Genomic DNA, 57,671 nt, shown 5'->3' with positions numbered 1-57,671 from the left:
ATGCGCTCGTCGCGCTGCTCGGGCGCTTGCCGTGCGTCGTCCAGTGGGTCGACGAACGCGATGAACTGTTCCCCGATGAAACGCCCGCCAACGTGCAGATCGAGGCAACCGACACGCCCGACGCGATCGTCGACGCGGCGCCGCCCGGCGCGTACTTCCTCGTGATGACGCACAATCACGCGCTCGATTTCTCGCTCGCCGAGCGCATCATGCGGCGGCGCGATTTCACCTACTTCGGCATGATCGGCTCGAAGACCAAGCGCGTGAAATTCGAGCGGCGCTTGCTGGATCGCGGTGTGGATCTGGACCGGCTGGTGGAGATGACTTGCCCGATCGGCGTGGCGGGTATCGTCGACAAGGCGCCGCCGGCCATTGCGGTGGCGGTGTGCGCGGAACTGCTGCAGGTTCGCGCGCGGCAGGCCGCGGCCCAGGCGGCGACGCACGGGCTCTGCGCGAGCGTCTGAGCGGTCAGTTCAGACAGTCGAACCAGGCGGTCAAATAGGAAACGTCAGCGCGCCGAGGTTGACGTCTCTTCTGAGGTTTTCTTTTCCCGCGGCCGTTTCACGCGCCGCGTCTTTTGCGCCACCAATTCGTCTGACACCTGCGACATCAAAGTCCGCAGCCAACCGACGTCGCTCGGCCGATCCGCTTGGGGATGCCACAACTGATAGCACTTGATGCGCGGAAACGGAATCGGCACTTCGACAACCGCAAGCGGCAGCATGTTCGCGTAGTGCGTCGCGAAGCGGCGCGTGGTGGTGAAGATCAGATCCGATTGCAGCAGCGTTTGCGGCACCAGGCCGAAGTAGGGCAGCGTGGCGACGATGCGCCGCTCGGCACGCGCTCTCGCGAAGCCGATGTCGATGGCGCCGCCGCGCGCGCCGCTATAGGGCGTCGGCGCGAGATGGGGGGCGGCCAGATACGCTTCACGCGTCAACGGCGCGCGCGTGAGCGGATGATCGGCGCGCATCAGGCACACCACCGTGTCGGAGAACAGATCGCTGCGCTCGAAGCGCGGATCGGGCTTCGGCCAGTTGCCGATCACCAGATCGAGTTCGCCCGCATCGAGTGCGGCCGAGTGATCGAGCATCGGGCTCAGCGAATCGATTTCCAGACGCGCATGCGGCGCCGCCTCGCGAAACTGCGCGATCACGGTCGGCATGAAGAAGTCGTTCAGATAATCCGGTGCGGCCACGCGAAAGGTGCGGCGCGAGTGGCCGGGATCGAAGTCGCCGTGCGGTGTGGCGACGAAATCGACTTCGCGCAGCACGCGTTGCGCGGACGCCAGCAGCGATTCGCCGTATTCGGTCGGCACCATGCCCGACTTGCCGCGCACGAGGATCGGATCGCTCAGCGTTTCGCGCAGCTTGCGCAGCGCGGTGCTGATCGCAGGCTGGGTCTGGTTCAGACGCAGTGCGGTTTGCGTGACGCTGCGCTCGACCAGCAGTGTGCGCAGCACGCGCACGAGCCAGATGTCGAGGGAGGCGGCGGTGTCGTCCATGGTTCAGGCGAGGCGGTGCAAGCGGATCGGGCTCGGGTGAGGCATCGCATGGAGCCGCCCGCACGATGGCTCGCCTGCGCTTAGTTGTCCGCGAGGCCCGACGGCAGCGAACTGACCCGCTTCACTTCCTGCGAATCGAGCCAGTTCGGGCTGCGTGCGCAATACAGCACCATCGGCAGCGCGTCTTCGCCCCAGAACAATTGATCGTTCAGACGGAAGGTCGGCACGCCATACACGCCGAGGCCGATCGCGTCGGCAGTGTTGCGCTGCAATTGCGCTTTTACGGCTTCGCTCCTGATCAACTCGGGCCCGTCCGGCTGGCCGACGCGTTCACACAGTTCGGCGAACGCTGCGTCGCTCGATGGATCGCGGCCTTCGAGCCAGATGAAACGGAAGATCTCGCGCACGAAGGCGATGTCGCCCTTCGCCGCGGTGGCGAGCAGCAGCGGCTTCATCGAGTCGAACGGATGAGCCGGCGGCATCTTGAACGGAATGCCGAGCTGCTCCGCGCGAAACAGCGCGTGCCGGTACATGAACACGCGCTTGGCGGGCACGCTGTAAGCCGGCCGCTGACCCCAGTGACGATACAGGTCGTTCAGCACGACCGGCGTGAACGCGAAGTCGAAGCCCGGCCATTTGTCGTGTTGCTCGAGCAACAGGTACGTAAACGGCGAGACAAAATCGTAAAACCACAGCGGTTGCGTGGCGTCGATGCCAACGGTCATATATGTCTCCCGGATTGCCTGCTCCGAACGGTGTGCGTCTGCTAAACCGTCGGAATTGTAATGATCTTACGCGGTGCGGCCGCTGCTTGCAGCGGTCAATAGGGTGGGGAGCCGGCGGGCTGCCGTTGCCGTGCACGTCAGGCCCGGCTGGGGGCAGGGGATGCCGGCGCTCATGCAGGGCGAGGGCGCTCGTCTGAAGACTCGTGCGCCTTGTCGCCCGCCTCGCTGCCTTCCCGTGCTTCACCTCGTGCTTCACCTAAATCGGCCGCTTCATTTGCCTCGTTTGCCTCATGCGCCTCATGCGCCTCGGGCGGCGTGGGTCCATCGCCCGGCTCAGCTGGTTCGCCCGGCTCGGCCGGCGCGTCGCGCTGGGCCTCGCGGCTATGCGTCAGCCGCTCGCGCACGAAGCCGATGTGCTCGCGCAGCACGTAGAACTGATCCGCATAAGCGAGCGGCATCTTCAGGCCGTTGACCGAGTCCTCGATCGCGTCGAGCCGTTCGATCAGCGTGGTGCGTTCGGCGGCCGAATACTCGCTGAGCGCGCTGCGTTCGATCGCGATCAGCGCGCCGTACCAGCGATAGATGCGCGACTTCACCCGCCATGCATACAGCGACGGCACGACGCGCAGCGCCGGAATCAGCAACACGATCAGCGGCACCACGACCACCAGCAGCCGGTCGGCGAGACTCGCGAGCCAGAACGGCAGGATCCGGTAGAGGAAACCCTTGCCCGACTTGTAGTAGCGCGCGGCGTCGTCGCTGATCGGGAAATCGTGCGCGTGCGGTGCGGGGAACTCGCCGGCCCGCTGCATGATGTTCGCCTTGCCGTGCACCTCGCGCGCCGCTTCGATCAGCAGATCGGAGAGCGCGGGATGCAGCGAGTCGCGCGCCACCAGTTCGGCGGTCGGCGCCACCATGTGAATCGGCGCGGAGGGCAGATTCTTGCCGAGGTCGAAAGCGCCCATCGGCATCACGAGCTGCGTCAGATACGGAAAACGGCGCGTGTACGCATCGGCCTGGGTGAAGTCGTAGAACTGCACGTTGGGCGTGCGATAGAGCTTGCCCATCACCGCCGGCTGCGCCGAATCGCCGGCCAGGAAGGCGGCGTCGACTTTGCCGGAGATGAGCGCCTGCGCGGCGTCGTCGCCGGAGAGCGGCAGCAGTTTGGTGGCGCCGCCCGGCTCGATGCCGTTCGCCTTGAGCAGCGCGAGCGCCAGTTCCCGCGTGCCGCTGCCTTCGGCGCCGACCGCCAGACGCGAGCCCTTGAATTCGGAGAGCCGCGTGACGGTCGGGCCGTGATAGAAAATCGCCAGCGGTATATACGCCACGCTGCCGAGCGACGTCAGACCGTCGCTGACCGGGCCGGGCGCGACGCCGTCCTGCACGAAGCCGACATCGACGTTGGAGTTCGGGTCCGAGAGGCGCTTGAGATTCTGCAACGAGCCTTCCGACGGCAACACGTTCAAGGTGATGCGGTTGCGCGCCAGAATGGCCTTGTACTTTTGCGCGGCGGTCCAGAACGTGCTGCCTTCGGGACCGGCGCTGATCGTCAGCGTATTGGGCGGGGCGGGCTGGATCAGGCGCACGGCGACCCAGATCGCCGCGATGGCGACCAGCAGGATCGGGCCGAACGAGACAGCCAGATCGCGCCACGAGATCGCGACGAAACGGGCAACGAGGCGGGGGCGGCGTTTGCGGCCGGTGGCAGGCTTCATCGGATGACGTGACGGCTACGGTCGAAGGTGAACAAGGATGCGGCAGCGCTTTAGCGTAGCGCAAGTCGAGGCGCTCGCGCTATGCCCGGCTCGATGCCGGGCCGCCAGGCGGCGGCACGCGTCCGCGCCGATGGTACCTGAGATTCGCGTGGCGGCGGCATTCACTGCGCATCGACGGCGTCGGGTCCACGCCCCGAGCATGACTAAACCCTTTGCGCTTCTGGCCCGGCTAGATTAAATTGTGCATCGCTGCCGCGATTAGACGTTTGCGCAGCGCGACCCGGCACGACACAGGAGAACCGGGCGCGTTGGCGGACTTCGCGGCTTGCCGGCCTTCATGCCGCAGCGCATGCCTGTCATCGCGTGCCTGTCATCGCATACAGCAACGGCGGCCGGCCTCTCTCGCCTCTCGCACACCGTGTTGCAGCCATAGTCGGCCGTCGCTCAGCCACGCCTTGTCGCGCCCGGGCCCGGCCGCCGGTAGTCGTAACGAAGCCGCTTGGTAGATGCGGTCCTATGTGAAGCAAAAGGAGAAATTATGAAATCGGTCGGTTTTCTGAAGACGCTGGGTTCGGTGGTGGCGATGGTGGTGGCGTGCAACGTGTACGCTCAGGCAAGCGATGCGATGGCAAGCGGCACCATGGCCGCCCCGGCTGCGAGCGCCAAGACCATCAAGAAGGCCGATAGCCAGCTCGGCCGCAAGGTGCGCGGCGCGCTCGCCAAGGCGCAAGGCATCGACGTGTCGAGCATCGCGGTGCGCGCTCGCGGCGGCGCGGTGACGCTGACGGGTTCGGTGCCTGACCAGGGCCAGATCGACAAGGCGGGCGAAGTCGCCAAGGGCGTCGCGGGTGTGACGTCGGTGTCGAACAAGCTGAGCGTCGAGCAGCAGTAAGCGGGTGGCAAGAGGGGCAATACGCGCAACAAGTGCATGAGGCGCCGCGAGGCGCCCTGCGCGCCACGCTCATGGAGCGTGCGATGGGTGGCCCCCTTGCGCCATCTTGATGCATGCCAGCAAACGGGTTCCAGCAAATGGCCGGAGCCCGTTTTTTTGTTTTATTTTTCGCAGCGGCGATTTTTGAAACGGTGATGATGGATCGGGGCACTTCGAGGCTGTAGGCAGCACCGCAGCGGACCGCCCGGCGTGCGCAATGACACACAATCGACCCGTCGTGTGGCGTACAGTGAGGCAAGGGGAACCGGAGTCAACGCCATGGAAACCACGTTTTTGCGCTATACCGATCTGCCAATCGGCGATCGGGCGGCTTTCGAACTCGTGTGCGCGCGGCACGGCTTCGCGCCGGCGCATTTTGACATCAGCGCCTGCGCCGATCCTGACGACGCCGCGCATGAGCGCCTCGTCACGGTGCGGCGCGGCGGCTGGGCGCAGTCCTATCGCGACCAGCACGGCAAGTGGGTACGGCAGTTCGAGACCGATCTGACCTGCCGTTTTTTCAAATAACCGGCGCGCCGGTCTGGCCCGGCGTGCTGGCCTGACGTTCAGGCCAGCACGAGGCGCACGCCGACCAGCGTCAAGGTGGCGGCGAGCAGGTTGCGCAGCAGCGCATCGGGTGCGCGCGACGACAGATAACTGCCGATTGCGATACCCGGCAGCGAGCCGACCAGCAGCGACAACAGTATCGACCAGTCGACCGAACCCAGCAGCCAATGCCCGGCGCCTGCCAGCAGCGTCAGCGGCACTGCATGCGCGATGTCGGAGCCGACGATGCGCGTGGTCGGCAGCAGCGGATACAGCAGCAACAGCACCGTCACGCCGATCGCACCCGCTCCCACCGAAGTCAGCGACACCAGCACGCCGAGCACCGCGCCGGTCAGCATGGTCAGCGCGAGCGTGCGGCCCTGGTTCGGCACGCGCAAGCGGTGCGCGCCGAGCGCCGCGAGCTGCGGCCGGAACACCAGCGCGACGGCTGTCACCAGCAGCGCCACGCCGAGCACGAGCTGGATCAACCGGCTCGCGCCCGGCGTGTCCATCCCGTAACGATGCAGCAGGAGCAGCGTGACGGTCGCCGCCGGCACGCTGCCGGCGGCCAGACGCAGCGTGATCTGCCAGTCGACCGAGCCTTTCAGGCCGTGCACCAGCGTGCCGGTCGCCTTGGTCGCGGCCGCGTACAGCAGATCGGTGCCGACTGCGGTGGCCGGATGCACGTTGAACAGCAGGACCAGGATCGGCGTCATCAGCGAGCCGCCGCCGACGCCCGTCAGTCCGACCAGAAAGCCGACGAACAGGCCGGATACGGAATACAGCAGATCGATATGGGGAAAGGCCATTGAGCGGACCGCTGACGGTCGGGTGGGTTGGGTAGATTGGGTGGCAATGCCGGCATGCGGCTGTCTTCGATGGTCGATGGACAGGCGCGTTGTCGGCGTGGCGAAAGGCGCTATTGTCGCAAAACTGTCGCGCTTGCGTATAAAGACGTCGATCGGCGCGGCTTCAGCGGAGGTTCAGGCGCGCTTTTCCCCGACGATCCATGCTCTCTCCCCAACCTCCGCCGCTCAAAGCGCGCGGCGAACTTCGACGATGCCGAATGCCGCCAGCGTGATCCCGACGATCCGGTCGATCGTGAGCCGCAGCTTGCTGCCGATCGCGTGGCGCGCGAGCGACACCACGGTCACGAGAAAACACCACCACGCGATCGAGCCGCAAAACACGCCGCTCACCGTCGTCAACGCGATGCCCGATGAAAATGCGCCGCGCGGCGCCAGCGTCGTGAACAACGCGGCGAACATGATGACGGTTTGCGGGTTGGTGAGCGTGAGCAGCAGCGAACTGGCGTACGCGCGCAGCGCGCCGGCGCGGCCGATCTGCGCGAGCTTGCCGTCACCGTTCGGCGCGTCGGCGGGCGGCTTTTGCAGCAATGTGCGCACGCCGAGGTACAGCAGAAACAGACCCGCTATGAGATGCAGGGGCCGGTCGTAGGCGAGCATGAACTGCGAAATGCCGACCAGCCCGAGCGCCGCGATCAAACCATAGGCCGCATCGCCGCTGGCGATGCCGATCGCCAGCCCCGCGCGCGGACCGCCGGTCAGCGTGCGGCGGATGCACAGCATGCCCATCGGGCCAACGGGCGCCGCGATGGCGAGGCCGACGCCCGCGGCGGTGAAGAAGAGGCTGGTGGTGGACATGGAGTTTCCTGGTCGATTGCGCTGTCTGGCCCGCTGGCTGGCCGTGGTTCGTGCGGTGCCGTTTGCTTGTCCTGGTTGTGCACGCGTTGCGTTGTTGCGTTGAATGGGCATTGAGCACGCCGGACGCGTGCGTCAGCATAGCCAGACCGAAAGTTTCCAGCAAGGCGGCGCGCAGAAAACCTGCACAACGCAGCGCGCGGCGGGCGTGAATACCCTGACTTGAGTTCGGCCGCCGTTTTCCTCGGGCATAATTTTTCCACTTCGCTTGTCCACCTCATTTTTCCTTCTCGTCCGTTTGATCGCGTCGCGTGCGGTGCTGGCCGACGCCTTACCCGGCGAACCGCTGTACGGCTACCTGGCGCGCGCCGGTTTGCCGAAGCAGTTCACCGCCACCGCTCAACTTTCCGCATCACAGGTGCTGCAATGAGTCCGCTTTCGTCTTCCTCCCAACCGGGTGCGGGTACGTTGCCGCTCGCGGGCATTCGCGTCGTCGAGCTGTCGCATATGGTGATGGGGCCGACCTGCGGGATGATTCTCGGCGACCTCGGCGCCGAGGTGATCAAGGTCGAGCCGCCGCGCGGCGACGGCACGCGCCGTTTGCTCGGCACCGGCGCGGGCTTTTTCCGCACCTTCAATCGCAACAAGAAGAGCGTCGCGCTCGACCTCGATACCGAGGCGGGGCTGGAGGCGCTGCATAAGCTCGTCGATACCGCCGACGTGTTCGTCGAGAACTTCAAGCCGGGCCGCATGGCGAGCCTCGGTCTCGATTATGCGTCGCTGCGCGAGCGCAATCCGCGGCTCATCTACGTGTCGCACAAGGGCTTTCTCAACGGTCCCTATGAACATCGTCTCGCACTCGACGAAGTCGTGCAGATGATGGCAGGCCTCGCCTACATGACGGGACCGGTGGGCCGCCCGCTGCGCGCCGGCAGTTCGGTCAACGACATCATGGGCGGCATGTTCGGCGCGATCGGCGTGCTCGCCGCGTTGCACGAACGGCATACGAGCGGGCGCGGCAAGGAAGTGCAGAGCGCGTTGTTCGAAAACTGCGTGCTGTTGTCCGCGCAGCACATGCAGCAGTTCGCGGCGACCGGCGTGCCCGCCGCGCCGATGCCCGAGCGCATCAGCGCATGGGCGGTCTACGACGTGTTCAAGCTCGCCGACGACGAGCAGATGTTCATCGCCGCGACCGGCGACGGCCAGTGGCGCGCGCTGTGCGCGATTCTCGGCCGCGCCGACCTGCTGGCCGACCCGCGGCTTGCGACCAACAACGATCGCGTGCTGGCGCGCGACTGGCTGCTGCGCACGCTCGGCGAAACCTTGAGCCGTTTTGAAGGCGCCTCGCTCGTGCCGCTGTTCGAGCGCGACCACATCCCGTTCGCGTCGATCACGCGGCCCGAAGAGCTATTCGACGATCCGCATCTGAACGCGAGCGGCGGCCTCGCCCGTTTGACGCTCGATGACGGCAGCGAAACCGCGATGCCGCTGTTGCCGATCTCGATGGACGGCGAACGCCTGCAACCGCGTCAGCCGATCGCGAAGATCGGCGAGCACACCGCCGAAGTGCTGCGCGGGCTGGGCTATGACGACGCGCAGATCGCGACGCTCGGCGGCGGCTTGGCTCGGACGCCGCGCGAAGCCGCCTGATTGTCGTGTGAGTTTCAAAAGCGTTGCGGATAGCCAATCAATTTCATCCGGCATCAGACTGGAATTCAGCAACCATTTTGCATGGGATCGGAGCGCTCTGCGTGGGACCGGAGTAAGTGCTGAAGCACTAACTCCGGATCGACATAAGTGCTTTGCATGGGACCAGAGTAACGCGCTATGGGGCTGGAGTAAGCGCTAAAGCGCTAACTCCAGCCGACACGCGAACTCTGATCGACAGCTAAAGCGCCAACTCCGATCGACAGCGCGTTCGTGATCGCGGCGTGTTTGGGCCGCTTTGGCGTGAACGGGATGTTCGCGTTTATTTCAGGGGCGATGGTGATCGTGATGCTGGCTATCGCTACGCTTGGGCCTAAGACGCGCGATGTTGCGCTGGAGGATATTTCCAGATAGCTCTTGCTGATGGTGCCCGCCTTGGCGGGCGGGCTTGCCTTTTTAGTGCTTCTTTTGGGTCGTTGCGGGCGTGCTCGGCATCACGCGGATCGGCGGCGCGCCGGAGGGCGAAGTGGCTGGTTTGGGCTTCTTTTCCTGTTTGGGTTTTTTCGCTTCGCGGTTACTGCGGAGTTGACCTTTTGCCATGATGGACTCCCGATTGGCTTTTTTGGCTCCGCGAGGGAGCTAAGGGTAGTGTGCGCTGGTTTTGTTTTTAGTGGTTGGGTTTTTTGCGCGTAGCGAACGGGTTGGCGGGTTGGCTGTCTCCAGGAAAAACTACACCATCCGACTCCGGCTACGCCGCCAGGTTTCGCTGGGCAGTTCCCCAAACTGCCCCCTATACTCGTTGGAGAAATTCCCAAAATGCCAGAACCCCCACCGCGTAGCGACTTCGGTAACTGAAGCAGACCCCCGCAATTCACGTCTCACATGGTCGAGCCGAACGGCTCGTATATAGGCAGAAGGATTCACCCCAAGGGTGTCCTCAAAAGCATATTGCAAGGTGCGCCGGCTCGCGCGAAACCGCGCACAAAGCTCCGCCACGGACAGCGGGCAATCAGGCGACCCCTCGACCAATTCGCGAACACTTCGCACGAGCTGCCAGTTCCTCGCGGTACGCGCTTCGAGATGTCCATGAGGATCGGCACTCTGCATTCCCTGCAACGCGTCAGCCAGGCCGAATATCACCGATTTCTCAAACGCCGCGGCTACGCCCGCGTCATCGAGCAAAGTCGGCGTGGCGGCCACCGCATCGAGCAGCGGCTTCAGGACCTCGCGAAAGCTCTGCAGCCGCGCAGGATCGACATTCAGCACGCCAGGCCTCACGCCCAGCAGCGGCGTCATCTCATCGAGCTGCGATCGCACCAGCCGATCGCCAATCGCGCCAGGCTCGATCTCCAGATTCACCACGACGTGCTTGTCAGGCGATAAGAACTCGAAGCCGCCCTCGCCGGAAAACACGTGCAAGCCGTCGCGATGACTGGTCTGCCCGCATAGCAGCGCATGTCCCTCGAGTTGAAACGGAACGCTGACAGCCAGCCTGGACGCCGCCACCTGGCCGCGTTGATACACCGTGCGGTTCAGCCGCTCGACCAGCACGCGTACGCCGCCCGCCAGAAAAGAACTCACCGAGCCGTCGAAGGCGCCGCGAGAAATCTGGCAATAGCTCTGGTTCCATGCGTCGAACAACATCGCCTGCTCGTCGATGTTCCGGCAACAGCGAATCTCGACGGCGCTGCTTGTCTGGTGGACCGGTTGCATAGCTTCTCCCGATTCTGGTGGCGCTCCCCGAAAAGCTCGTGCCGCCCCCAGTGTATGCGAAAAAAACCCCGCTCCGGAGTTGTGAAAGAAGCCGTCACCCTAGCGGTCATCCTGAGTCGTCACCCTAGCCGTCACCCTAAGCCGTCAGCCTAAGCCGGCGCCGCGCGCAGACCCGGCCGCAATGTGGCTTTGTAATATTTTTGTCAGCAAGGCGGGTTTTTACGGGATTTTTACTTTTTGCCAATTTTGGATAGTCGCCGCTTTTTGCCGCCCCTACTTTGTGCACAACGCAATGCACCAGAACGGGAGTCACGCATGAGCAGACCGGCAGGCAGGCTGGAAGGCAAGATCGCAATCGTGTCGGGCGGCGCAACGGGCGCAGGCGGCGCGGCGTCGCTGCTGTTCGCACAGGAAGGCGCGCAGGTCGCCGTCGTCGATATCAATACCGATGCGGGCGAGGAAGTGGTGACGCGGATTCGCGCCGCAGGCGGCACGGCCGAACTGTTCGCAGCCGACGTGTCGAAGTGCGCCGCAGTGGATGCTGCGGTGGCGAACATCGTCGCGCGTTTCGGACGCGTCGATGTGCTGTTCAATCACGCCGGCAGCATCGTCGTGAAGCCGTTCGTCGATACCACCGACGAAGACTACGACTGGCTGATGAACGTCAACGTGAAGAGCATGTTCATGATGACGCGCGCCGTGCTGCCGCACATGCTGGCCGCGGGCCGCGGTTCGATCGTCTGCACGGCGTCGATCTCGTCGGTCGCGGCGACGCCGCTCGAAGTGCTGTACTGCACGACCAAAGGCGCATGCGCGATGTTCGCGCGCTCGATCGCCGTCGAGTATCGCGATCGCGGAATCCGCTGCAACGCGGTGTGCCCCGGTTTCATCGATACGCCGCACGGCCGCCGCGAAATCAGCGCGCTGGCGAAATACGGTTTCGATGCGAGCGAGGCTGCTTTGTCGGTGCAGCAGGGCCGCCTGTGCGCGCCGGAAGAGGTCGCGCGCGCAGCGCTCTTTCTCGCCAGCGACGACGCCAGCTTCGTCAACGGCGCGCATCTGTATGTCGATAACTGCTTCACGGCTGCGTGAGCCGGTTTCCCGTCGCGCGGTCACGCCTCTTTCGCCGCACCGTCATAACCCTGTTCAAAGGATCGCGTCATGGACATCAACACGGCCGTGCCGTCGGCGGAGCCCGCCGACAACGACGTCAAGCTGCTGCACAAGATGGGCTACGCGCAAGAACTGTCCCGGCGCATGGGGGCGTTCTCGAACTTCGCGGTGTCGTTCTCGCTGATCTGCATTCTGTCGGGCGGCATCACGTCGTTCCAGATGGGCTTGTCCGCGGCGGGCGGGGCGTCGATCGGACTCGGCTGGCCGCTCGGCTCGCTGTTCGCACTGGTGGTGGCCGCGGCGATGGCGCAGATCGCGTCGTCGTATCCGACTGCCGGCGGTCTCTATCACTGGAGCTCGATTCTCGGCGGCAAGACGTGGGGCTGGCTCACCGCGTGGCTGAATCTGCTCGGGCTCGTATTCGTGGTCGCCGCGATCAATTACGGCACCTATGATCCGTTCTTCCGCACCTTGATCGCGCCGATGTTCGGCGTGAAGCCCGAAGCGCTCGGCTGGTGGCATCAGACGATCTTTCTGACCGTCATTACCGCCTCGCAGGCCTTCCTCAATCATCGCGGCATTCGCATCACCAGCAAGATCACCGACCTGTCGGGCTATCTGATCTTCGTGGTGACGATCATGCTGGTGGTGGCGCTGCTCGCGTATTCGCCGGTCAAGATCGACTTGTCGCGGCTTTATACGTTCACCAATTTCACCGGCGTCGACGGCGGCGCGTGGCCGAAGCAGACCATCGCCATGGCGTTTCTGTCCGGCCTGCTGCTGACCGCTTATACGATCACCGGCTTCGATGCGTCCGCGCATACGTCCGAGGAGACGCATGAGGCGGCGCGCAACGTGCCGCGCGGCATCGTCGGTTCGGTGTTCTGGTCGGCCACCTTCGGTTACGTGATGGTGTGCGCGTTCGTGCTGGTGATGCCGGACATCGGCGCCGCGGTGAAGCAGGGCACGGGCTTCTTCGAAGCGATCCTTGCGCCGATTCCGGGACCGCTGCGCATCGTGATCGAATTGCTGATGTTCTTCATCAACTATGTGTGCGGTCTGGCAGCGGTGACGTCGACCTCGCGGATGATGTTCGCGTTTGCGCGCGACGGCGGCCTGCCTGCTTCGAAGTGGCTGCGCAAGGTGAACGCGGCACATCGCACGCCGGGCGCGGCGATCTGGACCTCGGCGGTGCTGGCGATCGTGGTCACGCTGTACGGCGATGCCTTCACCGTACTGAGCGCGGGTAGCGCGGTGTTCCTGTTCATCTCCTATGCGATGCCGATCGCCGCGGGAATTTTCGCGGAAGGCCGCACGTGGAGCGAGAAGGGCCCATTCCAGCTGGGCATGCTGTCGAAGCCGTTCGCGGTGGCGGCGGTGATCGGTGCGCTGGTGCTGGCGTATGTCGGCATGCAGCCGCCGAACCAGAAAGTGGTCTACGTGATCGCCGGTTTGCTCGCGGTGTTGCTGGCGGTCTGGTACGGCGCAGGCGTGCGCAAGCGCTTTGCGGGGCCGCCGATCGGCGGAGTGTCGAAGGAGCGCGAACGCGAATTGAGCGGGATGGAGGGACAGTTGGGGGAAGGTTGAGCCTGGGTCGAGCCTGCTTCTGCCTGCTAGAACCCTGCATGTTCTGAAATGATGTCAGCCGGCCATCGGACCGGCTGACGTTTTACTTCGGCTTCCTGATTTCAGCTTCAGTGCTTAGCTGCCGGCCTTAGCTGCCCGCATAACCCACCGGAACGGTCGCGTTGGCTCTCGCAACCGACGCGTTGTTCGACACCACATACATCGGCGATTCCGTCAGCGTGAGCGTCAGCGTACCGTTGCTGTAACTGGCGGTCGACGCATTGCCCATCATGTCGATCACCTGCACCGTGCCGCTCGTGCCCGGCGCATCGACGGTGAGGCTGTACGGCACGCTATAGGTCGAACTGAACCCGGCGCTCGCATTCCACACGTTGTTGTTATGCGCCCACAACGCGGTGATCACCGCGCCGTTGCCCACCTGCTGGAACGCGTAGGCGTAGACCCCGGCCGGCGTGCCGTTCACCGGCCCCAGCGTGTTGGTGCCGTCGAGCGCGCGCGTCATCGCACTGATCGCCATCGCGACCGGCTTCGGACTGATGTTGGTTGCGCCGAACGCGCCTTGCGCATCGTTCAGATCGAAGAACGTGCCGTAGCCGACTTCGTTCGGATAGTCCGCGCCATAGAACACATAGACCTGATCGGCACCTTCGCCGAGCGTGATGATGTGCATGCGCGCCGCAACCGCGGCTTGCGCGTACAACACGTTCGCGCTCGGATAGTTCGGACCGTACGAGCTGCCGAGGTCGTAGCTGATGCCGGCTTCGGTCGAGAACAGCTTCATGCCGGGACGGTAATCGGTGGCCATTTCCGCGCGCAGATTGCGCATCTGGCCGCGCAACGAGCCGGCGGCGGTGGACGGGTCGCTATCGTAGCGCTCCGGCGGATGCGAAGGCGAGGTGCCCGCGTCGTAGTAACCGTGCGTCGCCACGCCGTCGATGTATTGACCGAAGCCGAGCGGCGCGAGGCGCTTCAGACGCGTCGTGGTCAGACTCGGGAACGCATCGGTCGGGCCCATCACCACCGCGTGCGGATCGGTCGAATGAATGCCTTGATAGACGGACTGATACAGCGCGACGAAGTTAGCGTCCGTGTCGGTCCACATCTGGTTCGGCTCCCATGTCACCTGATAATAATTGGCCGACTGCTGCGGGAAATAAGCGGTGCGAATCGCATTCGATTCTGTGCCCACCCGGCTCATGTAGTTCTGGTAGTACAAAAGATCCTTAGGCAGGCCGGTGTCGTCCTGGAACGCGCCGGTGTTGCTCGCCCAGGCGGGAATCCCGTCGAGACGGATCAAACGCATCACGTTGCCGGTCTTGTAGAACGGATCGAGCGTGCTCGTTGACGGGTTGAACGTGTTCGCTGCGTTCGGCTCCATCGTCGAGAGCTGGCGATCGTCGATGGTGGAGCTGATGCCGAGAGCGGCAAGCAGCGAGCCGTTGTCGTTCGCGCCTTGCATGCCGAAACGATGCTGCTCCTGATGCGCATAGCTGACGGCAGGAACCGCGCCGGAGAGATTGGGCGTCACCCCGAAGGTCGCGATGCCGACTGGACGCGTGCCGGCTTGCGGCAACTGGCCGCCGTTTTGGGCGAGCGTGCCCGACGCCGCGAAATAACCGGCGAGCGTCGAGGTGCAATTCAGCGTGATGGTCTTCGAGCCGCTCGGCACGGCGGTGCTGCCGCTCGCCGCAACCCTGCCGACGGTGTCCGTGACGGACCAGTTCAGCGTGTCCGCGGACGGCGCGTTGGTCGTGAAAGTAAGCTGGAAGGTGCTGCCTGAAGCGAAGATGCGCGTACCGTCGGCACTAGGCGTATCGGCTGAGATGACGGCGCTGCCGGAGCCCGCCGAAGTGGCCGGCGCGGCGCAACTGAACTTTGCGTTGGGGTTGGCGGAAAGGACTGAGGCGGCCGAGTTGCCGTTTGCGCCTGCGGCGTTGGTGGTGGAGCCGCCGGTGCCGTTGGCCTGGGTTGCCGCATTGCTGCCGCCGCCACCGCCGCAACCTGCTAGTGCCAATGAGAGTGTCGAGAGTAGAAGTAGATGCGATTTCATCAATCTGTGAGCAATCCGCTATCGGATGTTCGTCCATCCCGCCCGCGCGAGGCGCGCCGCGAAACGGACTGAACATAGGGTTCAGTTGCAAGCGAGCCGATGACCGAGATTTCGGCATCGGCCATCCTGTGTGCGCAGCCATGCGGCTGCGCAAAATGTGACGTCTTCCCGGGTAATGGGTCCCGAAGAACTTTTCCGCTGGAGAAATTCTTGAGCAGACGAATCCCTGGCCGCCGTGATGGTCAGCCCGCAGATATCGAACAGCGTGGGACGCGCGATGAAGGAGAGCTTTGGTGGGAAGAATCGAGTGAAACCATACGCATTAGTGTGCTTAAAAGACGTAACGAGCTGTAACGTATGAACATTGGTGCATGAATATTGCTCAGTGGTACGAAAGCTGTAACCGCATGACGATCTGCATCGATATTGGGCATGCGAATTGGGGTCGAAAAAAATTAATACACGGCATGACTAACTATGCATATGGAGGACAATCGGCAGGGAAATGGGCGTTATCCCTCATTCCACAGCGGATCGCGCCTGGGCGCTGGCGTAATAGTGCTGGTGCTTCGGTGTAAAGTTTCTTCGCGACGGTGACTTCGCGGCGGAACTGTCGCTGTTCTATGGGGACAATGTCGCGTCCCCCGAATAAAGGGCGCGACAGAAACACGACGATGGGATGCCGGTGCTTCTTTAGGCCGGTGCGTTTGCCGGGCCGGCATGTCCATCCGCTGCGTACAGAATGCGGTTATCCCGAGAGAGATAAATCGTGAGGATTCTTCAGCTGGTTCACGCGCCGCGACTATCCGGGGCGGAGGTGTTGGTAAAAGGTCTCGCCATTCATCATCAGCGCGGCGGCCATGAAGTGTGCATGACATCGCTGCTCCCGCAGCAGGACGATTTCGCCAGTATCCGGGCTGAGCTCCAGGCCGCCGGGGTGACCTGTCTCTTCCCCACGATTCGCTACGGGCGCGTGGGCAAGCTGCTGCATCTGTATCGCGTGGTGCGCCGGTTCCGGCCTGATTTCATCGTGGCTCACGCAACGCTTGCCGCACTGTATGTGCGTCTGTTGCCGGTCCATACGCCGATCGTCTGGGTCATGCACTCCGGCGTGAACGACTTCGAGAACGGCGCGCTCAAGCAGGCCGAGCGTCTGCTGTCACGGCGGGCGAGGGCGATCATCGGCGTGTCGCAGCAAAATATCGACGACTACCTGAGAGAGATCGGCAAACACCCTGCTCTGGTTGTCATTCCTAATGGCGTGGACGCGTCGCAGTTCGCGGAGGACATCGATGCGCCCGCGCCGGATACCGATGTGCCCGCGAAGCAGATCGTTCAGCTTGGCCGCTACATCGAAGCGAAAAGCCAGTTGGACACGATCCGCGCGTTTGAGCGCGTGCTGCATAACGAGCCTGATGCGCATTTGCTGCTGTGCGGCGTGGTTGAAGACATCGCATATCACGAGGCGGTGCGGGCGCTGGTCAGCCAGCTCGGGTTGGATAGCCGCGTGACGGTCAGCGGACCCCGCTCGGATGTCGCCGCCATCCTCCGCTCGTCGCGCGTCTTCGCGATGCCTTCGCGTTTCGAAGCGCAGAGCATCGGTTTTCTCGAGGCGCTCGCGTCGGGCATTCCGGTCGTGGCCAACCGGATTCCGTCGTTCAGTTTCGCGAGCGGATTTGCCGGCGTCGATCTCGTCGATACGACCGATCCGGACGCTTACGGCCGGGCATTGCTCGCGGCGCTGAGCACGCCGCGTGCGAACCGCCAGCTGGCGGGATATACGCTGCATGACACGGCGGATCGCTACATGACGATTGCGCGGAAGTTCGTTCGGCCGCTCGCGGTTTCGGCATGAGCGGCTTCGTGAGCGGCTTCATGCGCGACTGCTGAGCGGCCGGTTCGCGCTACTGTGCCAGCCGGTCGATTCGCAAGGTCTCCGAGAAGAGCCCCGGCAGCTCGCCGAGATCCTGCGCGGTCCCCAAGGCGAAACCGTCCCCGACGGGGTAGCGCAGAAGCGCCGCTGAGCCGCCGGTGAAATAGAAGTCGCCGAGCGTCGCGTCGGTTCTTCGATAGAGCACGAGCGCCGTATTCCGGTTGTCACGCACGAGAGCCGGAAAGACGTCCGACCACGACATGCCGCGCAATGTCGCCGCCTGGACCGGTGTGTGCGCCGTGCCCGCCAGGTCCACGGTAGCAATGTCGATGACGGCGTCGTCGCTCGCGCCGTCGAGATGCGGTGTCAACAGGATCAGCGTGTCGCTGTCTTTGCCATGCAGCGCGCCAATTGTCGCTTTGACGAACTCGGGTACGAAACGCGCCGGCAGTACGCTGCGTTCGCCGATTAGCAGATGCGCTCCATCGTTGGCGATTTGCGTGAACGCGAGCCGGCCGTCTGAACTGTCGAGTGCAACCAGGGAGGCCCGCGAGCCTTCCACGTGGACCGGCAGCAAATAGGTGTTTTGCCGCAAATTCCTTGCTTGCGCCCATAGAGCCGGCGCGGCACTGGCTGATCCCGTGGCGGACGCCAGCCAGAGATCGAGTCCGCCATCGGCTCGTTTCTGGGCGATCAGCACGCTCGCGCGTCCCGTTCCGGTGAAGTCGGCCGCGACGTACTGCTGAGTCAGTTCGGGCTTCAAGGCGCCGCTTGTCTGCAGCCAGAGACGCGGCGCCTCGAATCTGTTTCCTGCATTGCGCAGCAACCAGAACGCGGTGCCGCCGCGGCGCGCCGCAATGACCATCAGATCGGCGCGGCCGTCGCCATCGAAGTCCCCCAGCACGAAGCGCACGCTGTCGAAGCACAGCTTGTCGCCGGCGCAGCTCGGCGTCGTGGAACGGTAGTCGAACGGGACGGGGTTGGCGTACCAGAGCACGGGGCGCGCTGCTTTCGACAGGGATGCCGCATACACGTCGAATCCGGGACCGTCGTGCTGTCGTTGAACGTAGACCGCGGATTGCTCGCCGTGGCCGGCGATATCGCCATACATCGCCGTTGCGAGCCGCAGGTCGGTGGCCTGGGTGCGTTGCGTGGTTGCCCACCGGTAGCGTGTCGTGAGCGATGTGCAGCCTCGCATGGCGAGCTTGCCGTCGTTTTCGCCGAGGCAGTGCCGCAGCGGTGTGTAGACGAGGCCGAAGTCCCAGGGCGTCCAGCGTTGCGCCGTGTCCCATTCGTCGCAGGTCTCGGAGATCAGGAAGCCGTCGCGCTCGGCGATGCATTGCGATGTCGCGACGCTCACGAGCGCGGCGTTGCGCGCATTGCCGGGATAGACGGCCAGCGGTTGCCAACGCCATTGCTGGGTTCGGGAATCTGTGCACGCGGCAAGAAGGGGCTCGCGGCCGGCGCCGTTGGAACTCAGGCAGCGGTTCGACGCCGCATTGAACAGTTGCACGGGATGCGCCTGGAAATCCGCTGCGGGGCGATCCGTGCGATCGGCAAACGCATAGCGGCGCGCGACCCAGTTGCCGTCCCACTGATACTCGCCGAATACGTGCGAATACTCGCTGCCGTCGATCGCAAAGTAGCTGGCGACGATGTCGCGCTTGCGCTGCACCTCGGCGGCGGGGAGATTGGCGGGCCAGCCGCCCGTCGGATAGGTGATGTGGTATTCGATCGGCACGCTTTTGCGCAGCGTCTGGGCGACGCGGCGCGTAATGCGCGCCGCGTAAATATGATCGGGATGCTCGATAAACGGCACCGTGTCCGGATTGAGCGTGAAAATCTGCGAGGCCTCCGCGAGTATCACTTTCAGCGTCGCCGACAGGGAAGCCCGATCGTATTGCACGCGAGCGGAGCCGTCCGCGTTCATCGGATAAGTCGAAAGCGTTGCGCTCTGTTCCCACAGCAGGCCGAGCGGTTCGCGTCCGCCGCGCACGCCGCCGCCGGGCAGACGAAACTCGAGCAAGCGGACTTGCGGCTTCGACTTCAGCACCATTTGATGAACCAGCTTGCCGGCGATCGGGATACTGGATTCGATCCACTCGTCAGGCACGCCGGCCATGCGTGCATAAGCGAGCCGGGACGCCCGCTCGCGGGTCTGCACGTAGGCGAAATCCGCACCGTTGGCTCCGCCGATCAGATGGACCGTGGTGATACACCAGCCTGCGTCGAGACGTTCGTTGATGGCGGGGTCCACGAACAGCAGATCGTCGTCGAGGTGGGCGACGACGGTGACGAGCGTACCGGCGCCGCAGTCGGCCGCTCGCGCTGAGCGAGGCGCGACGACGGCGAAGAAAACGAGCAGAAGGAAAACAATGGATGAATCGCGAACGAGCGGAGCTGCAATGGATCGCATGTTGATTCGAGTCCTGACGGAGAACCCGATCTTACTGGACCGCCCTGACCCCGCACGTTCGCGAACTCACAATCGGAACCGGATTGTGCGCCGACAGCAGCGCATGGATCCATGCCGGCCGATGCATGCGCTAGCGGAAATACGCCTTGGTATTTTCGTGGACGTCGTCGCGCGCCAGCAGTTCGGCAGGTGTGAGCCATAGATACTCGCTGTGCTGCTCGAGCCGCCCGACCAGCGCGGTGCTGGCGAGCGTCAGCGAATACGCGAGGACGATGTAGTGGGTCGAGACGTCCGGCTCGTCTGCGAAGTTGTCGTTGTAGTGGTGCTCGAAAACCCCTTCGAAGCGCGCCGCGGAGCGATCCAGTTTCGTGATGCCCAGTTCTGCATCGACGATGCGGGCGAACGCCGCCTCGAGGGTTTCGTCCTTGAGAATGCGCCCACCGGGCACGAACCATGTGCGGCGCGCGGGGCGGTTGCGGCGATAGCCGACCAACACGCGGCCGGTGGAATCGCTGACGATCAGATCGATCGAGATCAGGGGCGTCAGACGGACGATGTCCAGGAAATCGATCTCTGACAGCAGCATGCCATCTCCTGCAAGTAGAGCGGGGGGGAACGAAAGTTGCACATAAGGCGCTATTTTACGCGGGCAAAAAGACCGGCGAACCTGTCGCGACGCGCCGAAGTATCGCCACTTCGCGACAGCGGCCGGCGGCGGGCGTTGATTGTGCGTTGCCGACGCTCGCGCGTCGGCTTATCGCGAAACGTAGCCCTCCGGCGTCGTGACGGCGTCCCTGAAAACGCCTGCGTTGGCGGAGACCACATAGATGGGGGCCGGAGACAGCTTGAGGCTGGCCACGCCATCGCGATACGGCAGCGTCGACGCGTTTCCCATCATGTCGAAAACGGTTACTTCACCCGACGTGCCCGGCGCATCGACCCTAAGACGAAAGTCGGCATTCTGACCCGTGCTGAAGCCCGCTTTGGCGTTCCATTTCTCGTTGCCATGGGTCCAGAGCGCGGTGACCACGCGGCCGTTGCCGAGCCGGCGAAATGCGTAGGCGTAGACGCCGTTAGGCACACCCTTGAGCGGGCCGAGCGTGTCGGTTCCGTCGATGATCCGCGTCATCGCCGCCGTGGCGAGCGCTGCGGGTTTCGGGCTGATGCGAGTCGGGCCGTAAGCGCCGGTCGGATGGTCGAGCTCGAAGAACAGCCCGTAGCCGGGCGCGGCGTCCGGCATATCCGCGAGATAGAAAAGGTAGGTCATATCCGCGCCTTCGCCGAGCAGGATCAGGTGCGTGCGCGCCACCACGGCCGCCTGTGCGTACAGCACGTTCCAGCCCGGATAGTTTTTGCCGTAGGACTCGCCGATGTCGTAACTGATGCCGGTTTCGGTCACGAACAGACGCGCGCCAGGTTTCAGGTACTGACGCATCTGGTGGCGCAGCGCCCGCATCGATGCGGGCAGCGCATTGGCCGCCACGGCCGGATCGCCGGCATTGGCGAGCCGCTCGGGCGGATGCGACGGGGACGTCCCGGCATCGTAATAGCCGTGAATGCTCAACCCGTCCAGATAACGGCCGATACCGAGCGGACCGAGACGGCCGAGCCACTGGACGTTGCCTTGTACCGACGAATAGGTCAAACCCATCACCACGGCGTGCGGATCGGTCGAGTGGATGCCGCGCCAGACAGCCTCGTACAACGCGACGAAATTCGCGTCGCTGTCGCGCCACGGCAGCCCGCCATCCGCATCCGGCTCCCAGGTGACCTGATAGTAGTTGTCCCGCTGCTTGGGGAAATAGGTCATACGTACGCGGTTGGATTCCGCGCCTACTTTGGCCATGTAGTCCTTGAATTGCGCGAGCGAGGTCGGCGCGTAGCTGTGAGTCTCTTTGCCGGTCGGGCTTGCCCACTTCGGAATTCCGTCGAGCTGGATCAGACGCATGATGTCGCCGCGCCGGAAGAAGGGCGTCAGCTGCCGCGCCGCGGGGTCGAAGGTGCCGGCCTTGTCGGGCTCCTCCATGTACCAGTTGCGATTGTCGTTTGCCCATGACAGGCCGAGCGCCGTATAGACCGGCCGATAGCCGTCGCCATCGCAGCAGTGCTGACCGGGCGCCAGATAGGCGGTGCCTTGTCCGCCGAATCGATGCAGGTCCTGATACGGAAAACCTGCGGGCGGCAATGCGGCGGATGTGTCGGGCAGCACGCCGAAGGTGACGATGCCCGCCGGACGTGTGCCGCGCGACTCGAACTGTCCGTGTGCACGCTCCAGCGAAGCGGAAATCGCGAAGTAGCCGGAGAGTGTCGACGCGCAAGTGAGTGTCGATACGGAGGCACCCGCAGGGACGGGGAATCGGCCGCTTGCGCGCACAACGTTCCAGCTGTCGCGCATCTGCCAGGTGAGCGTATCGCCTTGTGTCGGCCGCGCCGTGAAGGTGACTGCAAACGGCTTGCCTGATGCGAAGAGGCGCGTTCCGTCACTGGGCGTATCCGCTTCGAGCAGGTCGTCGCTGCCGGCCGCGCCGGCTTGTGTGGCGGGGGCGGAGCAGCGCAGCCCCTGGCCGGCAGGCACGCGTGATGCTGGGCGCGCGACAGCCGCTTCCGGGGCCGCACTCTGTGGCGTGTTCCGACTCGCGGAGAGTGCCACGGCGCAGCGCTTGTCCTCGCCGAGCGCCGGGTCGCCGAACACGCTGTTATTGCATTCGGTGCCGTTCGAGAGCGTCTTCACGACGTGCCGCGCGGCCGTGCCGTACAGCACGTCTCGCGTGCCGCTGAATCGGCAAGTTTCGTTTTCCGCTGCACACGGCGTCCATGTCCGGCCATCGGCTGCGAAGCTAGCACTGCTGCCGGCCGCGTTGTTAGCCGCGCTGTTAGCAGCTATGTCGGCATTGCTCGCGCTGTCCTGTCCCGAAGCGCCAAGCGCGTTGCAGCTTGCGCCGGCGAAGCCAGTGACAAACGCCGCCGTCAAAGCAGCGATCCGCAGCCCAGGGACCCGGGCTGCAAAGGCGCTGGCGAGCGGCCGCAGCGCGCGATATTCGCGTACGTTCAGCATGTGTTTCCCATCCTCGTTCGGTGCGTGCCGCCACGGCGAAGACGTGTCGGCGCGTGTCGGCGAACTGCTAGTCCACCAGGTCAGACCCGCCTTTGGCTACCTCATACCGCAATCTGTTGCGTAAACCGCATAGTGTATTTCCGCAATTCGTTGGCGGAATTGTGCCGCCTCTCATACGACAGAATCCGCCACTGGCCCGTCTATTGCCGTATGGTCTGAAGTTGTCTTACTTGCGTGTTTCACGTTTGAAACATTAATCGTCACGTTTATATTCTTAAGCCTCGCTAACAAAGAATTAAATAATTGCATCTCGCTAAAATTGTTTTATATTCGAGACTCGCTTTAGATATCTCTGGCGGCTAATTGTATCGTCCGAAGAAAGTTTGCCGGCGCGCTCCCCGGGAGCAAGGCTAGTAAAGATAAGGCGGCTACGCTCATTCTGTCGGTTTGATTGGTAAAAGTCACTTCAAATCAATGGGATGTTGGGTTTATCAAACAGATGTTCAAGCATTCCGGGCAGTGGCTGTATGTGTGCTGGCACACAAAAAATCGTAACTAATACACATGTGAAATTCGCGAAATGTAAATTCATTCATGTGTGGAATTGATTTTTTTAATTCGTTGAAAAATTAGTGGTCGATGGTCGTTCCGAAAATAACTGGCTGGCCACCATGGCGAAGCGCCAACATGTCTGCTCTTTCGGTCATGGCGGTTAAATGCTTGATTGGGGATGGCTATGATGCACCGCACAGAGAAGCCTTCTGTGCCGGTCGTTCAAGGTGAAAAGTAGATCCGTTTTCTGGTGAGGATGACTATGACCTGTGCGAGTCTCGAGTCTTCAATGCTGCGCTGGGTGCATGCGCCGAACAAGAGTATGCGTCGCATCGCGATACTGATGTTCAACGAATGCTCGCTGCTGGGCGCGGGCGTCGTTGCCGAAGTGTTCCAGGCGGCAAACGAACTTGCCTCGTCCGGTTCAGGCGGATGGCTGTACGACGTTTCCTTCCTGTCGGCCGACGGCGGCATGGTGACCTGTTCCTCCGCACTACGCGTCTGGACCGACGGGCTCGACGCCCGGCACTACAGCGGTTTCGATGCGTTGTACGTCGCCGGCGGTAAAGGCGCGCCCGCAGCCGCTTCCGACGAACGGCTGATCGCCTGGCTGCGGCGGGTTCGCCGCAACACGGGCATGGTTCGTCCGATCGGAGAAGGGCGCTCGCTGCTGGAGGCTGCGTCCCTCGCCGACAGTCAGGAATCCGGCGATTTCCGCCAACAGTCCGTCCCGCCAAGCCAGACCGAACAGAACGGCGACACGGGCGACCGGCTCGAATCGATGAGAAGCGCGCTTGCCATGGTCAAACGCGATCTGGGCGGCACCGCTGCACGCACCGTTGCAGAACGCCTGCTCGCCGACTCCTGCGCGAATCTGGCGCCGCTGCTCGGCGAAGACGGCGGCCTGAGCCCAGGCGACAAAGTCCGCGCGGCGGCTCGCTGGCTGCAAGAGAACTGTCAGCAGGCCATTTCGATTGCCGACGCAGCCCAGTTCGCCGCGATGAGCGAGCGCAACTTCCTGCGCCGCTTCAAGATGGAAATGGGCATCACGCCCTCGAGTTTCCTGTTGCATGAACGCCTTGCGGTGACCTGCAGCCTGTTGACCGAATCGGAATTGCCGGTCGACAAGATTGCCCGGCGCACCGGCATGGGCAATGGCGACCGGCTTGCGAAGGTGTTCCGCAAACGTATGAGAATTTCCCCCACGGAATTCCGGATTCAGAGCCGCCGCATGGTTGGCGAATAGCGCGCGCTGCTCCTCGGCCGGGCGCCCCGGCAGCGCAGTGATTGGATGAGCAGGTTCGTTGATTCTTGGGGATTGTAAGGAATGCGAATATGTTGACAAATGGAGCGGTGAGCGCTGCGTCGGTGGGCCCGGATGGTGCTTGCGACGGGACAGCCGGTTCGCGTTGCACGCGGATTGCGCCGGTCATTCTTGCGGGTGGCTCGGGCACGCGGCTGTGGCCGGTGTCGCGTGAAAACTATCCGAAGCAACTGATCGACGTGGTCGGCTCCGACTCGCTGTTGCAGGCAACCGCGCGGCGCATGGAGGGATTTCCCCCAGGCTGGAACGTGGATGCCGCGCCGATCATCGTCTGCGGCGAGGAGCACCGCTTCGTGATCGCCGAGCAGCTTCGTGAGAACGGCGTCGAGGCGCGTCTGATCGTCGAACCCGCGCGGCGCGATACGGCGCCGGCGTTGACGCTCGCCGCCTCGCTCGCGTGTGCGCACGGAGACGACGCCATTCTCATCGTGATGCCTGCCGACCATTCGATTGCCGACGTGCGCGCGTTGCAAGGCGCGCTCGAATGCGCCGCGAGGCACGCGGAACGCGGCGCGATCGCCACGCTGGGCGTGCCGCCGACACGTCCCGATACGGGCTTCGGCTATATCCGCATCGGCGCCGAACTGCCCGACGGCGGCCACGTGATCGACGGTTTCGTCGAGAAGCCGGCAGAAGAAATCGCGGCGCAGTATGTGGCGGCCGGCACGTATTGGTGGAACAGCGGCATTTTCATCGTGCGGGCGCGCGTCTGGCTCGATACCTTGCAGCGCCTGCAGCCGGACATGCACGCCGCGTGCGAACGCGCATTCGCCAACGGTCATACCGAAGGCGCGTATTTCCGTCCGCTGGTGGACGCCTTTCTGAGCACGTCAGCGGACTCGATCGACTACGCGGTGATGGAGCGTCTGGGCGACGCGGACACGTCATCCGGCGCGGTCCCTGCCGGCGTCGTCGTGCGGCTCGATGCGGGCTGGTCGGATCTGGGTTCATGGGACGCTGTGTGGGCCGCGATGGAGAAGGACTCCTGCGGGAACGCGAGCCGCGGCCGTGTGACTTTTGAAGGCGCGGTGTCGAGTTACGCCCATTCGGAAGGGCGGCTCGTCGCCTGCGTCGGCACGAGCAACGTCGTGGTAGTCGAAACAGCCGACGCCGTGCTGGTGGTCGACCGCTCCCATGTGCAGGACGTGAAAGGGCTGGTGGCGCGCTTCAAGGCGCAGCACGCGCCCGAGGCCGACGCGCATCGCAAGGTGCGGCGGCCATGGGGTTTCTACGATTCCATCGATCGCGGCGAGCGCTTCCAGGTAAAGCGCATTGTCGTCACACCGGGCGCCCAGCTTTCTTTGCAACTGCATCACCATCGCGCCGAGCACTGGGTCGTGGTGCGCGGCACGGCGCTCGTCACGCGCGGCGACGAGCAGTTTCTGCTGAGCGAAAACGAATCGACCTTCATTCCACTGGGCACACGTCACCGGCTCGAAAACCCGGGGAAAGTGCCGCTCGAAATCATTGAAGTCCAGTCAGGCACGTATCTGGGTGAAGACGACATTGTGAGGTTCAACGACAGCTACGGCCGCTGCTCCTAACGGCGGGCCGGGAATCATCTGCGGAAACGAACGGTAAGAACGAGGTAAGCAAAATGCGCAAGTTTCAGGATTTGCTCGCGCGAGTGTTCGATGTTGCGTTAGTGCTCGTGGGAGCGGCAGTGGCGTCCCAGATCCGTTTCGATTACCTCGCCCAATCCGGTTTCTATTGGGCGCTGGTGATGTTTTCCGCCGCGTTTGCGCTGGCCACGTTTCCGGCGTTCGGCGTCTATGAATCATGGCGCGGCCGTTCGAAGCTGGGGCTGGCCGGCCAGGTTTCGCTTGCGTGGCTGATGGTGCAGGGCAGCGCGCTGGTACTGATGTACTCGCTGCATCGCATCGACTTCGTGTCGAGACTGTGGTTCTCCTACTGGACCGCGGTGACGGGCGGCCTGCTGATCGCCTACCGGCTAATCACGCATGCGGTACTGGCGCGTGCCCGCAGCGCCGGCCTGAACCTGCATCAGGTCGCGATCGTCGGCAGCGGCTCGCAGTGCGACGCGATCATTCGCCGGATCGATTCGGCGCCCGGCACGGGTTTTCGCGCTACAGCCGTCTATAACACTCACTCCGACATCTCCGCCGTGACCAGCGCGCGCGTGCCGGTCTTCGATTCGGTGGATGCGCTCGCCGACTACATCCGTACCAACGACGTGCACGAGCTTTGGCTCATGTTGTCGCTTGCCGAAGAGCCACTGATCTGCAAGCTGATCAGCGAGTTTCGCGACGATCTGGTGAATATCCGCTTCATGCCGGACGTGCGCAGCATTGCGTTGTTCGACGGCAGCGGCGTCATCGATCTGCTCGGCGTGCCGGCGATCAACCTCGTCGCCTCGCCGCTTTCCGCCAGTTCGATGCTGAAGAAGGAAATCTTCGACCGCCTGTTCGCGGCGAGCGCATTGATCGGCCTCGCGCCGCTCCTGCTCGCGATCGCGATCACGGTGAAGCTCTCGTCCCGTGGCCCGGTGCTGTTCAAGCAGAAGCGCAAAGGCGCGGACGGACGCGTCTTCACGATCTACAAGTTCCGCTCGATGCGTCTGCATACCGAGGAGAAAGGCAGCCTCAAGCAGGCGACGCGCAACGATCCGCGCGTCACGAAAGTAGGCGCGTTTCTGCGCCGCACGAGCCTCGACGAACTGCCGCAGTTTTTCAACGTGCTGCGTGGCGACATGTCGGTCGTAGGACCGCGTCCCCATGCGCTCGAGCACGACGACCTCTATCAGAAGGTGGTCGCCGGCTACATCAATCGCTATCGGATCAAGCCGGGCATTACCGGCTGGGCGCAGATCAACGGCTTTCGTGGCGAAACCGACCGCATCGAGAAGATGGAGCGTCGCGTCGCGCACGACCTGTACTACCTGGGGCATTGGTCGTTCGCACTCGACATGCGGATCATCGGCGTGACGATCGTCGCGGGACTGAGGCATCGAAACGCTTACTAAGTAGTTAACAAGCACGAGGGGCGCTGTCTCCCCTGAGGACAGCGACCTGGCGCAAGGAGGAAACATCATGGGCTCGCTTGGGATACGTACAGGAAGCGTTTTGGTTTGCGCAATTGCAGCTCTGCTGTCCGCGTGCTCGCTGGCACCGGGCCAGCGGATGATTACGCCGGCCGCGGTGCAGGATACGGGTGGGGATTACAGCACGGAGGCGGCGCAGCAGGTGCAGATACCGATTACCGATATCAACCTGTCGTTGCTGCGCAAGATGAATGCTGCGACGGCGTCTGCGGCACTGACTCCGCAGACGGCCGCTTTGTTCGGCAAACCGACTGCTTACAAGGTCGGTCCGGGCGATGTGCTGCAGATCGTCGTGTGGGATCACCCGGAACTCGCGGCGGCGCTCGGACAACCCGCGGCAAATCAGAAACCGTCGGATGCGGCGCCCGGCTTTCTGATCGATGACAGCGGCAACGTGCAGTTTCCGTATGCAGGCACTGTGCACGTCGCCGGGCAAGACGTCGCGACGATCCAGCGCGAACTGCATAACCGCCTGAGTAAGGTGTACCAGAAGCCCGAGGTCACGGTGCGAGTCGCGTCGTTCCGTGCGGCGCAGGTCTATGTCGACGGTGAAGTGCGGACGCCCGGCGCGCAGTCTCTCAACGACATTCCGATGTCGCTGACCAGCGCGATCAACCAGGGCGGCGGCTTCAGTGCTAACGCGGACCGCAGCCGCGTGGAGCTGGTCCGCAACGGCGTCACCTATCCGCTCAACGTGGACGATCTGATCAAACGCGGCCGCAATCCGTCGGACATCTATCTGCAACCCGGCGACCTGGTGCGCGTGGCTTCGCGCGAAGACAGCGGCGTGTATGTGATGGGCGAGGTCAACAAGCCGGCGACCATCATGCCGATGCGCAACGGTTCGCTGACGCTTTCGCAGGCGATCTCGGATAGCGGCAGCTTCGATTCGAACACGGCCCAGACGAGGCAGTTGTTCGTGATCCGCAACTCGATGAGCGAGCAGCCGCAGGTCTATCACCTCGATGCGACTTCGCCCGTGTCGATGCTGCTCGCCAACCAGTTCGAGCTTCAGCCGAAGGACGTGGTGTACGTCGGCCAGGGTTCGCTCGTTCGCTTCAACCGTGTGCTGAACCTGCTGCTGCCGGCGATCAATGCAGCGGTAACGGGAGCTGTGCTCGCGAAATAAAACTATCTGTCGAGATCTTGAACCGCCGGGCTTTGCTGGGTGATGAAAATGGCAATCAACTTCGAAAACCGCTACACCGACGTGTCCGCGCAGGATGAGCTCAACCTGTCGGACTATCTGCGTACGATCGTGCGTGGCTGGCGCACGATCGTGATGGCGATGCTGATTGCGCTGGCGCTGGGGTGCGCCTACGCGTTTCTCGCACCGCCGACTTACCGCGCGGATGTGCTGTTCCATGTCGAGGACAAGACCGGCAACAACAACGCCAACGGCAAGGAGTCGTTGCCGCCGCTCACCGGCATGTTCGACACCAAGCCGTCGACGGCGGCGGAGATCGAGTTGCTGAAGTCGCGTCTGGTCACCGAGGAAACCGTCAGGACGCTGCACCTCGACATCTCGGCGACGCCGCGCTATCTGCCATTTGTCGGCGGGATGATCGCCGGTCTGGTGAATGGGGAGTGGGGCTTCAGGCTACCGTCGTTCATCAACCTGTCCGCTTACGCGTGGGGCAGCGAGCGTATCTCGGTGTCGCGCTTCGACACCGCGAAGGAGCTTTATGACACGACCTTCACGCTGATCAAAGGCAATGACGGATCGTATGTGCTGCGCGACAGGAACGGCATCGCCATTCTGTCCGGCCATGTCGGCGAGACCGTGCAGACCGATACCGCCGACGGCCCGATTGCGCTGCGGGTCGATGCGCTGGTCGGGCCTGCCGGTGCGCGTTTCGAATTGCAGCGCGCCTCGACGCTGAGCACCGTCGACCGGCTGCAAAAGGCGCTGGTGGTCGCCGAAACCACGCTTCAGTCCGGCGTGATTCGCGCAAGCCTTGAAGGCGGCAACAGCGCGTTGACCGCGAATATCGTCAACAGCATGGCGCGCCAATTCATCCGCCAGGATGTCGAAAGCCGCTCGACCGAAGCCGAGCACATGCTGGCGTTCCTCGATCAGCAACTACCCGGCTTGCGCAAGGAACTCGACGACGCCGAGCAACGCTATAACAAGTTCCGCAACACGCACGGCACAGTCGATCTCGGCGAAGAAAGCCGGCTGTTGCTTCAGCAGATCGTCGACAACAAGACCAAGCTGCTCGACCTGCAGCAGCAGCGCGCGGAGATGTCGACCCGCTTCACGGCGAATCACCCGGCGGTGGCGGCACTCGACGCACAGATCGCGGCCTTGCAGGGCGCCCAGAACAACATGAACCGCAGCGTGGCCGTGATGCCGGATACCGAACAGAGCGCGTTGCGGCTGCTGCGCGACGTGCACGTCGACACGGAGCTCTATACCAATCTGCTCAATAGCGCGCAGCAACTCAGGGTGGCGAAGGCCGGCCAGGTGGGCAGCGTGCGCGTGGTGGATTTTGCCGAGGCGCCGGACGAACCGGTGCGTCCGAAGCGCGTGCTGGCGATCCTGATCGCGCTCGGCGGCGGCTTGCTGATCGGCGTCATGCTGACCTTCATCAAGCGGGCGATGTATGGCGGCGTGGAGCGCCCGGACGAAATCGAGGCCGTGCTCGGCGTGCCGGTGTTCGCTGTGGTGCCGAGAAGCCAGCATCAGCTGCGGCTGCAGGAAAACGTCATGCTGCGCCGCCGCGGGCTTCACGTGCTGGCCGAGCAGGCGCCGCAGGACATCGCCGTGGAAGGCGTGCGCAATCTGCGGACCTCGTTGCAGCTGTCGCTCGACCACGCCGACAACAACGTCGTGATGATCACGGGCTCGAGGCCCGATACCGGCAAGTCGTTCCTGTCGGTGAATTTGTCGGCGCTAGTCGCGTCCGCGAACAAGCGCGTGCTGATCATCGACGGCGACATGCGGCGCGGCGACGTCCATTCGCATTTCGGTATCGGACACCAGCCAGGGCTCTCGGACGTGCTGAGCGGCGGCGATCTGCATTCCATGATCCAGCGCGACGTACTGCCCGGACTCGACGTGCTGGCCAAGGGCACGCTGCCCGCGCATCCGTCCGAGCTGCTGATGAGCAAACGCTTCGAGACGATGCTAGACGAATTGAAGTCGAGGTACGACCTCATCATCGTCGACACGCCACCCGTGCTCGCCGTGACCGACTCGACCGTCATCGGCAAATACGCGGGCACGGCGCTGCTGGTGGTGCGCTACGGCCGCCATCCATTGAACGAGATATCCGAGACCGCCAAGCGGCTGCACAACGGCGGCGTGTTGCTCAAGGGCGTGCTGCTCACCGACGTGCCGCAGGAAGGGGCATTCCTCGGTTCGGGCTATCACGGCGGCTACTACGGATACGACAGCATCGCGGGTTGAGGCGGCGGCCAGCGGCCGACCACCACCATTCAACCGCGCCGGGGGAAAGGCATCGACATGTTCACCGAGGAGATTGCTTTATGAAACGCAAGGTCGCGCTGATTACCGGCATCACTGGACAGGACGGGTCGTACCTGGCTGAGTTGCTGCTCGCCAAGGACTACGACGTGCATGGCATCAAACGCAGGTCATCGCTGTTCAACACCGACCGGATCGATCATCTTTACCGCGATCCACACGACCCGGAGCAGAGGCTCTTCCTGCATCACGCCGACCTGACCGACTCGACGAGCATCTTGCGGGTGATCCAGCGCGTCGAGCCGGACGAAATCTACAACCTCGCGGCCCAGAGCCACGTGGCGGTGTCGTTCGAGGAACCCGAATACACGGCCAACGCGGATGGCCTCGGCACCTTGCGCATTCTCGAAGCGATCAGGATTCTGGGGCTGCAGCACAAGACGCGCTTTTATCAGGCCTCGACCTCGGAACTGTACGGTCTGGTGCAGCAGATTCCGCAATCGGAGACGACGCCGTTCTATCCGCGCAGCCCGTACGCGGTCGCCAAGCTCTTTGCCTACTGGACGACCGTCAATTACCGCGAGGCCTATGGGCTCTACGCGTGCAACGGGATTCTGTTCAATCACGAATCGCCGGTGCGCGGCGAGACCTTCGTGACGCGCAAGATCACGCGCGCCATGGCGCGTATTGCCGTGGGCATGCAGAAGACGCTGTACCTCGGCAATCTGTCGGCGCTGCGCGACTGGGGCCACGCGCGCGATTACGTCGAGATGCAATGGCGCATGCTGCAACAGGAGCAGCCCGAGGATTATGTGATCGCCACCGGCGTGCAGTACAGCGTGCGCGAATTCGTTCAGCGTGCCGCCGCTGAACTGGGCGCGACGGTGCGCTTCGAAGGCACCGGCGTGGATGAAGTCGGAATTGTCGAGAAGGTCGAGGGACGCGAATTCAAGATGTCGCGGGGCGATGTGATCGTGCGCGTCGATCCGCGCTACTTCAGGCCGGCGGAAGTCGACACACTTCTCGGCGATCCGTCGAAAGCGCACATGCTTCTCGGCTGGCGGCCGACCACGCCGTTCAGCGCGCTCGTCAAGGAAATGGTGCGCGCCGATTACCAGATCGCGAGACGCGATGCGCTCGTCACGCTGGCCGGCTTCACGGCACTGGAACATCACGAGTGACGGCGATGAATAAACATGCACACATCTTCGTCGCGGGCCACCGTGGCATGGTCGGCTCCGCGCTGGTTCGGCGCCTCCTCGCCGATGGCTATCGCAACATCGTCACGCGTTCCAGGACGGAACTCGATCTCACGGATCAGGCGGCCGTGAATCACTTCTTCGAGGCCGAACAGATCGACGTCGTGCTGCTGGCGGCCGCGCGAGTGGGCGGCATTCTCGCCAATGCGACGAGACCTGGCGAATTCATCTACGAAAACCTCGTGATCGAAACCAACGTGATCCATGCCGCGTATCGAGCCCACGTCGAGCGGCTGGTGTTCTTCGGCTCGTCGTGCATTTATCCGAAGCAATGCCCGCAGCCGATTCGCGAAGAGTATCTGCTGACTTCGGCGCTCGAACCGACCAACGATGCGTATGCCATCGCGAAGATCGCCGGCCTCAAGCTGTGCGACGCCTATAACCGCGAGTACAACACCCAGTTCGTCGCGTTGATGCCGACCAATCTGTACGGCCCGAACGACAACTACGACCTGAACAGCAGCCACGTATTGCCGGCTCTGCTGCGCAAGGCGCACGAAGCGAAGGTGAGCGGCGCCGCCACGTTGACGGTGTGGGGTTCGGGCACGCCGCGCCGCGAGTTTCTGCACGTCGACGACCTGGCGGCAGCGACGGTCTTCATCCTCGAGCACAACGTGACCGAGGGCCTGTTCAACGTCGGCGTCGGCGACGACCTGTCGATACGCGAACTCGCCGAATGCATCAACAAGGTGGTCGGCTTCGAGGGGCAACTCGTATTCGATACGTCCAAACCGGACGGCACGCCGCGCAAGCTGCTCGACGTATCGCGGCTGGCGCGGATGGACTGGCACGCGACGATCGGCCTCGAGGAGGGCATCGCGGCCACGTATCGTGATTTCGTTGCATCACACGCCGGCTCGACGCCCGCTGCTGCCTTGCAGGCGTAGGCGGGCACGGCGAGCTGTCGAGCGCTGTTTTCGGATCTTCAGGAACGCTTGGGGCTCTTCGCGCGGGCAGTGCGCGCAACGGGCACAAAGACGATTTTTCGAGGGGTGACATACAAATGACAGCGTCAGTCACGATCTTCCACAACGTCGTATGGTCGCGCCATAAAGGTGTTGTGTTCTCCGCCTTGCATAACATTTCCGCGTCCGGAGCGATTCGCTACTCGATGGTCCAGATAGCGGATACGGAACACGACCGGGTCGGCTTTTCCGATGTCGACTATTCGTATCATCGCTATCCGATGCAGAAACTGTTCGACGGTTGCTATGAAGACGTGCCCACGCTGAAGATGATCGCGCGGCTCACGTGGGAAGTGCTGCGCGCCAGGTCGGATCTGATCATCCTGCCGGGCTATCACCGTCCGGAATACTGGGCGATGCTGGCGGCATGCATTGTGACCGGCAAGCGGCGCGCGGTATTCGTCGATTCGACCGCGCGCGATCGGCCGAAGAGGCTGCTCACGTCGATCCCGAAACGGGTGTTCTTCTCGCTCTGCGACGGCTACTTCGGTTTCGGCGAACGCAGCCGCGATTATCTGCTGTCGCTCGGCGCCAAGCGGGACAAGATTTTCGTGCCGTGCCAGGCCGCCGCGTTGCCCGGGTCGTTTTCGCCGGAGCGCGCGCTGGTCGATCGGGTCGAGAGCCGTGCCGGCAATCCGCCGGTGTTCCTGTATGTCGGCCGTCTTTCCGAGGAGAAGGGCATCGGCACGCTGATCGAAGCCTTCGCCGGATTGCGGCGGCGGATTCCGGCAGCGAAATTGCGCATTGTCGGCACCGGGCCGATGGCCGAGGTCCTGCACGCGAAGGTCGCCGAACTCGAGATCGGCACGGCCGTGACTTTCGCCGGCAGTTTGCAGGACGAGCCGCTGACACACGAGTACTACGGCGCGACCTGCCTCGTGCTGCCGAGCTATAGCGAGCCCTGGGGACTGGTCGTCAACGAGGCGCTCGCGCATGGCTGCCCGGCCGTCGTCAGCGAGAGTTGCGGCTGTGTGCCGGAACTCGTGATCGACGGCCTCAGCGGTTATGCGTTCGCCGCCGGCGATGTCGCCGCGTTGCAGCGCACGATGCTCAAGGCAATCGAGGCTTTCGCCGACGCGGGCGGAACCGCGCGCCGCTGCATGGACGTGATTCGCCGCTTCGATCCGCCTTCGGCCGCCGCCAATATTGCGCGCGGCTGCGCGCTGATGCTGAGCGACTGACGCGCGTTGCCCGGCCGAGTCGCGTAAGCGAAGTTCCAACCCGTTCTGGCTGCCACCATGAAGATCCTGATATACGGCCTCAACTACGCGCCTGAACTGACCGGGACGGGCAAGTACACGGCCGAAATGGCCGTGCTTCTGGCCGGCGGCGGGCACGAGGTTCGGGTGGTGTGCGCGCCGCCTTATTACCCGGAATGGCGGGTTGCAGCGGGATATTCGTGGTGGCGGTTCCGCCGCGAAATGCGCGACGGCGTGACGGTCCGGCGCGCGCCGCTATGGGTGCCGTCGCGGCCCAGCGGCATGAAGCGGATGGCGCATCTCGCGAGCTTCGCGATGACGTCGTTGCCGCTGCTTGCCATGCAGGCGCGCTGGCGTCCGGATGCGGTCGTGCTGATTGCCCCGACGCTGATGTGCGCGCCCGGCGCGCTCATGCTGGCGCGCATCGCGCAGGCGAGCGCGTGGCTGCACATTCAGGACTACGAGGTCGACGCGGCATTCGATCTCGGTCTGCTGAAGAGTTCGCGCGCCGGCCGTTTCGCGCGCTGGATCGAAAGCGCGTTGCTGCGGCGCTTCGATGCGGTGTCGTCGATTTCCTGGCAAATGACCACGCGCGCGCTGATGAAGGGCGTGGACCCGGCGCGGATCGTGTGCCTGCCCAACTGGGTCGACGCTTCGACGATTTTTCCGCTCGCGCACGCGAGCGAATATCGGCGCCAGCTGCATATTCCGCACGGACAGAAGGTGGTTCTGTACTCGGGCAACATGGGCGCGAAGCAGGGCATCGAAACGCTCGCCGATGCTGCGGCATTGCTCGCCGGACGCTCCGATGTCACGTTCGTTTTCTGCGGCTGCGGGGCCGCGAAACAGGGTTTGCTCGAACGCTGCGCGGCATTGTCGAACTGCATTTTCATTCCGTTGCAACCGGCGGAGCGTCTGAACGAATTGCTCAACCTCGCCGATATCCACGTTTTGCCGCAGCGCGGCGATGCAGCAGATCTGGTGATGCCGTCCAAGCTCACCGGCATGTTCGCAAGCGGACGCGCTGTCGTGGCGATGGCGCGTCGAGGTACGGGTCTATTCGACGAGGTAGCGCCACGTGGCGTGGTGGTGCCGCCTGACGACGTGCCTGCGCTTGCCGCGGCGATCGGCGCGTTGGCGAGCAATCCGGCGCGCCGTGCGGAACTGGGTATCGCTGCACGCGAGTATGCCGAGCGCGCGCTGTCGCCGCAGGCGACGATCCGTACGTTCGAAGAGCGGCTTGCAATGCTGGTCCGCGCAGCGGGAGCGGAACAACGCGCAAAAGGCCCGGCAACGCGTTTTAGCCCGGGACCTTCGACTGCTGCGACGACGGCGGCAACGACGACTGCGACGGCGACGCGGACCAAGCCGGCCACCGCGGAGGAAGTCGCGCCGGATTGATCCGGCCCACGGCGCGGTTATGAATGCGACCTCACCACGGAGCGCGATAAACGCCGTGCTTGCCGGTGCCGGTGAGGTCGTACGGGTCGGCGTAAGTGGTCTTCGCCGCTCCTGCGGGCAGCAGGGCGTCGTTCGGGTTCGGACGGGGCTGGGCGGCGCCGCGCGCATTGCCGTTGGCGGCCGCGACCGGCGCCTTGTGGCGCTGACCTTTGAGCGGTGCCGCCTGCCCGCCCGGACCCGCGGCGGTCACGCTCATGCGCTGCTCGTCGAGCAGGGCCGCCTGCTGGGCGTCGACGGTATTGCGTCGCGGCAAGTCCGTCGGGCTGCTGTATTCCTGCGGAGCGCCGAGCAACTTCTCTTCGCTCGCACGATGAGCCGCCCGGCCACCTTTCTTCGGCGCCATAGCGTCGCCGCCGTAGCCGGGAGCAGGAGGAGCCGCCGCCGGCGCAGCCGGTGCGGGGGCGGCCCCCTGGGCGAGCGCCGGGGGGGCGCAGCATACGCACGATGCAATGGCGGCGAACAGCGAGGTAGCGGTATGACGAAGCGAGGTGTTCATCGTTTTCCCCAGACAGATGCGGTCACGATAAGCCTATCGTGCGCCAGGCAGCACGCACGTAGCCGCCAAAACGCCTCCGTGTACGGCCATAACGCAAAGCGTCGCTGGGAGCCGCAACATAATGACACCACGCGCCGTACAGATGGGTATGTTTACTACCGCGCGTATCAGGAGAGAACTGATGGGTAACGTTGCCGACGATCCGCAGATCGGCCGCATGCCGGACGTACCCGACGTACCCGACGCACCCGCTGCGCCGGACGTGAACGGCGTGCGCGAAAACGGCCGCGTCATCGATCTGAGTCTTGCTGGAAAGGGAAACTACCGCGCGAAGCGCGGCATCCTCATCGAGCTCATCTGGTTTGTCGTTGAAGCCTGCGTGATCAACAACAAGCTGCTGCCCCTTTCATTCATCCGCGTCGCGCTGCTGCGGCTGTTCGGCGCGAAGATCGGCACCGGTTGCCGGTTCGTGCATCCACTGCGCGTGAAGGCGCCGTGGAATCTCGAGGTGGGCGAGCACTGCTGGTTCGGCGTCGACGTCTGGATCTACAACCAGGCCATGATCCGCATCGGCTCGAACGTCTGCATCTCTCAGGGTACGTTTCTGAGCGCCGGATCTCACGACATGCGCAGCACGATGGATCTGCGCGTCGCCCCCATCGTCATCGAGGACGGTGTCTGGATTACGTCGAAGTGCGTCGTGCAGATGGGCGTGACGATCGGCCGTTCGGCCGTGGTGACGCCTTTGTCCGTCGTGCATCGCTCGCTCGAGCCGGGCGGCGTGTATGGCGGCAATCCATGCCGCTTCATCAGGAATCGCTTCGATTCCGTGGCTTGAAGCACAGATACAGAACCGCAGCGTCACTACGCTGAGGAGGCCGAGGTCGTTGCCCGCCGGGATGTCGGCGGCTGCAATGGGTTTGTCGATCGACGATTGCCGCTCGATGCCCGCTGTGGCTCCGATGACGGTTCGGAGACGGCGTGTGCGCGGTTTCTTGCCGGCCCGGCAAGAAACCGCGCACTCAAGAATTGCAGGAAGAAAGATGGGGGGCAGGGATGTTTATCGATACTCGCAACGTTGAACAAAACACGGTCGTCGAGACGGCAGTCTGCATCATTGGCGGCGGAGTGGCGGGCATCACGCTCGCACTGGAGATGGCGCGGGCGGGGGTCGACACCTGTATGCTCGAAAGCGGCGGCTTTGGCCCCGACGACGAAACGCGCGATCTCTATCGCGGTGAGAGCGCCGGTCTTCCCTATTCATTCGCGGACGGTTCCCGCAGCCGCTACTTCGGCGGCGGCAGCAATTGCTGGGGCGGATGGTGCCGCCCGCTGGATCCGTGGGACTTCGAGAAGCGCGACTGGATACCGCACAGCGGCTGGCCCTTCGGTCTCGACGAACTGGCGGCGTATTACGCGCGCACGCACGAGCTGCTGAAGCTCGGCCCGCAAAATTTCGACCCTGCTTACTGGGAGCGCGAGATCGGGCGCCATGACGTACGCCGCATTCCGCTCGCGACCGGCGATATGCGCGACACCGTGGCCCAGTTCAGCCCGCCTGTGCGCTTCGGCAAGCTGTATCGCGACGAGCTGTCCCGTTCGTCGCGCGTGCGGGTGTTCCTGTATGCGAACGTGCTGAACATCGACGCCGACGCCCAGGCGTCGAGCATTTCGCGAGTCCAGGTGGCGACGCTCAGCGGACGCAGGATGTCGGTGGTGAGCAAGATCTTCGTGCTGGCGACGGGCGGCATCGAGAACGCGCGCCTGCTGCTCGCATCGAACAATGTCCAGGCCGCGGGCCTCGGCAATGGCAACGATCTGGTGGGCCGCTTCTTCATGGACCATCCGCGGATGATGTCGGGGACAGTGCGTTTTCGCCCAGGACTCGCGCGCAACAAACTGTATGACATCAAGTACCACTATCAGAATGCCGCGGTTTCCGCGCACGGCACGAAGATCTCCTCACAGTTCGCGCCGAAGCAGGAACTGGTGGAGCGCGAGAAATTGCTCAATTCGCGCGTGTGGCTCTACTCGCGCTTTTACGGCGAGGGCAGCAAAGGGTCCGAGGCGCTGATCCGCTGCAAGGAAGCGCTGTTGTCCAAAGACCAGCCGGGCCGCAGCCTGAAGGCCGACCTCATCACCATGGCCTCACATCCGCTCGACACCGTGGGCTACGGCTTGACGCGGCTGTATCAGTGGCCGGCGCTCATTACCGGCGTGACGCTGCAGGCCATCGTCGAAGCGGAGCCCAATCGCGACAGCCGCGTCACCTTGTGCGCTCAGCGCGACCGGCTCGGCATGCCGCGCGTCAAGGTAGATTGGCGGCTTGGCGCACAGGTCCAGCGCACCTTCGACAGAACCTTCGCGTTGCTTGCGCGGGAGTTGCAGATGGCGGGGATCGCGGACGTCGAGCTCGACGCGCCGCTCGAGGGCCGGCCGTGGCCCGCGAAGCTGGAGGGAACGTGGCACCACATGGGCACGACGCGCATGCACGATTCGCCGCGCGAAGGCGTGGTCGATCGCGACTGCAAGGTGCACGGGATCGGCAATCTCTATGTGGCCGGCAGTTCGGTCTTTCCGACGGTCGGCGCCAACTTTCCGACCATCACGATTGCCGCGCTGTCGCTGCGCCTCGCCGGGCATCTGGTCCGGCAACTCGATACGCCGGACGTGGTGGGCAACAGCAGAGTCGACGCGGCCAACAGCTGCACGATGACGATGCCGACCCAGGCTCAAATCGACACCTTGCCGATCGCAGCCACCTCGTTGACGCCGTTGATGAAGGAACAGTGACCCGGAAGGAAGAGTGACCCGGCCGGTGACGGGATGCCGCGCGCATCCTCTCACTGGCTTTGCTGGGTCGCTTCCCGCAGGGCGGCGAGCGTGGGTTCGCGCATGTCGACGCTGCCTCTGCTTTCAAGCAGAGCCGTCAATGCGCCGACCATGGTTTCGATCCGGAAGCGCGCATGGAAGGTGCGGCGTGCTTGCGCGCGCATGTGCTCCCGGGCGGCGTCGTCGAGTTCATACCAGCGCACGAGGTTCTGTTCGGTGCCGTCGACGGTGTCGGCAGCCACGAGGCCCGCGCCGTCCGCTTCGATCTCGCGCCAGACGTTGACCTTATCGGAGATCAGCGCCGGCAGTCCGCAGCCGAGCGCTTCGGCAACCGCCACGCCAAAGTTCTCCTGGTGCGACGGCAGAACGAACACCTCGCTTGCGTGAAACGCGCCCCACTTGAGATCGCCTTGCAGCATGCCCGGCAGGCTGACGCGATGCGCGACGCCGGCCGCGAGTGCCTGCGCGCGCAGCTGCGCAACCCAGCCGGTCTCGTCGGGTCCCGCGATGACGAGATGCCATGCCGGATCGCGGCCGGCGATGCGCGCGAAGGCATCGATCAGCAGATCGCAGCCTTTCTTGGCATGCACGCGGCCGAGAAACAGCATGATGCGTTTGCCGCGCAAACCCGGCACGGCTTGCAGGAACGCTTCGCGTACGGACCCGGCGTCGAGCGGCGGAACCGTCGTGCCGAACGGCACGATCCGTTCATTGGCCCGGTACAGCCAGAAAGATTGCCGCGCGCGAGTGCGCTCTTCTTCCGTCGTGAAGATGACGGCGCGTGCGTCGCGCAGCACACGGTATTCGGCCCACAGCCAATACAACCATTTCTTGAGGTGCTTGAGCGGGTACGCCTGTTTGAACCACGGATCGAGCATGCCGTGAACGTACACGTAGTACGGCACCTCGCTTCTTCTTAGCGTCTTCCACGCGGCAAGGCCGTGGTATTGCCACAAGCCGTGGACGATAACCGCGTCGAAGCGGCGCGCGTTGGCGTGGAGCCAGGGCGCGAGGCGCGCGCTGTAGCTGTACCGGCTGCTGACCGGGCCAAAGGCGTGCACCGGAAACGGAAAGGCCGCGAGGTACGCGTCGCCCGGCGCGTCGCAGGTGGCCACTTCGATCTGGTGTCCGGCTTCTTGCATCGCTACGCCGCTGCGGCGTACGCCTTCTACGGGGCCGCCGGCGCATGGATCGACGCTTGCGAGCAGGTGGAGGATTTTCATCGGGCGAGATTCGATCGACTGACGCTGTGCGTCGACGGCGTGCCGGACGACGCGAGCGGGCCGAAGTGGCCGGACCCGGCCGTGACGTTTGCCGAATGTGAGATGCCCAAGGTTGCCGCGAGGTCCGCTCGGCCCATGCCGGGCTGGATCCTGCCCGGCAACTCGGGCACGACCACCGGGCGCATGCGCTGCGGCTTGCGAAGCCGCTTCGGCCTCGCCGGGAGTGCGCGTTGCAGCCGCGCATGCGTCGCGATCATCAAGCCGAGCGCGATGCCGAACACCAGTCCCGAGAAACGCGGTCCGAGCGGATTGCCGCCTATCGACGTAGCCGGCAGCGCGGCAAACAGCATGATGGCTCGCCCCAGTACGGGGAGCATCGGCGCATCCGGCACGACCGCTCGCCAGTGACGATAGGAGAGAAAACAGATCGCGAGGGCGACCAATACGGCAAGCGGCATGCCGATGCCGAACAGCAGCCCGCCCGCGAACAACTGATACACCCAGAAGTTATGACCGGCCGCCCATTCCCTGATCGCATAGAATTCTTTCTCGCTAATCTGGCCGGCGAGATCCGGCAGGTAGGCGGGGGAGTAGCGATAGTAGTGTCCGAGGCCCGCGCCGAATAGCAGCGTCGCGGGATCCGCGGTGACCTGGTCGTACTGATCGCGCATTTCGGCGAGCCGGGTGATGGTGGTCGGGTCCTTGCCGGCGGCGGTTTCCTCCGACGCGAAAATACGCTGCGTCCAGTGCTGGGTGACGGTGGGGAAGCTCAATGCCGCCACGCCTGCCACGCCGGCGATCACCACGCCGGCGATCAGGCTGCGCGCGAGCGCGCGCCAGATCTGCCGAACCGTCGGCGCGCACAGTGCCATCGCGATCAGGAACAGCAACACCGTACCCGCCAGCAAGCTGCGTGTGACGCTCAGCAACTCGACGATCACGCTGAAGGCGAACACCGCAACGGTAAAGAAGGAGAAGCGCTTCGCGACGACGAATTCGTGCAGCAGCACGCCTTGCAGTCCGAGCAGCGTGACGGAGATGATCCGGTACCGGACCTCCTCGAGACCGCCGCCCGTCGCCATGCCGTACGCGAAGGTGAACACGAGGCTAATTGTGTTGGCAACGAGCAGGGCTTTCTCGAACTGCGAGATTCGATATTCGCTCCATGGGCGGCAGGCCACGGCGTAGCCCAGCAGGAACAGCAGGAATGGCAGCAGGACACGCAGATAGTTGCCGGTGTCGTTGCCCTGCACCCACTGGGCGATGACGCTGCCGAGCACGCACAGAAGAAGGCTAAGGGTGACGAATGAGCGCAGGCGTGAGCGGTCGTGAAAGCGCGGCGCAATCAGCGCCAGGCTCAGTCCCGCGGCAAGCGCCGGAAGGACGAACACGAACTGGGCGAAGTGGCCTGTGTTTGCGTCGGTCGCTTTGTAGTCCAGCGCAAGCGGTAACAGAAAAATCCAAATCCACAGCGTCGCATACTGATGGCGCATTGTTGACCCTCCCCGGCGCCGTTGGTCTATACCAGACGGTCTCGCGTAAGGTCATTGTGCGGGAATATCCCCGCTTGCCAATTCCGCCTGCCGGTTTCGTCGCCGATTGCCTGGGTTCTGGCGACAGAGGAAAGGCCGACTGTTGCGTGACGTACCCGGCCCTCTTCAGCTTGTCGGGCAATGTCTTGATGTTGGCGCGCACGCGCGCGTAACGCCACCGAAGATGCAAAAAGGGACATTGGCCCGCGCAGGGTGTCAGGGGAGAAGAACATGAAATTATTCGGCGGCGCGAGACCCGTAACAGCCGGCAGGGCAATCGAGCTCGATTTCCTCCGCGGCATCGCCATTATCGCGGTGATGGGGTTTCACTTTCATGCTGTCCATACGAATAACTTTCTACTCCAGATTATTGAGTACCCGCTGAAAAATTTCGGACGTGAAGGCGTGAATCTGTTCTTCACGCTGAGCGGCTTTCTGGTGGGCGGTCTCCTGCTCAGGCAGTACGCCGAAAAAGGTCACGTCGACGCACGGCGTTTTATCATCCGGCGTATCTTTCGCATCTGGCCCGCGTATTACGTGCTGCTCGCTTTCCATCTGCTGGCGGGCCGCCACCCGTGGAATACGTTTCTGTTCCAGAACCTGGCCCATCTGCAGAACTATCTGGGCACCTCGATTACCCAGACCTGGAGCCTCGCGGTCGAAGAACACTTTTACCTCGTATTGCCGGCGCTCCTGTTGCTGTTCGCCCGCTGGCGTCTGGGCGTGTGGACCATCGTCAGCATCCTCACCGCAATCTGCGCGGTGGTGCTCACGGCACGCTGCTTCGCGGTGGCGGGCGGAAACCTGGAAGGCGCCTTCGCCTACACGCAGTACCGGATCGACAGTTTGCTGGTCGGCGTGATTCTGTCCGCGGTCTACTGGATGAGACCGGCCGTCTATCAGCGATTGGCGAAGCGCACGTGGTTGCTGGTCGCAATGGTCGCCGTGCTGTGCGCGTGGCTTGCGTTCGCGACGAAAAATCTGGCGCTGGACGAAAGCATCGGCTACACGATTCAGGCGCTCGGCTTTGCCGCGTTGCTCGTGCTGGCGCTCGAACATTCCGGATCGCTTCGCTCTTCGATGGCCTATCGCGCGATTGCATGGGTCGGCCTTTATTCTTACGGCATCTACCTATGGCATTCGCTTGCGCTCGCGCCCGGCGACATGCTGATTCACAAAGCGACCGCGCTTGGCCTCGCGCCGAGCCTGACGTGGATTCTTGCGCTGACCGCGCAGTTCGCGATCGCTATCCTGATCGGTTATGTGACCACGCGCGCGATCGAATTTCCGTTCCTGCTCATGCGCAACGCGCTCTTTCCGGAAAAGCGCAGCAGTGCGGTGCGCGAAGAGGCGCTCGCCGCCGAAGGCCCGCCATCGCGGCATCGGCAACCAACGACAACCCGCGCGCGGCCGGCCGCCGAGGGCACCAGTTCCACGACCGCAGAGCCCGCCGATCCGCGCATCGCGGTGCTCGCCGCGCGGCGCGGCGCCGAGCCGGGCGCGGGCAGCGAACCGGCCGGCTGATCGCGCGCGGGTTGTCGAGGGTTGTCGTTGATTGCCGTTGATTGCCGGCGTATGCCAGGGTGTGCCGGAATGTGCCGCGGGTTGCCGGCGTATGCCTGGGTGTGCCGGAATGTACCGCTGGTTGTCGGCGTATGCCAAGGTGCGCTGGAATGTGCCGCTGGTTGCCGACGTGTGCCAAGGTGCGCTGGAATGTGCCGCTGGTTTCAGGCCATCTGCTGAAGCAAGGTTTGCTTGAATTGCCCGAGCGTATGCCGCGACAGCAGATCTTCGCGTGCGAACGGGACGGCCTCGGGCGCATGCGGCCACGAGGTGGCGATTTCGGTGATGGCCTTGCCGATCGACGCCGTACTCAGGTCGCTCAATATCGGCCCCAGTTCACAGCGCCGGCTGAACCAGCCGATCAGCCCGTCTTCGGTCGCGATTACCGGCTTGCCGAAGCGGTACGCCTGCACGAGCACGCCGCTCATCCCGTAGTGTCCCTTGTAGCCCAGCCAGACAGCGTCGCAGGCGGAGAACAGATCGCGCTCGAGATCGTTTGAGATGAACGCGTCGAGAACCAGCGGTGCGGGTTTCAGGCCGCGGACGTGGTTGCGCATGAAATGGCGCGTGCCCGCGTCCTGCTCGCCGGCGACGATCAGCGTGGGGGCGTTGTCCAGACGCGTCAGCGCCTCGACCAGTTCGTAGATGCCTTTGCGCTCGGTGATGGCGCCGTACACCAGCAGGTAGTGCTGCTCGGGGTCCAGTCCGAGCCGTTCGCGGGCGAGCACGGGGTTTTCCGCATGTTCATCCGGAAAGGGGTCCGCCACGTAGGCGATCGCCGCGCTTGCCTTCGATGCGCTGCGCGCCGACCACTCCGGCAGCGTGGGATCGATGGTGAGCAGCGTGCGCAATCCCGCCGATCTCACCGCGCGTTTGAAGAGCTGCGCCTTGATCGCATTGACCAACGGACGGTCGGGCGCCTTGATGCCGACCTTGTGATGATGAAAGGTCGCGCGCATCGTGATGCCGATCCACGGCGTCTTGCCGAATGGCGAGCCGAGAAACGGCAGCGCATAAAAGAAATAGTCGACGTACGGAACGATCACGAGCCTGATCGGTTGCGCGCGGCTGACGATCTTGTACACGCGCTTGAAATAGCGGTGAAAGCGCCAGTATTCGTTGGGGTCGCGCAACAGGCCGCGGGGACGCTCCTCCGGATCGACAAACGCGATTTCCATGTCGCGCCGGTTGGCGGCGACGATCTGCCGGGCGAGCCGATGATCCTCGTTGGCGCTCTCGGTGGCGAGAATGCACGGATACCCGGCTTCCGCACAAGCCTGCATGGTCCACTCGACATAACGCCAGCGATGGCCGGTGAGATTGGGCTCGACAATCAGGACGTAGTCTTGTTCCATCGCGTCGGTTGACATGTGCGGCATGTGCTGTATGTGCGTTGTGGAAAAGCGCCAGGACGGCGGCTCTCGCGCACCCTCACGCGCATTGTTAACGGATCAACGTTAGCACCGCCGGTGCGAGGGGACCCGTCAATTTGACCTGATCCGTGGGTAAACGTACTAGAGCGCAATGGCTTCGGCTGAAGTGGCCTAGCTGATGGCGGTTGTTGCCGATTCTCTCGCGGTAAGGTCGTGGATGGAGTTCGATGAAAACGTCGCCAGCGTGGCTGGTGCACCTCACTCGTTATGCGTCGGCGGCATATCGCAGCGATTCCGTTCAATCGTTGCGTGGCCGGATTCAGCGGCGTTCCGATTCGACGGAGAAACAGCTTGCGGGCGATCAGGCTTCCGGCGCTTTCGATGGCGACCAGTTTCGGCGCGAGTGCGGCGACTTGGGTGCTGCTGCAGCAGTTCGTCGTGCGTGGACTGGTCGCGATCAAGTTTCTTGCGATTGGCCGGATGCTCGGACCGGCGGCGATCGGCAGCGTGAGCGTGGCGCTGCTCGCAGTAGCCATTGCCGAGGCGCTGTCGGACACCGGCCTCGCGCAGGCGGTCGTTCAAGGTGAACATCCGCCGACCCGTTCGCAACTCGGTGCGGTATGGACGACCCTGACGGCGCGCGGTGTGCTCATCTCGCTGCTGCTGGTCGCGCTGGCGCCGGTGCTGGGCAGCCAGTTTCACCTCGACGGCTCGCTTGTGTTGCTGCAACTCGCCGCGACGCTGCCGCTGTTGCGCGGCCTGGCTTCCCCCGCTTATTTCGTCGTGCAGCGTGAGCGGCGCTTCCAGCATATCGCCGGTGTCGAAGTGGCGGCGGCGTTTGTCGATTGTTCGGCCGGGCTCGCCTTTGCGTATTTCGGTGCCGGCGCGGCCTCGGTGCTGCTCGGTCTGGTGGCCGGCGAAACGCTGAAAAGCACGCTCACGTGGCTGACGATGAAGCCGCGCCCGCCGGTGCGCGCCGTGTGGTCGGGCATCGGTCAATACGTGGGCTTCAGCCGCTGGATCTGGGCAAGCAGTGTCATCAATCTGCTGCTGAATCAGTTCGACAAGGTGGTCGTCGGCAAGCTGCTCGGGCCGACGCAACTGGGCGGCTATCAGATGTCGTCGCGGCTCGCGCAAATGCTGCTGGCCGACGCCGCGATCGCCATGTCGCAATACCTGTTCCCGACGTTCGCGGCGCATCATCGCAGGAATCCGCACGCCGCGTCGCGGCTGATCAAGATCTATCTTCTGGTGATCGCACTGGGTCTGGCGGGATTCGTCGAAGTGCTGAGGCTGATTGCGCAACCGCTGTTCTCCCTGATTCTCGGTGCTGCGTGGCTGCCCGCGGTGCCGCTGTTCAGAATCCTGGTGATCAACATGGCGATCGGCGCGTTGATCGCGGTGCTGGTCGCGTATCTGCGTGCGGTGGGCGACGCGAAGGCGACCGTGCATGCATCGCTGATCCAGGTCGTTGTGCTGCTTATCTGCGTTCCTCTTGCAGTCCACTGGTGGGGTGTCACGGGGATCGCGTGGTCGATGACTCTCGGTCTTGGCTGCGCGGCGGCCTGGATGCTGTTTCGAACGCTGACTGCAAGGGCTTCATGATGCGTGTCCTTCATCTCGTTCTGGCGCCGCGGCTGTCCGGCGCCGAAGTCCTCGCGAAGGATCTCGCCATCGATCAGTGCGCCGACGGCATGGCGGTGTGCGTCGCGTCGCTGTTGCCGTCGCATGCGGAATACATGCCGCTGCGGGACGAACTCCAGGGGCACGGCGTGCTGTGCTGGTTTCCGCAGCGGCGGCATCGCGCGGCCCGCAAGCTGTGGAATCTGTTCTTCACGGTGCGCCGCTTCCGTCCCGACGTGATTTTCGCGCACGCCACGATTCCGTCGTTCTACGCACGCGCGTTGCCGCTTCGCGTGCCGGTCGTCTATGTCATGCATTCGGCGACCAATGACTTCGAGCGCCCGCTGTTCCGGCGCGTCGAACACATCCTCTCGGGACGTGCCCGGGCCGTGATCGGTGTCTCGCAGCAGGGCGTGACGGACTACGCGCAGACCATCGGACCGCATCCGTCGATGATTGTCGTTCCCAACGGCGTGGACCTCGCGCGCTTCGCCTTCACCGACGGTGGGGAACGCAACGGCCGCGCGCCGCAGATCGTGCAGATCGGCAGGTATGCGTCGGTGAAGAATCAGCTCCTGACGGTGCGCGCCTTCAGCGAGGTGCTCAAGCAGGTGGAAGACGCGCGCCTGACGTTGTACGGCGTGGTTGAAGATTCTGGCTATCAGCGTGCGGTCATCGAGCTGGTGGACCAGTTGGGTCTTGCGGACCGTGCCGTGGTTGCCGGGCCGCGCTCCGATGTGGCGAGCGTGCTGTCGGAGTCGAGCGTGTTCGCCATGCCGTCGCGCTCCGAGGCGCACAGCGTGGCGTTTCTTGAAGCGCTGGCTTCGGGCATTCCGATCGTTGCCAGCAAGATTCCGTCGTTTGAATTCGCGAACGGCTATCCGTGCGTTCAGCTTGTCGATACCGACAATGTGCAAAGCTATGCCGACGCCATTGTCATCGCGCTCGGGCAGGCGCGCGCGCAACGCTCGCTGGCCGGTTTGACGCTCAGGGATACCGCCGCCCGTTACCGGGCGATTGCGTATCAAGTGTGTCCTGCCGTGCCGGCCCGGTAGTGGGCTGGTGGTGGCGCGGTGGTGGCCCCCGGTAATGGCCCGGTAGTTCGCGGAAGGAGGCCGGGCCGCCGGCAGTCCTGGCTGGATCGATCGTTCAATGACGCTTCAATGATGGATTGCCGGGTTGCTCTCGTCGTGCGGCGGGGCGGGCGGAGGATCGGCCGTCACAACGCTCGCGACTTCCGACTCCCGCATGGCGCGCTCGACGAGGCGCTTTGCTTCTCCGCTGCTCGAATCGACGAGTAGCGCGTTGCCCGCGTTGTGCCAGACGCACGGCCATTGCGCGATGTATTCGCAGCCTCGCGCGACGCTGAGCAACGAGTCGCGCTGCTGTTCGCGCTCGCTCAGCGTGGAGCGCATGCGCAACGCGTCGGGGTTGCCCGGTTGGGCGGCGATGGCCGCCGAGAGCCTTGCTTTGGTCGCCGACAAATTGCTCTGTTGCAGATCGGCGCGCGCGGCTCGGAGATGCTTCGAAACGTCGGCGCGAGGTTTGTCCGGTTTGCTGACGGTGCGCTTCACATCGGGCGCCGCCGCTGCCGCTGCGACTGCCGCCGCAACCGCCGCGCGATGTGGAGCTGGCGGCGTCACGGCGGCGAGCCGCTTGGCAACGGCAACAGGCGGCTTCGCTTTCTGAACCATCACTCTGCCGGCTACCGCTGGGGCGCTGATGTCCGAGTCGCTGCTCTGTCTGATGAAGCCCAGATACGCGACGGATGCCAGCACGAGAGAGAGGATGCCAAGGGCCGCCGGCCGGAGCAGTCTTCGATGGCTGGGCACGGTGGCCGTCGGCTCGCACTCGCAGGTCAGGTAGAACGAATCGCTGACGGCCCTCGAGGATGGACGCCACGGCTTCGGCAGCGGCAGCCGCACCCGCAGCCGCGTGGCAGGCATCGGCCGGGTTGGGCCCAGCGCAATGTTGGTGGACGACGACGTGCTGGACGAAGCCAGTGCCGGGCGCACGTCGAGTGCATCGATTGAGCGCGCATGGCACCAAGGGCAGGACGTGAAGCGTCCGGCTAGCAGCGCTCCGCAGTGCCCGCATCGGGGGAAATCGTGCTGATCGGACGTGATGTCGCTAAGCATTGCCGTGTCGCAAACGGGCGTCGACTTCCGGCGCCGCGGTCAGAAAGAACAGGGCACAGCAACGAGGCTGCAACAGGGATTACTGCATGACGACGTATCCCCGCGCTTGCATGCAGGCCCCATATGCCGCCCAGTACCGTGTCATCGGCGGTTCGGGCGCCGGCAGCGGCGGCAGCGTCACATCGGACCCTTGGGCCGTCTGTGGCGCACTGGCCGCCGCCGTCTCCGAGGCGCCGCTCTTCGCGCTGCCCGACGCTGCCGCTGCCGAAGCCGTGGCGGTCGTCGTGGTGGTACCCGCGGTGGTCCCCGATGCCGCTGTCGCCGCCGTCGCCGTTGCAGCGCTCGCTGCAGGCGCGCTTGCCGCTGGCGCCGACGCGGCAGCAGGCATGCTCGCGCCCATCGGGATCGCTGAAAAGCTGCTGGGGGGCAACGGTGGCCTCGACGGGGCACCCGTCGACAAGGCTTTCGACGCCGCGGGTTTGCGCGGCGGAATTTGCGGTTCGTGGACGATGTCGACTTTCGTCTGACGGTTGGCGGTGGCAAAGCACATCGCCGTGTCGATGCTGTGCTGATACGGGCTCTGACTTCGAATCGGATAGATCACCGGCTGCCACGCTTGAGCAGCACTGCTGAATAACAGCAGCGACAGCAGCGTCAAACCGGTCGATATTCTTGGTTTCATCGCAGACGCTCCCACAGCGATGTTTCGGCGATCTCGGGCAGCTCCGCCGCCGCGCTTCGCAGGTATGTCTTCGCAGGTATGTCTCATGGCAGCAGAACCTGCCGCTGAAAGGCGGCGGATGAACGCCAAGGCTGCCTGATCAGCGTAACACCGCTCTTTGTCGACCGAATGCACCGGATAGCGCGCGAAAACGCCATCCTGCAGTCGAATCAGGACATATTTGTTAGCTGGCGGGCGGTTTGGCGCAATTTGTAGGGGATATCCCTGGGCGCGGACCGAGCCGGCAACTTTATTAAATCACTGTTTTTCAAGAACAATCAACGTCTTTCGAGGTCGAGGCGAGACCGGTGGAGCGCGTTCATTCGCTACCTGTTTCTGCAAATTCAGCCACGGGCAGCCACGAGCGCCGCGAAGCTATCCCGGGCACGGTCCCGTCGACTGCCGCACCTGCAATAGTGCACGCACCTCGTATCCGTGTTGCGGCCGTTTGCCGTCGAGTGCGTCGAGCAGGTGCTGTGCCGCGAGCCGTCCGATCTCGGCCGTGTCGACTCGCATCGTCGTCAGCGCCGGGCGCATTTCCTTCGCGATCGCGAGATCGTCGAAGCCTGTCACGGACAATTCGCCGGGAATCGCGATGCCCAGTTCCTCGGCCTCGCGCAGCACGCCAAGCGCAATGTGATCGTTGCCGCAGATGATCGCGGTCGGGTGCTCGCCCGGCAACTGCCAGATCGAGCGCAGGCTGCGCCGCCCGAAGCCGATCGTCGATTCGCCTTCGAACATGTGCTCCGGCCGTACGGCGAGGCCGTGGCGTTCGAGCGTCGAGCGGATGCCCGCGACGCGCGCCTGCACGCGATCGTTGTCGCGCGTCGGCTGGATGCAGACGGCGAACGAGCGGTGCCCGAGGCCGAGCAGATGCTCGGTGATCTCCGCGTAGGCCGCGTGATTGTCGAAGCCGATGCAGTCGTGCGGACTGCCCTCGCGATACGCATACGTGACCGCGTAGGGCACGCGATAGAGCCGCAATGCATCGAACAGTTCGGCCGGATGCGCCTCGCCCACGACGGCCATCGCCTCGACGCCGCGCGCGAGCATCGCGCGCACCTGCACGAGCGCCTGCGCCGGATCGTAGTTCGAACAGCCGAGCACGAGGGTGATGCCGCGTGCGGCGAACGCCGCCTGCATACCGCTCACCTGCGAGGCGAACACGTGGTCATCGAGCGTCGGAATGATGATGCCGGCAATGTGGCTGCGCGTGGAGGCGAGGGCGCGTCCCGCCGCATTCGGAAACCAGTTGAGCGTGAGCGCGGCATGCTCGACGCGCCCGCGCACGTTCTCCGAGACCTTGTCCGGCTCGTTGTAGACGCGCGACACGGTCGCCGTCGATACTCCCGCGAGCCTCGCGACGTCGGAAAGCACGGTGCGGCCCGTGTTGCGGCGGGCACGGCTGGTCGGGGTCCGGGCGGCGGGCGGCGGGTCGAAGGAGTCGGGCATCGGGTCGGGAAGCAGAGGGTGAGTTGGGGGAACGGCCGCCATCTTACCGCCGCATGCGCGCGCGACGCGTGAGCGAACATGGCCGTCGGCGCAGACGTTCCGGTTATCGCGAAGCTCTGACGGGAGACGCCCGTGAACCTAGCAGCCCGAACCGGGCGCGGCGATGCGCGCGCGGAAATGCTCGGTGCCGGCGACGATCTTGTCGAGCACCGCATCGAGCGCCCAGAAGCGTTCGCGCACGTCATAGTCGATCACGCGGCAGCGAATCGAGTCGAACGTGCCGATGCGCTGGTGGTAGATCTTCGCGAGCGCCGGATAGCCGAGTGCTTCGGATACGGCGGCGAGCACGAGAAACGTCGCCAGTTCTTCGGCAAGCGCCGGATCCTGAGCCGCATCGTTGCGCAGCCACTTGTACAGGTCAGGGTGGAAGTTCGTGAACACGCCGTTGAAGCCGGCCGAGCCGGCCTTCATCGCGTCCCACGCGATCGCCGCGTTCGCGTTCAGGATCTTCAGCGGCGAACCCTGCGCGAGCGCGACGCGCCGCTTGACGGTATCGAGATCGCAGCTCACGTCCTTCAGCATGATGAAGCGGCCGGTATCGATGCACATCTTCAGTTCGTCATCGGAGAGCAGCCGCCGGTGCGGCGCCGGGCATTCGTATAGACCGAGCGGGATGTCTGACGGAAGGCGCGCGAGGAGCCGCTTGAGATTCGCGGCGAAGACCTCCGTGCCCTCGCGCTTCGGGTCGAGCCGGTTGGTCACGAGCACGATGCCGTGAGCCCCCGTGCCCGCGGCGACGTTGAGCTCTTCGGCCTGGGCATCGGGGTCGTCGCTGATGTGGCCGGACACCACGACGGGAATGCGGCCCGCCACTTTCTCGACCACGAAGCGGCCCAGCGCGCCGCGCTCGGCGAGGCTCAGGAACTGCATCTCGCTCGACTGCGCGACGGCGAACAGCGCGTCGGAGCCGTGCGCGATATACCACTCGATCAGGCGTTCGAGCCCGGCGTAGTCGATCGCGCCGGAGGCGTCGAACGGGGTCAGCATCACGGGGACGATGCCTTCGATTGAAGTGGCGGTTTGCGTAGAGGTCGTCATGTTCATCTCTCGGGAAGGTTTGTATTGGCCGGGACGCGAACTGAGGTCACGCCGGCGCTCGAGCGGTGTCGGCACGCGCGGGCTGGTCCTCGATCGGCTTGCGCACGAGCAGCAGATAGCTCATCGCGCCGACGAACGCGATGCCCGCAGCCGTCAGCAGTGCGGGTACGAACGACCAGTTCTGCGCGATGTAGCCGGTCAGGATCGGCGCGAGCGCACCGCCTAAAAAGCCGCCGAAATTCTGGATCGCGCCGAGCGAGCCGACGCGGTTCGGCGGGGCGGCGGCGGTTGCGAGGGCCCAGGAGCTGGCGGATGCCGCGTTGGCCAGGAAAATCACCACCGAGATGCACACGATCGCGATCGTGTTGCTCTCGACGAGCGCAGCCGGAATCGTGAACGCGACCATGCCGAGCATCGCGATCACCACCGCATTGCGGCGGCTCGCGACGGGGCTCGTGCTGCGGCTCGTGATGAGGTCGGAAAACCAGCCGGCCGTGAGCGAGCCGAGAAAGCCGCAGAAGAACGGCACCGATGCCGCGACGCCCGTATGCATCAGGCTCATGTGACGCTCCATCGTCAGGTAGCCCGGCAGCCAGGTGAGGTACACCCAGTTCAGGTAGACCGAGCCGAAGAAGCCGATCAGCATGCCCCACGTCGTGCCATGCGAAAAGAGCGAACGCCAGTCGGCGAAGCTCACCGAGGGCGCCGGCTTGCGATCCGCTTCGTCGCCTTCGAGATAGCGCCGCTCGGCGTCGGTCATCGTGGCCTTTGCGGGATCGCGATATACCGCGAGCCAGACGACCGCCACGATCAGGCCGGCGATGCCCGTCACGATGAATGCCCAGCGCCAGTGAAACTGCACGACGATGATCGACAGGCAGAGCGGCGCGAGTGCCGTGCCGAGCGGGGACGCCGAGTTGAAGATGCCGGTCGGCTTGCCGCGCGCGCGCAGCGGAAACCAGTTGCTGACGACGCGCGCCGCCGACGGAAACTGCGGGGCCTCGCCGATGCCGAGCATGATCCGCGCAACGATGAACCAGCCGAAGGTCGAGACGAAGCCGCCGGCGGCCTGCGCGAGCGACCAGACGATCAGGCCGATGCCGAGCAGCTTGCGCGGACCGATCCGGTCGACGAGCCCGCCCACCGGCAACTGGAATAGCGCATAGCTCCAGGAGAACGCGGAGAGCAGCAGCCCCATCTGACCCAGCGACAGGCCGAGGTCATGGCGGATCAGCGAATTGGCGACGGCGAGCGTGCCGCGGTCCATATAGTTGACGATGCCGCTCACCATCAGCAGCGAGAGTGCCACGATCTGGGCGCGGCGGATTCTCGGCGGTGCCTGCTCGTGACTCGGGGTTGCGCTCATGATCGTTGTCTCCGTTTCATGTTTTGGGTTGAGATGTGGCGGGCCGCGCCGATGCGATGTCAGGCGGCGGGAAGAGATCCATGTTGGCGCTGCCGACAACAACGATGTGCTCCGGAGCGTGTTTGGCGCCGCTGCCGACGGGATCAGCATTTTTCAATGGAGACATCCTTGACGCATGTTAGCGCTTACATTTTGACTCGACGCCGAGGCATTAGCGTGCTGCTTTTCGGTTAGTCACGCACAAACGGCTTCGTGTTAGCGCTTACATTGTGTGTCGCACTGAGGGGTGTTGCAAGCGCGAGAGCGGGTTTGGCGGGTAAACACCGATCATCCGCGGCCGAACGCGCCACAACCTTTCCCATCGCACGGGAACAGTGCTGTACCGCACCATCGCTGTGCCTGGCCGCGTCAGGATATGTCGTGCCACCGACAGGATGCGTCACGTGGCATCGCTTTTTCCGGCTTCCTGGAACGCCGAACACCGAATTTCCCCGTGTGGCACGGCATATGCATATAGAGCCCGCATAGGATCAAAGTCGATCTATCTTCATTCGAATTAATAGCAGCAACCTCGAAACGGGCATTTGGACAACGGCGTCCCCCGAATCCAGTCATCTGATTGGGTTCGCGGGACGCTTTTTTTTCGGAACGACGATGACAGACAAAGCAACCCGCATCGACCTCTTCAGCCTGCGCACGCCACCGATGCGCGCTTTCCATCTGACGTGGATGGCGTTCTTCGTCTGCTTCTTTGCGTGGTTTGCCTGTGCACCGTTGATGCCGCTGATCAAGAGCGAATTCGGGCTTTCCGTCGACCAGGTCGCCAATATCAACATCGCCGCGGTCGCCGTCACGATCCTCGTGCGGCTGGTGATTGGTCCGCTATGCGACCGCTACGGCCCGCGCAAGATCTATTGCGGCCTGATGCTCGCGGGTGTGTTTCCGGTGCTCGGCGCGGCGCTATCCAGCGGCTATGAGAGCTTCCTGCTGTGCCGCCTGGGCATCGGTGCGGTCGGCGCCAGCTTCGTCATTACCCAGTATCACACCTCGATGATGTTCGCGCCGAACGTGGTCGGTACTGCCAACGCGACGACGGCCGGGTGGGGCAATGCCGGGGCAGGCGCTGCACAGGCGCTCGTGCCGCTGCTGCTGGCGGCGGTCATGGTGCTCGGCGCAGGACAGTCGTCGGCGTGGCGCCTTGCGCTGGTGGTGCCGGGCCTTGCGATGCCGGTCATGGCGATGTTTTACTGGCGCTTCACGCAGGATTGCCCGCAAGGAAACTTTGCGGAACTGCGGGCGCTCGGAATCGCGATCGACGGCGGCAAGAAGGGCGGTTGGGCGAGCTTTCGAGCAGCCTGCGCGAACTATCGCGTCTGGATGCTGTTCACCACCTACGCAGCGTGTTTTGGCGTCGAGGTCTTCATTCACAATGTCGCCGCGATTTATTACGTCGATCATTTCCACCTGTCGCTGAAGGCGGCGGGCATCGCCGCCGGCAGCTTCGGTCTGCTCGCCCTGTTTGCCCGCGCGCTGGGTGGCTGGCTGTCGGACAAGGTTGCCGCGCGTCGAGGCCTCGACGTCCGCGCGACTTTGCTGTTCGCGCTGATCGTTGGCGAAGGTTTGGGCCTCGTGGGCTTCGCGCACGCGGACAGCGTCGCACTGGCCGTGATCGCCATGCTGGTTTTCGGTCTGTTCACGCATATGGCTTGCGGCGCGACCTACGCGCTGGTGCCGTTCATCGACCGCAAGGCGCTGGGCGGCGTCGCGGGCGTGATTGGCGCCGGTGGCAATGTCGGCGCGGTGGCCGCGGGCTTCCTGATGAAAGGCGTCGGCAGCGTCCAGCAGACGCTGGCGATGCTCGGCATCCTGGTCACGCTTTCCGCGTTGTGTGCACTGGCGGTGCGCTTCAGCGGTGAACACAAGGCCCGCGAAGCGGCGCTACGCGAGCGCGCGCTGGCTGGCGCCGGCGCCAACAGTATTGCAAATTGACGGAACCGTCTTCGCATCAAGATTGCCGTTAAAGGTAAAGGTCGCGGAACGGGTGTCCGTCAGATCCTTGAGTGCATTGGCGCAATTGTGGGTCCGTGGTTCGGATCGCGGGCGCTTCGATTGCATGTGCCGGCGTCGTTGCCGGCGATCCAGGAAAGCCAGTATCCAGGCCATGCAGGCGATGACATTCGTCAGGCGCGCTGCACGGAGAAGGTGCTGCACCGCACTACCATTGTGCTTTGCCGCATCAGAATGCATCAAGCCGCTTTGGGCAGACGCGTCTTGCGATACGCCTTTCCCTTGCGCAGGGCTCAACGGCGGTGAGTTGTCCCGCATGGCATGGCCTTTGCGTAATCCAAGGCAGCGGATCAACGATGATCCGGTCAGCACGCACCAGAAGTCACTCTGTAGATCACTGCTTGTTTTGGACAACGGCGTCCCCGAATTCAGTCACTTGACGATTGAATCCGCGGGACGCCTTTTTATTTGCCGGACGAAAATCATGCCGCGAACCGCGTTGGAAATGGATGGGACTCCAGTCATGAACGTTATCGTCATTGGCCACGGCATGGTGGGGCACAAGCTCCTCGAATGCCTTGTGGACGACACGAGGTCCGCGCTGCACGTCACCGTGCTGTGCGAGGAGCCTCGTCCCGCGTATGACCGCGTGCATCTGTCCGAATTCTTTTCCGGCAAGTCCGCTGAGGACCTCTCGCTCGTCAAGCCGGGCTTCTTCGAGCGCGAGAACATGCTGCTCAGGCTCAACGCGAAGGCGGTTTCGATCGACCGGGAGGCCCGCACGGTGAGCATCTCGACCGGCGAGACGCTTTCCTATGACAAACTGGTGCTCGCCACCGGTTCCTCGCCGTTTGTTCCACCGATGGCGGGCAGCGATCGTGAGGATTGCTTCGTCTATCGCACCATCGAGGATCTCGAGGCGATGCAGGCGTGCGGCGCGCGGGCGAAGTCGGGTGTGGTGGTAGGCGGCGGCCTGCTGGGGCTTGAATGCGCGAAGGCGCTGCATGATATGGGATTGGCCGCGCATGTCGTCGAGTTCGCACCGCGGCTGATGGCGGTGCAGGTCGACGACGGCGGCGGACGGGTTCTGCGCAGCAAGATCGAGGAGTTGGGCGTGCAGGTCCATACCGGCAAGCACACGCTCGCGATCGTCGATGGCGAATCGGGCACCCACCGCATGCAGTTCGCCGACGGCAGCCATCTCGACACCGACATGATCGTGTTCTCCGCCGGTATCCGTCCGCGCGATGAGATTGCGCGTGCCTGCGGGCTGGAACTGGGCCCGCGCGGCGGCATTGCGATCGACGACACCTGCCGCACGAGCGACCCTGACATCTATGCGATCGGCGAATGCGCGGCGTGGAACGGCATGGTGTATGGCCTTGTGGCGCCGGGGTATGACATGGCACGCGTCACAGCGAAGCAATTGCTGGGCGATCAAGCCGGTTTCGCCGGCGCCGACATGAGCACCAAGCTCAAGCTGATGGGCGTGGACGTCGCGAGCATCGGCGACGCGCATGGCAAGACGCAGGGCAGCCGCACGTACCAGTTCAGCGACGAACGCAAGCAGGTCTACAAGAAGCTGGTGGTGTCCGAGTGCGGCAAGCAACTGCTCGGCGCCGTGATGGTCGGCGATGCGACCGAATACGGCACGCTGCTGCAGATGATGCTGAACCGCATCGAATTGCCGGACGCGCCGGAATTCCTGATCCTGCCGCAAGGCGATGGCAAGGCCAAACCCGGACTTGGGGTCGACGCGCTGCCCGAGGCCGCGCAGATCTGCTCGTGCAACAACGTCTCGAAGGGCGAAATCTGCGCGGCGGTGTGTGCGGGCGCGACCAGTATCGGCGCTGTGAAGAGCGCAACATGCGCCGGCACCTCGTGCGGCGGCTGCGTGCCGCTCGTCACCCAGGTGATGAAGGCCGAGATGAAGAAACAGGGGCTCGCGGTCAACAACCACCTGTGCGAGCACTTCCCGTATTCGCGCCAGGAGCTGTATCACATCGTGCGTGTCGAGGGCGTACGCAGCTTCGGCGAATTGCTCGCGAAGCATGGCCGAGGGCTCGGCTGCGATATCTGCAAGCCGGCGGTGGCGAGCATCCTCGCGTCGTGCTGGAACGAATTCGTGCTGAAGAAAGAGCATGCATCGCTGCAGGACACCAACGATTACTACCTCGCCAACATCCAGCGCGACGGCACGTATTCGGTCGTGCCGCGCATGCCGGGCGGCGAAGTGACACCCGACGGCCTGATCGCGGTCGGCCAGGTCGCGAAGAAATACGGTCTCTACACGAAGATCACCGGCGGTCAGCGAGTCGATATGTTCGGCGCGCGCGTCGAGCAACTGCCGCTGATCTGGGAAGAACTGATCGCCGCCGGTTTCGAATCGGGCCATGCATACGGCAAATCGCTGCGCACCGTGAAGTCGTGTGTCGGGTCGACGTGGTGCCGCTATGGCGTCGG

Annotated in this window: 45 protein-coding genes and 2 pseudogenes (1 of these 47 running past the window's edge); 26 read left to right on the top strand and 21 right to left on the bottom strand. The window is 64.0% G+C overall.

Annotation, left to right across the window (positions count from 1 at the left end; genetic code table 11):
- Nucleotides 1-464, top strand: the 3' portion of a protein-coding gene (xdhC, locus tag AC3WLT_RS23795; RefSeq protein ID WP_492594133.1) for a xanthine dehydrogenase accessory protein XdhC. The gene continues 103 nt to the left of window position 1, outside the view; the window shows 464 of its 567 coding nt (coding positions 104-567); the start codon falls outside the window, past its left edge; it ends in the stop codon at nt 462-464.
- 44 nt (nt 465-508) lie between these two features.
- On the opposite strand, the gene AC3WLT_RS23790 is transcribed toward xdhC, so the two are convergent.
- The 3 genes from AC3WLT_RS23790 to AC3WLT_RS23780 all read right to left on the bottom strand — a co-directional run bounded on the left by AC3WLT_RS23790 (nt 509) and on the right by AC3WLT_RS23780 (nt 3,941).
- Nucleotides 509-1,501 (bottom strand): LysR substrate-binding domain-containing protein, encoded by a 993-nt coding sequence (locus AC3WLT_RS23790; protein ID WP_492594132.1) that lies wholly within the window; start codon nt 1,499-1,501, stop codon nt 509-511.
- An 80-nt stretch (nt 1,502-1,581) separates the two neighbouring features.
- A complete protein-coding gene (locus AC3WLT_RS23785; protein ID WP_492594131.1) occupies nt 1,582-2,226 on the bottom strand; it encodes a 2-hydroxychromene-2-carboxylate isomerase in 645 nt (214 codons plus the stop codon).
- Nucleotides 2,227-2,396: 170 nt separating this feature from the next.
- Entirely contained in the window at nt 2,397-3,941 is a 1,545-nt protein-coding gene (locus AC3WLT_RS23780; RefSeq protein WP_492594130.1) for a TAXI family TRAP transporter solute-binding subunit, read from the bottom strand.
- A gap of 538 nt (nt 3,942-4,479) precedes the next feature.
- Here AC3WLT_RS23780 and AC3WLT_RS23775 point away from each other — a divergent pair.
- Nucleotides 4,480-4,833 carry a BON domain-containing protein gene (locus AC3WLT_RS23775; RefSeq protein ID WP_492594129.1) on the top strand — a complete coding sequence of 118 codons (354 nt, stop codon included), beginning with the start codon at nt 4,480-4,482 and terminating at the stop codon, nt 4,831-4,833.
- 318 nt (nt 4,834-5,151) lie between these two features.
- Entirely contained in the window at nt 5,152-5,400 is a 249-nt protein-coding gene (locus tag AC3WLT_RS23770) for a hypothetical protein (protein WP_492594128.1), read from the top strand.
- 38 nt (nt 5,401-5,438) lie between these two features.
- On the opposite strand, the gene AC3WLT_RS23765 is transcribed toward AC3WLT_RS23770, so the two are convergent.
- Nucleotides 5,439-6,227 (bottom strand): sulfite exporter TauE/SafE family protein, encoded by a 789-nt coding sequence (locus AC3WLT_RS23765; protein ID WP_492594127.1) that lies wholly within the window; start codon nt 6,225-6,227, stop codon nt 5,439-5,441.
- Between the two features lie 225 nt (nt 6,228-6,452).
- Nucleotides 6,453-7,082, bottom strand: a complete 630-nt coding sequence (locus AC3WLT_RS23760) for a LysE family translocator (RefSeq protein ID WP_492594126.1) — start codon at nt 7,080-7,082, stop codon at nt 6,453-6,455.
- Between the two features lie 286 nt (nt 7,083-7,368).
- On the opposite strand from AC3WLT_RS23760, the pseudogene AC3WLT_RS23755 reads away from it, so the two are divergent.
- The 3 genes and pseudogenes from AC3WLT_RS23755 to AC3WLT_RS23745 all read left to right on the top strand — a co-directional run.
- Nucleotides 7,369-7,509, top strand: a pseudogene (locus AC3WLT_RS23755) (hydroxymethylglutaryl-CoA lyase); the annotation flags it as partial.
- A complete protein-coding gene (locus AC3WLT_RS23750; RefSeq protein WP_492594125.1) occupies nt 7,506-8,729 on the top strand; it encodes a CaiB/BaiF CoA transferase family protein in 1,224 nt (407 codons plus the stop codon). The pseudogene AC3WLT_RS23755 and the gene AC3WLT_RS23750, both read left to right, overlap by 4 nt.
- Before the next feature lie 261 nt (nt 8,730-8,990).
- A pseudogene (locus AC3WLT_RS23745) lies at nt 8,991-9,140 on the top strand (MFS transporter); the annotation flags it as partial.
- Nucleotides 9,141-9,182: 42 nt separating this feature from the next.
- Here AC3WLT_RS23745 and AC3WLT_RS23740 read toward each other — a convergent pair.
- Nucleotides 9,183-9,326: a hypothetical protein gene (locus tag AC3WLT_RS23740; protein WP_492594124.1), complete on the bottom strand. Its 144-nt coding sequence runs from the start codon at nt 9,324-9,326 to the stop codon at nt 9,183-9,185.
- A gap of 129 nt (nt 9,327-9,455) precedes the next feature.
- Nucleotides 9,456-10,439, bottom strand: a complete 984-nt coding sequence (locus AC3WLT_RS23735) for a helix-turn-helix domain-containing protein (RefSeq protein WP_492594123.1) — start codon at nt 10,437-10,439, stop codon at nt 9,456-9,458.
- 315 nt (nt 10,440-10,754) lie between these two features.
- Between AC3WLT_RS23735 and AC3WLT_RS23730 the strand changes: the two genes are divergently transcribed.
- Both AC3WLT_RS23730 and AC3WLT_RS23725 read left to right on the top strand, forming a co-directional pair.
- Entirely contained in the window at nt 10,755-11,531 is a 777-nt protein-coding gene (locus AC3WLT_RS23730; RefSeq protein ID WP_492594122.1) for an SDR family NAD(P)-dependent oxidoreductase, read from the top strand.
- Nucleotides 11,532-11,600: 69 nt separating this feature from the next.
- Nucleotides 11,601-13,139, top strand: coding sequence for an amino acid permease (locus AC3WLT_RS23725; RefSeq protein ID WP_492594121.1), 1,539 nt, complete (start codon nt 11,601-11,603; stop codon nt 13,137-13,139).
- A gap of 127 nt (nt 13,140-13,266) precedes the next feature.
- Here AC3WLT_RS23725 and AC3WLT_RS23720 read toward each other — a convergent pair whose 3' ends face one another.
- The gene (locus AC3WLT_RS23720) at nt 13,267-14,808 is read right to left on the bottom strand and encodes a hypothetical protein (protein ID WP_492594120.1); all 1,542 of its coding nucleotides are present in this window, start codon (nt 14,806-14,808) and stop codon (nt 13,267-13,269) included.
- Here AC3WLT_RS23720 and AC3WLT_RS23715 point away from each other — a divergent pair.
- The gene (locus AC3WLT_RS23715) at nt 14,783-15,199 is read left to right on the top strand and encodes a hypothetical protein (protein WP_492594119.1); all 417 of its coding nucleotides are present in this window, start codon (nt 14,783-14,785) and stop codon (nt 15,197-15,199) included. The two genes, AC3WLT_RS23720 and AC3WLT_RS23715, sit on opposite strands and share 26 nt — an antisense overlap.
- A 759-nt stretch (nt 15,200-15,958) precedes the next feature.
- A complete protein-coding gene (locus AC3WLT_RS23710; RefSeq protein WP_492594118.1) occupies nt 15,959-17,044 on the top strand; it encodes a glycosyltransferase family 4 protein in 1,086 nt (361 codons plus the stop codon).
- A 49-nt stretch (nt 17,045-17,093) separates the two neighbouring features.
- On the opposite strand, the gene AC3WLT_RS23705 is transcribed toward AC3WLT_RS23710, so the two are convergent.
- From AC3WLT_RS23705 to AC3WLT_RS23695, 3 genes are all read right to left on the bottom strand, one after another.
- The gene (locus tag AC3WLT_RS23705) at nt 17,094-19,478 is read right to left on the bottom strand and encodes a hypothetical protein (protein ID WP_492594117.1); all 2,385 of its coding nucleotides are present in this window, start codon (nt 19,476-19,478) and stop codon (nt 17,094-17,096) included.
- Between the two features lie 130 nt (nt 19,479-19,608).
- Nucleotides 19,609-20,061 carry a GDP-mannose mannosyl hydrolase gene (locus tag AC3WLT_RS23700; protein ID WP_492594150.1) on the bottom strand — a complete coding sequence of 151 codons (453 nt, stop codon included), beginning with the start codon at nt 20,059-20,061 and terminating at the stop codon, nt 19,609-19,611.
- A 171-nt stretch (nt 20,062-20,232) separates the two neighbouring features.
- On the bottom strand, nt 20,233-22,533 hold the full coding sequence (locus tag AC3WLT_RS23695) for a hypothetical protein (protein ID WP_492594116.1): 2,301 nt from the start codon (nt 22,531-22,533) through the stop codon (nt 20,233-20,235).
- Nucleotides 22,534-23,347: 814 nt separating this feature from the next.
- Between AC3WLT_RS23695 and AC3WLT_RS23690 the strand changes: the two genes are divergently transcribed.
- The 9 genes from AC3WLT_RS23690 (at nt 23,348) to AC3WLT_RS23650 (ending at nt 35,724) form a co-directional block, all read left to right on the top strand.
- On the top strand, nt 23,348-24,331 hold the full coding sequence (locus AC3WLT_RS23690; RefSeq protein ID WP_492594115.1) for a helix-turn-helix domain-containing protein: 984 nt from the start codon (nt 23,348-23,350) through the stop codon (nt 24,329-24,331).
- Between the two features lie 89 nt (nt 24,332-24,420).
- Complete coding sequence (locus tag AC3WLT_RS23685; RefSeq protein WP_492594114.1) at nt 24,421-25,953, top strand: mannose-1-phosphate guanylyltransferase/mannose-6-phosphate isomerase; 1,533 nt, start codon at nt 24,421-24,423, stop codon at nt 25,951-25,953.
- Nucleotides 25,954-26,006: 53 nt separating this feature from the next.
- On the top strand, nt 26,007-27,392 hold the full coding sequence (locus AC3WLT_RS23680) for an undecaprenyl-phosphate glucose phosphotransferase (RefSeq protein ID WP_492594113.1): 1,386 nt from the start codon (nt 26,007-26,009) through the stop codon (nt 27,390-27,392).
- Between the two features lie 67 nt (nt 27,393-27,459).
- On the top strand, nt 27,460-28,599 hold the full coding sequence (locus AC3WLT_RS23675; RefSeq protein WP_492594112.1) for a polysaccharide biosynthesis/export family protein: 1,140 nt from the start codon (nt 27,460-27,462) through the stop codon (nt 28,597-28,599).
- A gap of 48 nt (nt 28,600-28,647) precedes the next feature.
- A complete protein-coding gene (locus AC3WLT_RS23670) occupies nt 28,648-30,882 on the top strand; it encodes a polysaccharide biosynthesis tyrosine autokinase (protein WP_492594111.1) in 2,235 nt (744 codons plus the stop codon).
- An 80-nt stretch (nt 30,883-30,962) separates the two neighbouring features.
- Nucleotides 30,963-32,081 (top strand): GDP-mannose 4,6-dehydratase, encoded by a 1,119-nt coding sequence (gmd, locus tag AC3WLT_RS23665; protein ID WP_492594110.1) that lies wholly within the window; start codon nt 30,963-30,965, stop codon nt 32,079-32,081.
- 5 nt (nt 32,082-32,086) lie between these two features.
- Complete coding sequence (locus AC3WLT_RS23660; protein ID WP_492594109.1) at nt 32,087-33,046, top strand: GDP-L-fucose synthase family protein; 960 nt, start codon at nt 32,087-32,089, stop codon at nt 33,044-33,046.
- Between the two features lie 116 nt (nt 33,047-33,162).
- Nucleotides 33,163-34,305, top strand: coding sequence for a glycosyltransferase family 4 protein (locus AC3WLT_RS23655; RefSeq protein ID WP_492594108.1), 1,143 nt, complete (start codon nt 33,163-33,165; stop codon nt 34,303-34,305).
- A 57-nt stretch (nt 34,306-34,362) separates the two neighbouring features.
- Nucleotides 34,363-35,724 carry a glycosyltransferase WbuB gene (locus AC3WLT_RS23650; protein WP_492594107.1) on the top strand — a complete coding sequence of 454 codons (1,362 nt, stop codon included), beginning with the start codon at nt 34,363-34,365 and terminating at the stop codon, nt 35,722-35,724.
- A 31-nt stretch (nt 35,725-35,755) separates the two neighbouring features.
- On the opposite strand, the gene AC3WLT_RS23645 is transcribed toward AC3WLT_RS23650, so the two are convergent.
- Entirely contained in the window at nt 35,756-36,127 is a 372-nt protein-coding gene (locus AC3WLT_RS23645; RefSeq protein WP_492594106.1) for a hypothetical protein, read from the bottom strand.
- Nucleotides 36,128-36,461: 334 nt separating this feature from the next.
- Between AC3WLT_RS23645 and AC3WLT_RS23640 the strand changes: the two genes are divergently transcribed.
- A complete protein-coding gene (locus tag AC3WLT_RS23640; RefSeq protein WP_492594105.1) occupies nt 36,462-37,118 on the top strand; it encodes an LbetaH domain-containing protein in 657 nt (218 codons plus the stop codon).
- Between the two features lie 218 nt (nt 37,119-37,336).
- Complete coding sequence (locus tag AC3WLT_RS23635; protein WP_492594104.1) at nt 37,337-39,073, top strand: FAD-dependent oxidoreductase; 1,737 nt, start codon at nt 37,337-37,339, stop codon at nt 39,071-39,073.
- A gap of 50 nt (nt 39,074-39,123) precedes the next feature.
- Here AC3WLT_RS23635 and AC3WLT_RS23630 read toward each other — a convergent pair whose 3' ends face one another.
- Together AC3WLT_RS23630 and AC3WLT_RS23625 are read right to left on the bottom strand one after the other, a co-directional pair.
- The gene (locus AC3WLT_RS23630) at nt 39,124-40,335 is read right to left on the bottom strand and encodes a glycosyltransferase (protein ID WP_492594103.1); all 1,212 of its coding nucleotides are present in this window, start codon (nt 40,333-40,335) and stop codon (nt 39,124-39,126) included.
- The gene (locus AC3WLT_RS23625) at nt 40,332-41,828 is read right to left on the bottom strand and encodes an O-antigen ligase family protein (RefSeq protein ID WP_492594102.1); all 1,497 of its coding nucleotides are present in this window, start codon (nt 41,826-41,828) and stop codon (nt 40,332-40,334) included. The genes AC3WLT_RS23630 and AC3WLT_RS23625 overlap by 4 nt, the downstream gene beginning before the upstream one ends.
- A 270-nt stretch (nt 41,829-42,098) precedes the next feature.
- On the opposite strand from AC3WLT_RS23625, the gene AC3WLT_RS23620 reads away from it, so the two are divergent.
- Nucleotides 42,099-43,391 carry an acyltransferase family protein gene (locus AC3WLT_RS23620; RefSeq protein ID WP_492594101.1) on the top strand — a complete coding sequence of 431 codons (1,293 nt, stop codon included), beginning with the start codon at nt 42,099-42,101 and terminating at the stop codon, nt 43,389-43,391.
- A 203-nt stretch (nt 43,392-43,594) separates the two neighbouring features.
- Here the strand turns inward: AC3WLT_RS23620 and AC3WLT_RS23615 are convergent, their stop codons facing one another.
- Nucleotides 43,595-44,800: a glycosyltransferase gene (locus AC3WLT_RS23615; protein ID WP_492594100.1), complete on the bottom strand. Its 1,206-nt coding sequence runs from the start codon at nt 44,798-44,800 to the stop codon at nt 43,595-43,597.
- Nucleotides 44,801-45,154: 354 nt separating this feature from the next.
- Here AC3WLT_RS23615 and AC3WLT_RS23610 point away from each other — a divergent pair, with 354 nt between their 5' ends.
- Together AC3WLT_RS23610 and AC3WLT_RS23605 are read left to right on the top strand one after the other, a co-directional pair.
- On the top strand, nt 45,155-46,408 hold the full coding sequence (locus tag AC3WLT_RS23610) for an oligosaccharide flippase family protein (RefSeq protein ID WP_492594099.1): 1,254 nt from the start codon (nt 45,155-45,157) through the stop codon (nt 46,406-46,408).
- Complete coding sequence (locus tag AC3WLT_RS23605; RefSeq protein WP_492594149.1) at nt 46,408-47,481, top strand: glycosyltransferase; 1,074 nt, start codon at nt 46,408-46,410, stop codon at nt 47,479-47,481. Before AC3WLT_RS23610 ends, AC3WLT_RS23605 begins: the two co-directional genes overlap by 1 nt.
- Nucleotides 47,482-47,586: 105 nt before the next feature.
- Here AC3WLT_RS23605 and AC3WLT_RS23600 read toward each other — a convergent pair whose 3' ends face one another.
- From AC3WLT_RS23600 to AC3WLT_RS23575, 6 genes are all read right to left on the bottom strand, one after another.
- Entirely contained in the window at nt 47,587-48,564 is a 978-nt protein-coding gene (locus AC3WLT_RS23600) for a hypothetical protein (RefSeq protein WP_492594098.1), read from the bottom strand.
- A gap of 79 nt (nt 48,565-48,643) precedes the next feature.
- Nucleotides 48,644-49,246, bottom strand: coding sequence for a hypothetical protein (locus AC3WLT_RS23595; protein ID WP_492594097.1), 603 nt, complete (start codon nt 49,244-49,246; stop codon nt 48,644-48,646).
- A 414-nt stretch (nt 49,247-49,660) separates the two neighbouring features.
- Nucleotides 49,661-50,737 carry a LacI family DNA-binding transcriptional regulator gene (locus AC3WLT_RS23590; protein ID WP_492594096.1) on the bottom strand — a complete coding sequence of 359 codons (1,077 nt, stop codon included), beginning with the start codon at nt 50,735-50,737 and terminating at the stop codon, nt 49,661-49,663.
- Nucleotides 50,738-50,875: 138 nt separating this feature from the next.
- On the bottom strand, nt 50,876-51,835 hold the full coding sequence (locus AC3WLT_RS23585; protein ID WP_492594095.1) for a dihydrodipicolinate synthase family protein: 960 nt from the start codon (nt 51,833-51,835) through the stop codon (nt 50,876-50,878).
- 46 nt (nt 51,836-51,881) lie between these two features.
- Nucleotides 51,882-53,201, bottom strand: a complete 1,320-nt coding sequence (locus tag AC3WLT_RS23580; protein ID WP_492594094.1) for an MFS transporter — start codon at nt 53,199-53,201, stop codon at nt 51,882-51,884.
- A 16-nt stretch (nt 53,202-53,217) separates the two neighbouring features.
- Nucleotides 53,218-53,358 (bottom strand): hypothetical protein, encoded by a 141-nt coding sequence (locus AC3WLT_RS23575; protein WP_492594093.1) that lies wholly within the window; start codon nt 53,356-53,358, stop codon nt 53,218-53,220.
- A 497-nt stretch (nt 53,359-53,855) separates the two neighbouring features.
- Between AC3WLT_RS23575 and AC3WLT_RS23570 the strand changes: the two genes are divergently transcribed.
- Both AC3WLT_RS23570 and nirB read left to right on the top strand, forming a co-directional pair.
- A complete protein-coding gene (locus tag AC3WLT_RS23570; RefSeq protein WP_492594092.1) occupies nt 53,856-55,190 on the top strand; it encodes an MFS transporter in 1,335 nt (444 codons plus the stop codon).
- Between the two features lie 541 nt (nt 55,191-55,731).
- The coding region (nirB, locus tag AC3WLT_RS23565) for a nitrite reductase large subunit NirB (RefSeq protein ID WP_492594148.1) at nt 55,732-57,671 on the top strand (1,940 nt) is incomplete at its 3' end.

Source organism: Paraburkholderia sp. FW306-2-2C-D06C (genome assembly GCF_058781505.1).
Note: the sequence above shows the minus strand (reverse complement) of the source record. Positions and strands in the feature narration are given on the sequence as shown.

What these genes read in the sequence shown, in the direction of transcription:
- AC3WLT_RS23790 (WP_492594132.1), bottom strand. Translation starts at nt 1,501, where the DNA reads ATGGACGACACCGCCGCCTCCCTCGACATCTGGCTCGTGCGCGTGCTG.
- AC3WLT_RS23785 (WP_492594131.1), bottom strand. Translation starts at nt 2,226, where the DNA reads ATGACCGTTGGCATCGACGCCACGCAACCGCTGTGGTTTTACGATTTT.
- AC3WLT_RS23780 (WP_492594130.1), bottom strand. Translation starts at nt 3,941, where the DNA reads ATGAAGCCTGCCACCGGCCGCAAACGCCGCCCCCGCCTCGTTGCCCGT.
- AC3WLT_RS23775 (WP_492594129.1), top strand. Translation starts at nt 4,480, where the DNA reads ATGAAATCGGTCGGTTTTCTGAAGACGCTGGGTTCGGTGGTGGCGATG.
- AC3WLT_RS23770 (WP_492594128.1), top strand. Translation starts at nt 5,152, where the DNA reads ATGGAAACCACGTTTTTGCGCTATACCGATCTGCCAATCGGCGATCGG.
- AC3WLT_RS23765 (WP_492594127.1), bottom strand. Translation starts at nt 6,227, where the DNA reads ATGGCCTTTCCCCATATCGATCTGCTGTATTCCGTATCCGGCCTGTTC.
- AC3WLT_RS23760 (WP_492594126.1), bottom strand. Translation starts at nt 7,082, where the DNA reads ATGTCCACCACCAGCCTCTTCTTCACCGCCGCGGGCGTCGGCCTCGCC.
- AC3WLT_RS23750 (WP_492594125.1), top strand. Translation starts at nt 7,506, where the DNA reads ATGAGTCCGCTTTCGTCTTCCTCCCAACCGGGTGCGGGTACGTTGCCG.
- AC3WLT_RS23740 (WP_492594124.1), bottom strand. Translation starts at nt 9,326, where the DNA reads ATGGCAAAAGGTCAACTCCGCAGTAACCGCGAAGCGAAAAAACCCAAA.
- AC3WLT_RS23735 (WP_492594123.1), bottom strand. Translation starts at nt 10,439, where the DNA reads ATGCAACCGGTCCACCAGACAAGCAGCGCCGTCGAGATTCGCTGTTGC.
- AC3WLT_RS23730 (WP_492594122.1), top strand. Translation starts at nt 10,755, where the DNA reads ATGAGCAGACCGGCAGGCAGGCTGGAAGGCAAGATCGCAATCGTGTCG.
- AC3WLT_RS23725 (WP_492594121.1), top strand. Translation starts at nt 11,601, where the DNA reads ATGGACATCAACACGGCCGTGCCGTCGGCGGAGCCCGCCGACAACGAC.
- AC3WLT_RS23705 (WP_492594117.1), bottom strand. Translation starts at nt 19,478, where the DNA reads ATGCGATCCATTGCAGCTCCGCTCGTTCGCGATTCATCCATTGTTTTC.
- AC3WLT_RS23695 (WP_492594116.1), bottom strand. Translation starts at nt 22,533, where the DNA reads ATGCTGAACGTACGCGAATATCGCGCGCTGCGGCCGCTCGCCAGCGCC.
- AC3WLT_RS23690 (WP_492594115.1), top strand. Translation starts at nt 23,348, where the DNA reads ATGACCTGTGCGAGTCTCGAGTCTTCAATGCTGCGCTGGGTGCATGCG.
- AC3WLT_RS23685 (WP_492594114.1), top strand. Translation starts at nt 24,421, where the DNA reads ATGTTGACAAATGGAGCGGTGAGCGCTGCGTCGGTGGGCCCGGATGGT.
- AC3WLT_RS23680 (WP_492594113.1), top strand. Translation starts at nt 26,007, where the DNA reads ATGCGCAAGTTTCAGGATTTGCTCGCGCGAGTGTTCGATGTTGCGTTA.
- AC3WLT_RS23675 (WP_492594112.1), top strand. Translation starts at nt 27,460, where the DNA reads ATGGGCTCGCTTGGGATACGTACAGGAAGCGTTTTGGTTTGCGCAATT.
- AC3WLT_RS23670 (WP_492594111.1), top strand. Translation starts at nt 28,648, where the DNA reads ATGGCAATCAACTTCGAAAACCGCTACACCGACGTGTCCGCGCAGGAT.
- gmd (WP_492594110.1), top strand. Translation starts at nt 30,963, where the DNA reads ATGAAACGCAAGGTCGCGCTGATTACCGGCATCACTGGACAGGACGGG.
- AC3WLT_RS23660 (WP_492594109.1), top strand. Translation starts at nt 32,087, where the DNA reads ATGAATAAACATGCACACATCTTCGTCGCGGGCCACCGTGGCATGGTC.
- AC3WLT_RS23655 (WP_492594108.1), top strand. Translation starts at nt 33,163, where the DNA reads ATGACAGCGTCAGTCACGATCTTCCACAACGTCGTATGGTCGCGCCAT.
- AC3WLT_RS23650 (WP_492594107.1), top strand. Translation starts at nt 34,363, where the DNA reads ATGAAGATCCTGATATACGGCCTCAACTACGCGCCTGAACTGACCGGG.
- AC3WLT_RS23645 (WP_492594106.1), bottom strand. Translation starts at nt 36,127, where the DNA reads ATGGCGCCGAAGAAAGGTGGCCGGGCGGCTCATCGTGCGAGCGAAGAG.
- AC3WLT_RS23640 (WP_492594105.1), top strand. Translation starts at nt 36,462, where the DNA reads ATGGGTAACGTTGCCGACGATCCGCAGATCGGCCGCATGCCGGACGTA.
- AC3WLT_RS23635 (WP_492594104.1), top strand. Translation starts at nt 37,337, where the DNA reads ATGTTTATCGATACTCGCAACGTTGAACAAAACACGGTCGTCGAGACG.
- AC3WLT_RS23630 (WP_492594103.1), bottom strand. Translation starts at nt 40,335, where the DNA reads ATGAAAATCCTCCACCTGCTCGCAAGCGTCGATCCATGCGCCGGCGGC.
- AC3WLT_RS23625 (WP_492594102.1), bottom strand. Translation starts at nt 41,828, where the DNA reads ATGCGCCATCAGTATGCGACGCTGTGGATTTGGATTTTTCTGTTACCG.
- AC3WLT_RS23620 (WP_492594101.1), top strand. Translation starts at nt 42,099, where the DNA reads ATGAAATTATTCGGCGGCGCGAGACCCGTAACAGCCGGCAGGGCAATC.
- AC3WLT_RS23615 (WP_492594100.1), bottom strand. Translation starts at nt 44,800, where the DNA reads ATGTCAACCGACGCGATGGAACAAGACTACGTCCTGATTGTCGAGCCC.
- AC3WLT_RS23605 (WP_492594149.1), top strand. Translation starts at nt 46,408, where the DNA reads ATGCGTGTCCTTCATCTCGTTCTGGCGCCGCGGCTGTCCGGCGCCGAA.
- AC3WLT_RS23600 (WP_492594098.1), bottom strand. Translation starts at nt 48,564, where the DNA reads ATGCTTAGCGACATCACGTCCGATCAGCACGATTTCCCCCGATGCGGG.
- AC3WLT_RS23595 (WP_492594097.1), bottom strand. Translation starts at nt 49,246, where the DNA reads ATGAAACCAAGAATATCGACCGGTTTGACGCTGCTGTCGCTGCTGTTA.
- AC3WLT_RS23590 (WP_492594096.1), bottom strand. Translation starts at nt 50,737, where the DNA reads ATGCCCGACTCCTTCGACCCGCCGCCCGCCGCCCGGACCCCGACCAGC.
- AC3WLT_RS23585 (WP_492594095.1), bottom strand. Translation starts at nt 51,835, where the DNA reads ATGACGACCTCTACGCAAACCGCCACTTCAATCGAAGGCATCGTCCCC.
- AC3WLT_RS23580 (WP_492594094.1), bottom strand. Translation starts at nt 53,201, where the DNA reads ATGAGCGCAACCCCGAGTCACGAGCAGGCACCGCCGAGAATCCGCCGC.
- AC3WLT_RS23570 (WP_492594092.1), top strand. Translation starts at nt 53,856, where the DNA reads ATGACAGACAAAGCAACCCGCATCGACCTCTTCAGCCTGCGCACGCCA.